General features: G+C 57.3%; 54 protein-coding genes (1 of these 54 running past the window's edge). 28 read left to right on the top strand and 26 right to left on the bottom strand.

The window, feature by feature from the left end:
* From glmS to rpmH, 21 genes are all read right to left on the bottom strand, one after another.
* Window positions 1-769, bottom strand: partial view of a glutamine--fructose-6-phosphate transaminase (isomerizing) gene (glmS, locus tag RT582_RS17690; RefSeq protein WP_313478898.1) — the beginning only. Its footprint begins 1,082 nt before the window's first position; the window shows 769 of its 1,851 coding nt (coding positions 1-769); the start codon lies at window positions 767-769; the stop codon falls past the left edge of the window.
* 2 nt (window positions 770-771) lie between these two features.
* The gene (locus RT582_RS17685) at window positions 772-1,554 is read right to left on the bottom strand and encodes a DeoR/GlpR family DNA-binding transcription regulator (protein WP_023446459.1); all 783 of its coding nucleotides are present in this window, start codon (window positions 1,552-1,554) and stop codon (window positions 772-774) included.
* A 130-nt stretch (window positions 1,555-1,684) separates the two neighbouring features.
* Window positions 1,685-3,046 (bottom strand): bifunctional UDP-N-acetylglucosamine diphosphorylase/glucosamine-1-phosphate N-acetyltransferase GlmU, encoded by a 1,362-nt coding sequence (gene glmU, locus RT582_RS17680; protein ID WP_313478896.1) that lies wholly within the window; start codon window positions 3,044-3,046, stop codon window positions 1,685-1,687.
* Between the two features lie 142 nt (window positions 3,047-3,188).
* Window positions 3,189-3,617: a F0F1 ATP synthase subunit epsilon gene (locus RT582_RS17675; RefSeq protein WP_003303687.1), complete on the bottom strand. Its 429-nt coding sequence runs from the start codon at window positions 3,615-3,617 to the stop codon at window positions 3,189-3,191.
* 74 nt (window positions 3,618-3,691) lie between these two features.
* A complete protein-coding gene (gene atpD, locus RT582_RS17670; protein WP_003303688.1) occupies window positions 3,692-5,068 on the bottom strand; it encodes a F0F1 ATP synthase subunit beta in 1,377 nt (458 codons plus the stop codon).
* A gap of 30 nt (window positions 5,069-5,098) precedes the next feature.
* Window positions 5,099-5,965 (bottom strand): F0F1 ATP synthase subunit gamma, encoded by an 867-nt coding sequence (gene atpG, locus RT582_RS17665; RefSeq protein WP_014822269.1) that lies wholly within the window; start codon window positions 5,963-5,965, stop codon window positions 5,099-5,101.
* A 50-nt stretch (window positions 5,966-6,015) separates the two neighbouring features.
* Complete coding sequence (gene atpA, locus RT582_RS17660; RefSeq protein WP_003291823.1) at window positions 6,016-7,560, bottom strand: F0F1 ATP synthase subunit alpha; 1,545 nt, start codon at window positions 7,558-7,560, stop codon at window positions 6,016-6,018.
* A gap of 15 nt (window positions 7,561-7,575) precedes the next feature.
* On the bottom strand, window positions 7,576-8,112 hold the full coding sequence (locus tag RT582_RS17655) for a F0F1 ATP synthase subunit delta (RefSeq protein WP_003291824.1): 537 nt from the start codon (window positions 8,110-8,112) through the stop codon (window positions 7,576-7,578).
* 12 nt (window positions 8,113-8,124) lie between these two features.
* The gene (locus RT582_RS17650; RefSeq protein WP_313478893.1) at window positions 8,125-8,595 is read right to left on the bottom strand and encodes a F0F1 ATP synthase subunit B; all 471 of its coding nucleotides are present in this window, start codon (window positions 8,593-8,595) and stop codon (window positions 8,125-8,127) included.
* Between the two features lie 92 nt (window positions 8,596-8,687).
* Window positions 8,688-8,915, bottom strand: coding sequence for a F0F1 ATP synthase subunit C (gene atpE, locus RT582_RS17645; protein WP_003290909.1), 228 nt, complete (start codon window positions 8,913-8,915; stop codon window positions 8,688-8,690).
* Between the two features lie 57 nt (window positions 8,916-8,972).
* Window positions 8,973-9,827: a F0F1 ATP synthase subunit A gene (gene atpB / locus RT582_RS17640; protein WP_023446456.1), complete on the bottom strand. Its 855-nt coding sequence runs from the start codon at window positions 9,825-9,827 to the stop codon at window positions 8,973-8,975.
* 14 nt (window positions 9,828-9,841) lie between these two features.
* The gene (locus tag RT582_RS17635; RefSeq protein ID WP_371104282.1) at window positions 9,842-10,246 is read right to left on the bottom strand and encodes a F0F1 ATP synthase subunit I; all 405 of its coding nucleotides are present in this window, start codon (window positions 10,244-10,246) and stop codon (window positions 9,842-9,844) included.
* Window positions 10,247-10,373: 127 nt separating this feature from the next.
* Window positions 10,374-11,246: a ParB/RepB/Spo0J family partition protein gene (locus tag RT582_RS17630; protein WP_014822274.1), complete on the bottom strand. Its 873-nt coding sequence runs from the start codon at window positions 11,244-11,246 to the stop codon at window positions 10,374-10,376.
* Between the two features lie 9 nt (window positions 11,247-11,255).
* A complete protein-coding gene (locus RT582_RS17625; RefSeq protein ID WP_014822275.1) occupies window positions 11,256-12,044 on the bottom strand; it encodes a ParA family protein in 789 nt (262 codons plus the stop codon).
* Window positions 12,045-12,062: 18 nt separating this feature from the next.
* Window positions 12,063-12,710: a 16S rRNA (guanine(527)-N(7))-methyltransferase RsmG gene (rsmG, locus tag RT582_RS17620; protein WP_014822276.1), complete on the bottom strand. Its 648-nt coding sequence runs from the start codon at window positions 12,708-12,710 to the stop codon at window positions 12,063-12,065.
* A complete protein-coding gene (mnmG, locus tag RT582_RS17615; RefSeq protein WP_014822277.1) occupies window positions 12,710-14,602 on the bottom strand; it encodes a tRNA uridine-5-carboxymethylaminomethyl(34) synthesis enzyme MnmG in 1,893 nt (630 codons plus the stop codon). Before mnmG ends, rsmG begins: the two co-directional genes overlap by 1 nt.
* Window positions 14,603-15,087: 485 nt before the next feature.
* Window positions 15,088-16,455 (bottom strand): tRNA uridine-5-carboxymethylaminomethyl(34) synthesis GTPase MnmE, encoded by a 1,368-nt coding sequence (gene mnmE / locus RT582_RS17610; protein WP_023446454.1) that lies wholly within the window; start codon window positions 16,453-16,455, stop codon window positions 15,088-15,090.
* A 72-nt stretch (window positions 16,456-16,527) separates the two neighbouring features.
* On the bottom strand, window positions 16,528-18,198 hold the full coding sequence (gene yidC, locus RT582_RS17605; RefSeq protein WP_313478889.1) for a membrane protein insertase YidC: 1,671 nt from the start codon (window positions 18,196-18,198) through the stop codon (window positions 16,528-16,530).
* A gap of 2 nt (window positions 18,199-18,200) precedes the next feature.
* A complete protein-coding gene (gene yidD, locus RT582_RS17600; protein ID WP_014822280.1) occupies window positions 18,201-18,446 on the bottom strand; it encodes a membrane protein insertion efficiency factor YidD in 246 nt (81 codons plus the stop codon).
* A complete protein-coding gene (rnpA, locus tag RT582_RS17595) occupies window positions 18,439-18,834 on the bottom strand; it encodes a ribonuclease P protein component (protein WP_014822281.1) in 396 nt (131 codons plus the stop codon). The genes yidD and rnpA overlap by 8 nt, the downstream gene beginning before the upstream one ends.
* 14 nt (window positions 18,835-18,848) lie before the next feature.
* The gene (gene rpmH, locus RT582_RS17590; protein ID WP_003290924.1) at window positions 18,849-18,983 is read right to left on the bottom strand and encodes a 50S ribosomal protein L34; all 135 of its coding nucleotides are present in this window, start codon (window positions 18,981-18,983) and stop codon (window positions 18,849-18,851) included.
* Window positions 18,984-19,496: 513 nt separating this feature from the next.
* Here rpmH and dnaA point away from each other — a divergent pair.
* The 11 genes from dnaA to RT582_RS17540 all read left to right on the top strand — a co-directional run bounded on the left by dnaA (window position 19,497) and on the right by RT582_RS17540 (window position 36,350).
* Window positions 19,497-20,948 carry a chromosomal replication initiator protein DnaA gene (dnaA, locus tag RT582_RS17585; RefSeq protein ID WP_313478885.1) on the top strand — a complete coding sequence of 484 codons (1,452 nt, stop codon included), beginning with the start codon at window positions 19,497-19,499 and terminating at the stop codon, window positions 20,946-20,948.
* 33 nt (window positions 20,949-20,981) lie between these two features.
* Entirely contained in the window at window positions 20,982-22,085 is a 1,104-nt protein-coding gene (dnaN, locus tag RT582_RS17580; protein WP_278361382.1) for a DNA polymerase III subunit beta, read from the top strand.
* A gap of 9 nt (window positions 22,086-22,094) precedes the next feature.
* Entirely contained in the window at window positions 22,095-23,207 is a 1,113-nt protein-coding gene (gene recF / locus RT582_RS17575) for a DNA replication/repair protein RecF (protein WP_046622222.1), read from the top strand.
* Window positions 23,204-25,618, top strand: a complete 2,415-nt coding sequence (gyrB, locus tag RT582_RS17570; protein ID WP_313478881.1) for a DNA topoisomerase (ATP-hydrolyzing) subunit B — start codon at window positions 23,204-23,206, stop codon at window positions 25,616-25,618. The genes recF and gyrB overlap by 4 nt, the downstream gene beginning before the upstream one ends.
* Window positions 25,619-26,206: 588 nt before the next feature.
* Window positions 26,207-29,929: a DEAD/DEAH box helicase gene (locus RT582_RS17565; protein ID WP_376785694.1), complete on the top strand. Its 3,723-nt coding sequence runs from the start codon at window positions 26,207-26,209 to the stop codon at window positions 29,927-29,929.
* Window positions 29,926-31,086 carry a type ISP restriction/modification enzyme gene (locus RT582_RS22465; protein ID WP_376785695.1) on the top strand — a complete coding sequence of 387 codons (1,161 nt, stop codon included), beginning with the start codon at window positions 29,926-29,928 and terminating at the stop codon, window positions 31,084-31,086. The genes RT582_RS17565 and RT582_RS22465 overlap by 4 nt, the downstream gene beginning before the upstream one ends.
* A gap of 166 nt (window positions 31,087-31,252) precedes the next feature.
* The gene (locus RT582_RS17560) at window positions 31,253-32,050 is read left to right on the top strand and encodes an abortive infection family protein (RefSeq protein ID WP_313478878.1); all 798 of its coding nucleotides are present in this window, start codon (window positions 31,253-31,255) and stop codon (window positions 32,048-32,050) included.
* 16 nt (window positions 32,051-32,066) lie between these two features.
* Entirely contained in the window at window positions 32,067-32,435 is a 369-nt protein-coding gene (locus RT582_RS17555; protein WP_313478876.1) for a DUF2513 domain-containing protein, read from the top strand.
* A 59-nt stretch (window positions 32,436-32,494) separates the two neighbouring features.
* On the top strand, window positions 32,495-33,262 hold the full coding sequence (locus RT582_RS17550; RefSeq protein ID WP_313478873.1) for a hypothetical protein: 768 nt from the start codon (window positions 32,495-32,497) through the stop codon (window positions 33,260-33,262).
* A 336-nt stretch (window positions 33,263-33,598) separates the two neighbouring features.
* Window positions 33,599-35,077 carry a hypothetical protein gene (locus tag RT582_RS17545; protein WP_313478870.1) on the top strand — a complete coding sequence of 493 codons (1,479 nt, stop codon included), beginning with the start codon at window positions 33,599-33,601 and terminating at the stop codon, window positions 35,075-35,077.
* A gap of 226 nt (window positions 35,078-35,303) precedes the next feature.
* Window positions 35,304-36,350 carry a hypothetical protein gene (locus tag RT582_RS17540; RefSeq protein WP_313478868.1) on the top strand — a complete coding sequence of 349 codons (1,047 nt, stop codon included), beginning with the start codon at window positions 35,304-35,306 and terminating at the stop codon, window positions 36,348-36,350.
* A 9-nt stretch (window positions 36,351-36,359) separates the two neighbouring features.
* On the opposite strand, the gene RT582_RS17535 is transcribed toward RT582_RS17540, so the two are convergent.
* Window positions 36,360-36,569, bottom strand: coding sequence for a hypothetical protein (locus tag RT582_RS17535; protein WP_313478865.1), 210 nt, complete (start codon window positions 36,567-36,569; stop codon window positions 36,360-36,362).
* Window positions 36,570-36,762: 193 nt separating this feature from the next.
* Window positions 36,763-37,761: a hypothetical protein gene (locus RT582_RS17530; protein ID WP_313478864.1), complete on the bottom strand. Its 999-nt coding sequence runs from the start codon at window positions 37,759-37,761 to the stop codon at window positions 36,763-36,765.
* A 144-nt stretch (window positions 37,762-37,905) separates the two neighbouring features.
* Here RT582_RS17530 and RT582_RS17525 point away from each other — a divergent pair, with 144 nt between their 5' ends.
* From RT582_RS17525 to RT582_RS17485, 9 genes are all read left to right on the top strand, one after another.
* A complete protein-coding gene (locus RT582_RS17525; RefSeq protein ID WP_312452349.1) occupies window positions 37,906-38,628 on the top strand; it encodes a hypothetical protein in 723 nt (240 codons plus the stop codon).
* A gap of 1 nt (window position 38,629) precedes the next feature.
* A complete protein-coding gene (locus RT582_RS17520; RefSeq protein WP_313478862.1) occupies window positions 38,630-40,585 on the top strand; it encodes a transposase in 1,956 nt (651 codons plus the stop codon).
* Window positions 40,585-41,520 (top strand): TniB family NTP-binding protein, encoded by a 936-nt coding sequence (locus RT582_RS17515; protein ID WP_313478858.1) that lies wholly within the window; start codon window positions 40,585-40,587, stop codon window positions 41,518-41,520. Before RT582_RS17520 ends, RT582_RS17515 begins: the two co-directional genes overlap by 1 nt.
* A gap of 11 nt (window positions 41,521-41,531) precedes the next feature.
* Window positions 41,532-43,409, top strand: a complete 1,878-nt coding sequence (locus RT582_RS17510) for a TniQ family protein (protein ID WP_313478855.1) — start codon at window positions 41,532-41,534, stop codon at window positions 43,407-43,409.
* Window positions 43,403-43,735 carry a hypothetical protein gene (locus RT582_RS17505; protein WP_313478853.1) on the top strand — a complete coding sequence of 111 codons (333 nt, stop codon included), beginning with the start codon at window positions 43,403-43,405 and terminating at the stop codon, window positions 43,733-43,735. The genes RT582_RS17510 and RT582_RS17505 overlap by 7 nt, the downstream gene beginning before the upstream one ends.
* A 13-nt stretch (window positions 43,736-43,748) precedes the next feature.
* A complete protein-coding gene (locus tag RT582_RS17500; RefSeq protein WP_313478851.1) occupies window positions 43,749-44,162 on the top strand; it encodes a DUF6957 family protein in 414 nt (137 codons plus the stop codon).
* A gap of 2 nt (window positions 44,163-44,164) precedes the next feature.
* Window positions 44,165-44,560 carry a DUF6957 family protein gene (locus RT582_RS17495; protein WP_313478850.1) on the top strand — a complete coding sequence of 132 codons (396 nt, stop codon included), beginning with the start codon at window positions 44,165-44,167 and terminating at the stop codon, window positions 44,558-44,560.
* A gap of 104 nt (window positions 44,561-44,664) precedes the next feature.
* Window positions 44,665-44,955, top strand: coding sequence for a hypothetical protein (locus RT582_RS17490; RefSeq protein WP_313478849.1), 291 nt, complete (start codon window positions 44,665-44,667; stop codon window positions 44,953-44,955).
* A 27-nt stretch (window positions 44,956-44,982) separates the two neighbouring features.
* A complete protein-coding gene (locus RT582_RS17485) occupies window positions 44,983-45,720 on the top strand; it encodes a metallophosphoesterase (RefSeq protein WP_313478847.1) in 738 nt (245 codons plus the stop codon).
* 517 nt (window positions 45,721-46,237) lie between these two features.
* On the opposite strand, the gene tnpC is transcribed toward RT582_RS17485, so the two are convergent.
* The 3 genes from tnpC to tnpA all read right to left on the bottom strand — a co-directional run bounded on the left by tnpC (window position 46,238) and on the right by tnpA (window position 48,526).
* Window positions 46,238-47,797 carry an IS66 family transposase gene (tnpC, locus tag RT582_RS17480; protein WP_313478844.1) on the bottom strand — a complete coding sequence of 520 codons (1,560 nt, stop codon included), beginning with the start codon at window positions 47,795-47,797 and terminating at the stop codon, window positions 46,238-46,240.
* A 61-nt stretch (window positions 47,798-47,858) separates the two neighbouring features.
* Window positions 47,859-48,194 carry an IS66 family insertion sequence element accessory protein TnpB gene (tnpB, locus tag RT582_RS17475; protein ID WP_046622429.1) on the bottom strand — a complete coding sequence of 112 codons (336 nt, stop codon included), beginning with the start codon at window positions 48,192-48,194 and terminating at the stop codon, window positions 47,859-47,861.
* Window positions 48,191-48,526 (bottom strand): IS66-like element accessory protein TnpA, encoded by a 336-nt coding sequence (tnpA, locus tag RT582_RS17470; RefSeq protein WP_023911066.1) that lies wholly within the window; start codon window positions 48,524-48,526, stop codon window positions 48,191-48,193. Before tnpA ends, tnpB begins: the two co-directional genes overlap by 4 nt.
* Before the next feature lie 169 nt (window positions 48,527-48,695).
* Here tnpA and RT582_RS17465 point away from each other — a divergent pair, with 169 nt between their 5' ends.
* The 8 genes from RT582_RS17465 to RT582_RS17430 form a co-directional block, all read left to right on the top strand.
* Window positions 48,696-49,832, top strand: coding sequence for a hypothetical protein (locus tag RT582_RS17465; RefSeq protein WP_313478840.1), 1,137 nt, complete (start codon window positions 48,696-48,698; stop codon window positions 49,830-49,832).
* A gap of 568 nt (window positions 49,833-50,400) precedes the next feature.
* Window positions 50,401-50,796: a hypothetical protein gene (locus RT582_RS17460; protein WP_313478837.1), complete on the top strand. Its 396-nt coding sequence runs from the start codon at window positions 50,401-50,403 to the stop codon at window positions 50,794-50,796.
* Between the two features lie 207 nt (window positions 50,797-51,003).
* Window positions 51,004-52,209 (top strand): hypothetical protein, encoded by a 1,206-nt coding sequence (locus RT582_RS17455; RefSeq protein ID WP_313478834.1) that lies wholly within the window; start codon window positions 51,004-51,006, stop codon window positions 52,207-52,209.
* Complete coding sequence (locus tag RT582_RS17450; RefSeq protein WP_313478831.1) at window positions 52,206-53,000, top strand: NYN domain-containing protein; 795 nt, start codon at window positions 52,206-52,208, stop codon at window positions 52,998-53,000. The genes RT582_RS17455 and RT582_RS17450 overlap by 4 nt, the downstream gene beginning before the upstream one ends.
* Before the next feature lie 590 nt (window positions 53,001-53,590).
* Window positions 53,591-53,830 (top strand): type II toxin-antitoxin system RelB/DinJ family antitoxin, encoded by a 240-nt coding sequence (locus RT582_RS17445; RefSeq protein ID WP_003284884.1) that lies wholly within the window; start codon window positions 53,591-53,593, stop codon window positions 53,828-53,830.
* A complete protein-coding gene (locus RT582_RS17440; protein ID WP_044315231.1) occupies window positions 53,820-54,107 on the top strand; it encodes a type II toxin-antitoxin system RelE family toxin in 288 nt (95 codons plus the stop codon). The genes RT582_RS17445 and RT582_RS17440 overlap by 11 nt, the downstream gene beginning before the upstream one ends.
* A gap of 44 nt (window positions 54,108-54,151) precedes the next feature.
* On the top strand, window positions 54,152-56,539 hold the full coding sequence (locus RT582_RS17435; protein ID WP_313478827.1) for a TOTE conflict system archaeo-eukaryotic primase domain-containing protein: 2,388 nt from the start codon (window positions 54,152-54,154) through the stop codon (window positions 56,537-56,539).
* Between the two features lie 552 nt (window positions 56,540-57,091).
* Window positions 57,092-57,671, top strand: a 580-nt coding sequence (locus RT582_RS17430; protein ID WP_313478825.1) for a thioredoxin family protein, incomplete at its 3' end; no start/stop codon positions are given.

Genomic DNA, 57,671 nt, shown 5'->3' with positions numbered 1-57,671 from the left:
CCTTGAGCATGAAGTGGCGGTACTCGCCCTTGTCCGCCGCCTCGGCACCTTCGTGGTACTGCACGGCCTCGCGCTGCACCGGCTGGCCGTCGACATCCCAGATCTGCACCGCATCGCGGCGGATTTCGGCGATGTCGCCCTCTTCCAGATACATGAAACGGTCGGTGACCTGACGCAGCGCCAGCTGGTCCGAGGCGAGGAAGTTTTCGCCCAGGCCCAGACCGATCACCAGCGGGCTGCCGCTGCGCGCGGCGAGCAGGCGATCCGGTTGCCGCGCACTGATCACCGCCAGTCCGTAGGCGCCATGCAGTTCCTTGATCGCCGCCTTCAGCGCAGCGGTGAGGTCGCCGAGCGATTCGAGCTTGTGGTGCAGCAGGTGCACGATGACTTCGGTGTCGGTATCCGAGACGAATACGTAACCCATCTCCTTGAGCTGAGCCCGCAGCGCCTCGTGGTTCTCGATGATGCCGTTGTGCACCACGGCCAGATCATCACCGGAGAAATGCGGATGGGCATTGCGCTCGCAGGGCGCGCCATGGGTTGCCCAGCGGGTATGCGCAATGCCCAGGCGGCCGGCCAGCTGCGTGTGTTGCTGAGCCTGCTCCAGTTCGGCGACCTTGCCATTACGGCGCAGACGCTCGAGTGTGCCGTTCTCGTCCAGCACGGCAACGCCGGCACTGTCATAGCCACGGTATTCCAGGCGCTTGAGGCCCTCGAGAAGGATCGCGGTGATGTTGCGTTCGGCGACGGCGCCAACGATGCCACACATGCTCAGGTCTCCAGATTGGTTTCGACGGCCACGCAGATCAGTTTGACGCCGCGGGCCAGGATGCTGCTGCGCGCCTCGTCGCTGAGGCGCTCATCGGTGATCAGGGTGTGCACGCTGCTCCAGGGCAGCTCAAGATTGGGGATGCGCCGACCGATCTTGTCGGCCTCGGCGAGCACGATAACTTCCCGCGCGACGTCGGCCATCACTCGGGACAACCCTAGCAGTTCGTTGAAGGTGGTGGTGCCCCGCTCCAGATCGATGCCATCGGCACCGATGAACAGTTGGTCGAAGTCATAGGAGCGCAGCACCTGCTCGGCGACCTGGCCCTGAAAGGACTCCGAATGTGGATCCCAGGTGCCGCCGGTCATCAGCAGCACCGGTTCATGCTCCAGCTCACGCAGGGCATTGGCCACGTTCAGCGAGTTAGTCATCACCACCAGGCCATGTCTGTGGCCCAGTTGCGGAATCATCGCCGCCGTGGTGGTGCCGCTGTCGATGATGACCCGCGCGTGCTCGCGAATGCAGCCGACCGCGGCGGCGGCAATTGCCTGCTTCCAGGGCGACACCGGCTGCACGCTGTCGCCGATCAGCTCCTGTGGCAACTGTACCGCCCCGCCGTAACGGCGCAGCAGCAGGCCGTTCTTCTCGAGTGCGGCGAGGTCCTTGCGGATGGTGACTTCCGAGGTTTCGAAGCGCCGCGACAGCTCGTCCACACTGACCTCGCCGAGCTCGTTGAGCAAGGCGAGGATCGCGTGGCGACGTTGTGGAGTGTTGCGCTTCGACATAGATATGTTTCGATTCGAAAGATAACGGCGCGAATCAAAACATAAGTGCTTACGGGCTGCAAGCTGCTGGCGATCCGGCGTCACCCACCAACAGCGGGAAGCACGCCGGCATCCCGCGCCGAACGCGGATCTACGACTGCTTCTTCGGTCGCTGCCAGCCTTCGATATTGCGCTGGCGACCGCGGCCGAGGCCCAGGGTATGGGACGGCACGTCCTCGGTGATCGTCGAACCGGCGCCGGTCGTTGCACCATCACCGAGATTCAGCGGTGCAACCAGCGAACTGTTGGAGCCGATGAAAACGTCCTCGCCCATCACCGTCCTGAATTTGTTGGCGCCATCGTAGTTGCAAGTGATGGTACCGGCACCGATATTGGTCCGCGCGCCGATCTCGGCGTCACCGAGGTAGCTGAGATGCCCGGCCTTGGCGCCATCACCGAGGGTCGCGTTCTTCAGCTCGACGAAGTTGCCGACATGCGCCTTGGCGCCGAGCACGCTGCCTGGACGCAGCCGCGCGAACGGGCCGCAATCGGCACTCTCGCCGACTACCGCACCCTCAAGATGGGAGTTGGCCTTGACGATCGCACCGCGACGCAACGTGCTGTCCTTGATCACGCAGTTCGGTCCGATCTGCACGTCGTCTTCGATGACCACCGTGCCTTCGAGCACCACATTCACGTCGATCAGCACGTCTCGCCCGACCTCCACCTCGCCACGCAGATCGAAACGTGCCGGGTCGCGCAGCGTCACGCCCCGGGCCATCAAACGACGAGCGGCACGCTGCTGGTAATGGCGTTCCAGCTCGGCCAGCTGGATACGGTCGTTGGCACCTTGCACTTCCATAGCGTCCAGCGGCTGCTCGGTGGCCACGCGCAGGCCGTCGGCCACAGCCATGGCGATGACGTCAGTCAGGTAGTACTCGCCCTGGGCATTGCTGTTGGACAGGCGACCCAGCCATTCGCCGATACGGCTGCCCGGTACGGCGAGAATCCCGGTATTGCCCTCGCGGATCGCCTTCTGCTCGTCGCTGGCATCCTTGTGCTCGACGATAGCCTGCACTTCGCCGCGCGCGTCGCGGACGATGCGTCCATAGCCGGTTGGGTCGTCAAGCTTCACCGTCAGCAGCGCGAGCTGCTCCGGCCCGACCTTCTGCAACAGGCGCTGCAGGGTGTCGGCTTCGATCAGTGGTACGTCACCGTAAAGGATCAGCACGCGCTCGGCCGACAGATTCGGCAACGCCTGGGCTACAGCATGGCCGGTTCCCAGCTGCTCGGCCTGAACGACGAAGGCGAGATCATCGCCGGCCAGTCGCTGGCGCACCTGCTCGGCACCGTGGCCAATAACCACCTGGATGCTTTTCGGCTGCAATGCGCGCGCGGTGTCGATCACGTGCCCGAGCATGGATTTTCCGGCGACCGGATGCAGAACCTTTGGCAGCGCCGAACGCATGCGCGTGCCCTGGCCAGCGGCGAGAATGACGATATCGAGAGACATGAAGCGATTCCTGAGCGGTATCGGCCCGTCAGCTCACCCGTACGTCAGAGTGCAGCTGGTATCAGCGCCGACAAATGGCAGAAAAAGAAAAAGGGTAGCCAAGGCTACCCTTTTACTCGTGCGCGATGAAGTCGCTTGCCGATCAGTGTCGGCCGTACTTCTTGCGCATTGCCTCGATGGTTCGCAGCTGGGCTGCGGCCTCGGCCAGGCGAGCGGCGGCGGAGCCGTAATCGAACTCCGCGCCCTTCTCGTGCAGGGCCTTCTCGGCAGCTTTGACGGCAGCCTGAGCGGCAGCTTCGTCGATGTCCTTGGCGCGCGTAGCGGTATCGGCGAGAACCTTCACCATGTTCGGCTGCACTTCGATGAAGCCGCCGGAGATGTAGAAGATCTCCTCGTCACCACCCTGCTTGATCACTCGAACCGGACCCGGCTTGAGATCAGTCAGCAGCGGCGCGTGACCCGGCAGAACGCCGATGTCACCCAGGTTGCCGTGGGCGACGACCATTTCCACCAGCCCCGAGAACAGCTCTTCTTCCGCACTGACGATGTCGCAATGCACTGTCATAGCCATGTTCATGCCTCGGTAATCAGCCTGACCAGCAGCTGCCGGTCAGGCTGGTTGGCGCCCGCGAACGGGCGCGCCAGTTACAGTTTCTTGGCTTTCTCGATGGCTTCGTCGATGCTGCCGACCATGTAGAACGCCTGTTCCGGCAGATGGTCGTAGTCGCCATTGAGGATGCCGGAGAAACCACGGATGGTTTCCTTCAGCGGAACGTACTTGCCTGGCGAGCCAGTGAAGACTTCGGCCACGAAGAACGGCTGAGACAGGAAGCGCTGGATCTTACGAGCGCGGGATACCAGCTGCTTGTCGGTCTCGGACAGTTCGTCCATACCGAGGATCGCAATGATGTCCTTCAGCTCTTTGTAGCGCTGCAGCACGTACTGAACGCCGCGAGCGGTGTCGTAATGCTCCTGGCCGATCACCAGCGGATCCAGCTGACGCGAAGTCGAGTCGAGCGGGTCGACCGCCGGGTAGATACCCAGGGAGGCGATGTCACGCGACAGTACGACGGTGGCGTCGAGGTGGGCGAAGGTGGTCGCCGGGCTCGGGTCGGTCAGGTCGTCCGCAGGTACGTATACGGCCTGTACCGAGGTGATCGAGCCGTTCTTGGTGGAGGTGATACGCTCCTGCAGAACGCCCATCTCTTCGGCCAGAGTCGGCTGATAACCTACCGCGGAAGGCATACGACCCAGCAGCGCGGATACTTCGGTACCGGCCAGGGTGTAGCGGTAGATGTTGTCGACGAAAAGCAGAACGTCACGACCTTCGTCACGGAACTTCTCGGCCATGGTCAGGCCGGTCAGTGCAACGCGCAGACGGTTTCCCGGCGGCTCGTTCATCTGGCCGTAAACCAGGGCAACCTTGTCCAGAACGTTGGAGTCCTTCATCTCGTGATAGAAGTCGTTACCTTCACGAGTACGCTCACCCACACCGGCGAACACGGAGTAACCGCTGTGCTCCATCGCGATGTTACGGATCAGCTCCATCATGTTTACGGTCTTGCCTACACCGGCACCACCGAACAGACCGACCTTACCGCCCTTGGCGAACGGGCAAACCAGGTCGATAACCTTGATGCCGGTTTCCAGCAGCTCGTTGCCGCCAGCCTGCTCTGCGTAGGACGGAGCAGCGCGGTGGATGGTCCAGCGCTCTTCTTCACCGATCGGGCCGGCTTCGTCGATGGGGTTACCCAGGACGTCCATGATGCGGCCCAGGGTCTGCTTGCCGACCGGTACGGAGATACCGGTGCCGGTGTTGACGACGTCCAGGCCACGCTTGAGGCCTTCGGTCGAACCCATGGCGATGGTACGGACAATGCCGTCGCCCAGCTGCTGCTGGACTTCCAGGGTGGTCTCGGCGCCTTGAACTTTCAGCGCGTCATAGACGTTCGGTACCACATCGCGCGGAAATTCCACGTCGATAACGGCGCCGATGATTTGAACGATACGTCCGCTACTCATGTTTGGTTCCTCTGAATATTTGAACCGTTCTTAAACCGCGGCAGCGCCGCCGACGATTTCCGAAATTTCCTGAGTGATCGCAGCCTGACGGGCCTTGTTGTAGACCAGTTGCAGGTCACCGATCAGCTCACCGGCGTTGTCGGTTGCGTTCTTCATGGCAATCATCCGCGCGGCCTGTTCGGCTGCGCCGTTCTCAACCACCGCCTGATAGGCCTGGGACTCGATGAACCGTACCAGCAGAGCATCCAGCAGCTGCTGGGCGTCCGGCTCGTAGAGGTAGTCCCACTGACCTTTCTTGACCGGCTCGGCGTTCTCGTCTGCGGCCAGCGGCAGCAGTTGGTCGACCGTGGGCTTCTGGGTCATGGTGTTGATGAACTTGTTGGATACCAGGTACAAGCGATCGATACGGCCATTGTGGAAGCCGTCCAGCATGACCTTGACGCTGCCGATCAGATCATTGATCGACGGCTCTTCGCCGAGGTTGCCGATCGCTGCGACGACGTTGCCGCCGAAGCTGCGGAAGAAGCTCGCGCCCTTGTTGCCGATCACGCAGAGGTCGACTTCGACCTTCTGATCGTGCCACTCCTTCATGTTCTTGATCAGGACCTTGAACAGGTTGATGTTCAGGCCACCGCAAAGACCACGATCGGTCGACACGACGATGTAGCCGACACGCTTGACCGGACGCTCTACCATGAACGGATGACGGTATTCCGGGTTGGCAAAGGCCAGATGGCCGATTACCTGCCGGATCCGCTCCGCATAAGGGCGGCTGGCAGCCATGCGCATCTGTGCCTTGCGCATCTTGCTGACCGCCACCTTTTCCATGGCGCTGGTGATCTTCTGCGTGCTTTTGATGCTCGCAATCTTGCTGCGAATCTCTTTTGCGCCTGCCATTTGACACCTATCGGGTTAGCAGGCGGGAGCCTCACGGCTCCCGCTGCGGCTTACCAGCTTTGAGTGGCCTTGAACTTCTCGATACCGGCCTTCAGGCCTGCGTCGATTTCGTCATTGAAGTCACCCTTCACGTTGATCTTCGCCATCAGATCGGCGAACTCGCGGTTGAAGAAGGCGATCAGGGCCTGCTCGAAGGCGCCAACCTTGGCCACTTCCACGTCCGTCAGGAAACCGCGCTCGGCGGCGTACAGGGACAGGGACATGTCGGCGATGGACATCGGCGCGTACTGCTTCTGCTTCATCAGCTCGGTAACGCGCTGACCATGCTCCAGCTGCTTGCGGGTCGCTTCGTCGAGGTCGGAAGCGAACTGCGCGAACGCAGCCAGCTCACGGTACTGAGCCAGAGCGGTACGGATACCACCGGACAGCTTCTTGACGATCTTGGTCTGAGCAGCACCACCAACACGGGATACCGAGATACCGGCGTTGACGGCCGGACGGATACCTGCGTTGAACATGGCCGATTCCAGGAAGATCTGACCGTCGGTGATGGAAATCACGTTGGTCGGAACGAACGCGGAAACGTCGCCCGCCTGGGTTTCGATGATCGGCAGAGCGGTCAGCGAGCCGGTCTTGCCAGTTACGGCACCGTTGGTGAACTTCTCGACATACTCTTCGGAAACGCGCGACGCACGCTCCAGCAGACGGCTGTGGAGATAGAACACGTCGCCCGGATAGGCTTCACGTCCCGGCGGACGACGCAGCAGCAGGGAGATCTGGCGGTACGCCACAGCCTGCTTGGACAGATCGTCATACACGATCAGCGCGTCTTCACCGCGGTCGCGGAAGTACTCGCCCATGGTGCAACCAGCGTAAGGCGCCAGGTACTGAAGGGCAGCGGATTCGGAGGCGGACGCAGCGACAACGATGGTGTTGTGCAGTGCGCCGTGCTCTTCCAGCTTGCGAACCACGTTGGCGATGGTCGACTGCTTCTGACCAATGGCAACGTAAACGCAGCGGATGCCGCTGTTCTTCTGGTTGATGATGGCGTCGATGGCCAGGGCGGTCTTGCCGATCTGACGGTCGCCGATGATCAGCTCACGCTGGCCACGACCTACCGGGATCATGGCGTCGACCGACTTGTAACCGGTCTGCACCGGCTGGTCGACGGACTTACGCCAGATCACGCCCGGCGCAACCTTCTCGACCGCGTCAGTTGCCTGAGCGTTGATCGGGCCTTTGCCATCAATCGGGTTACCCAGTGCGTCGACAACGCGGCCCAGCAGTTCCGGACCAACCGGAACCTCAAGGATGCGGCCGGTGCACTTGGCGCTCATGCCTTCGGTCAGGCCCAGGTAGTTACCCAGAACCACGGCACCTACGGAGTCCTGCTCCAGGTTCAGTGCCATACCAAAGATGCCGCCAGGGAACTCGATCATTTCGCCGTACATGACGTCGGCCAGACCGTAGATACGTACGATACCGTCAGAAACGCTGACGACGGTGCCCTCATTACGGGCTTGAGCAGCGACATTCGATTTCTCGATGCGCTGCTTGATGATTTCACTAATCTCGGAAGGATTCAGTTGCTGCATGCCATGACCCTCAAATCAGGATTTCAACGATTCGGCCAACTGGCTCAGTTTGCCGCGGACCGAACCGTCGACAACCACATCACCGGCGCGAATCAACACGCCGCCGATCAGCGCAGGATTCACGGCCTGCTGGAGGTTGACGGTGCGATCTAGCCGCTTCGACAGGGCGGCAGCCAAAGTTTGGAGTTGCTCGTTGCTGAGCTCGAAGGCGGTTTCAACTTCTGCCTCGAGCGTTTTCTCGGCTTGCGCCTTGATGTCCTCGTACAGCTCCCACACGGTCGGCAGTACCGACAGGCGATCATTCTCGCCAAGGGTCTGGACGTAGTTGCGGAAAGCTTCGTCGGCGTCGTCACCGAGTAGACGCACCAGCCCCTGGACCTTGCTTTCGCTGGTCAGGCGGGGGTCGTTCAGCAACGCTGCGACTTCTGGGACTTCAACAGCGATGGCGGCCAGGTTCAGCATTTTCGACCAGGACTCGGTCGTTCCTGCGGCGCTGGCAAACTCGAAAGCGGCTTTCGCGTAAGGCCGAGCAAGCGTCTGGGTATTGATCATCGCTTGCCTCGCTTAGAGTTGGGAGGCCAGTTTTTCGACCAGCTCGTTGTGCACCTTGGCGTCCACCTGGGACTCCAGGATCTTCTCTGCACCGGCGACGGCAAGAGCCGCTACCTGATAGCGCAGTTGGTCCCTGGCACGGTTCACTTCCTGTTCGATCTCGGCGCGGGCGCCGGCGACCAGTCGCTCGCCTTCGACACGTGCCTGCTGCTTGGCTTCCTCGATGATCGCATTGGCGTGCTTGTTCGCCTGCTCGATGATCTGGGCTGCCTGCTCCTTGGTCTCGCGGAGGGTGTTGGACACCTTGTCCTGAGCCAGTTTCAGGTCTTGCTGCGCACGGCCTGCCGCATCCAGTCCTTCAGCGATCTTCTTCTGGCGCGCTGCCATGGCTGCCGTGATTGGCGGCCAGACGAGCTTCATGCAGAACCAGACGAAGATAGCGAAGGCGAGCGTTTGACCGAACAGCGTCAAGTTAATGTTCACAGCGATTTACCTCGTGCTATCTCGTTCAACGCGGGAGTCATTCCACGGCGACGGGGCTCGCCCGGCGAACCCCATCTCAAACCGGAAAGTGATTAACCGGCGACAACGAAGATGAGGTACATCGCGATACCAACGCCGATCATCGGCACGGCGTCGAGCAGGCCGGCCATCAGGAAGGTTTTGGTTTGCAGCTGGGGAGCCAGCTCAGGCTGACGAGCAGTGGATTCCAGCAGCTTGCCGCCCAGCAGGGCGAAGCCAATACCGGTGCCCAGGGCACCCAGACCGATCATGATGGAGGCGGCGATGTAGACGAGTTCCATGTAAAGCTCCTGAAGCTAAGGGGGGTTAAGGTTTTTCGGTTAAAACGTTAGCGGTTTTCAGTGATGTTCTTCATGGGCAGAGCTCAGGTACACCACCGTCAGTACCATGAAGATGAAGGCCTGAAGCGGGATCACCAGGATATGGAAGATCGCCCAAGGCACATTCAGGGTCCACTGCACGTAGAACGGCAGCAGAGCGATGAGGATGAACACCACCTCACCGGCATACATGTTGCCGAACAGACGCAGCGCGAGGCTAAGCGGCTTGGTCAGCAGGCCGAGAATCTCGAGGAACAGGTTGAACGGCACCAGCGACCAGTGGTTGAACGGAGTGAACGCCAGCTCCTTGCTGAAGCCACCGAAACCCTTGACCTTGACGCTGTAGAAGAGGATCAGAATGAACACGCCGAGCGACAGACCGAAGGTACCGTTCGGGTCGGCGGTGGGCACGATCTTGAACGCCGGAAGGCCCAGCAGGCTGGCCAGCCCAGGGATGTAGTCGACCGGAATCCACTTCAGGCTGTTCATCAGGAACACCCAGACGAAGATGGTCAGCGCCAGCGGAGCGATCAGAGCATTGCGGCCGTGGAAGGTGTCCTTCACCACGCCTTCGACGAATTCGACGCACATCTCGACGAAGTTCTGCAGCTTGCCCGGTACACCGGTCGTGGCGGACTTGGCGGCGCTGCGGAACAGCAGGATGAAGATGGCGCCCATCAGCAGCGACCAGCCGAGGGTATCCAGGTGGAATGCCATGAAGCCCATGTCACGAGCTTCCAGACCCGTCTGAGCGATGGTCCAGGTGGCCTGATCGAGAACGGAGCCATCAGCACGCTCGTAACCTGCCGGCAGCTTGCCGTAGGTGAGGTTTTGCAGGTGGTGCTGGATATATTCAGCGGGGGTACTCGCCATAAACGCCTCAATGCTCAATGCTTCGGATTGTTTTTCATCAGCAGGAGCGCGCTTGCTCCGACACCCAGAACCAGCAGATAGCCGGCAAACAAGGCGATCGGTTCCAGCGGTTTCACTCCCACGAACACCAACGCAAAAAGCGCTGCTGCCAGAATCTGTTTACCCATCTCGCCAGACCAGAACGACTGGATGATCGCCTGAGTCGAACGTGCGCCAAAGTAACGAAAGGCCTTGTACGCGAAATACACGTTCGCTGACAGCGCAATCAAACCACCGCACAGCGCGGAGTAGCCGGCGACCATACCAAAAACCAGGCCACATGAGACAGCAGTCACTACTACGACCATTGCCTGCATCAGCAATACGCGAAATGCCGGAAGGCGATGGAAGGGTGTTCTGTTGCGTATGTTCACCTGAATTCCATCGCTGTAGCAGGCCGCGTAAATAATTGTCCGCAGTCAAAAAAGCGCGGCGAGTATAGGAGCAGGCCAGCCAGGGTTCAACTCTCCGGTAGTATTTTCCGACCGGCACTACAAACAATTTGTATCAGCGGATGTGGGCCAATACACCCTGCAGTTCATCCAGCGAACTGTAGCGGATCACCAGCTGCCCTTTGCCCCTCTGTCCGTGCTTGATCTGCACCGGAGAGCCCAAGCGTTCCGCCAGGCGCTGCTCCAGACGGCTGATGTCCGGGTCGACCTTGACTTCGGCTTTCGGTGTTTCCTTGCTGCTCAACCACTGACGCACCAGGGCTTCGGTCTGGCGCACGGTCAGGCCACGTGCGACAACGTGCCGCGCGCCTTCGACCTGCTGTTCCGCCGGCAGACCTAGCAATGCTCGCGCGTGGCCCATCTCCAGGTCACCGTGTGACAGCAGCGTCTTGATCTCTTCCGGCAGCGCAATCAGGCGCAGCAAATTGCTTATCGAGACACGCGACTTGCCTACCGCGTCGGCAACTTGCTGCTGGGTCAGCTGGAACTCCTGTTGCAAGCGCTGCAGTGCGACGGCTTCTTCGATCGGATTCAGGTCTTCGCGCTGGATGTTCTCGATCAGCGCCATGGCAATGGCCGCCTCGTCCGGCACTTCGCGAACCAGCGCCGGCACCTTCTCCAACCCGGCCTGCTGGCTGGCGCGCCAGCGACGTTCACCGGCGATGATCTCGAAACGGCCACCGCTGACGGGACGCACCACGATCGGCTGCATCACGCCGTGGTTCTTGATCGACTGGGCCAGCTCCTCCAGGGCCTGCGGGTCCATATCGCGGCGCGGCTGGTACTTGCCGCGCTGGATCAGGTCCAGCGGCAGGTGCTGGAGTTCACGGGTATCGACCTTCGCAGCCTCTTCCTGCATTGCCGAAACGCTGGCGCCGCCGAGCAGGGCGTCGAGTCCACGGCCTAGGCCTCTTTTCTTGGTCGCCATGAGTAGTCCTTATGCGGGGGCGCCACGCGCCGACTGGCGCTGGCGTCGCGACAGTTCACCGGCCAGGGCCAGATAGGCCAGAGCGCCCTTGGATTGCTTGTCGTAGACCAGCGCCGGCATGCCGTGGCTGGGGGCCTCGGCGAGCCGGACGTTGCGCGGGATAACGGTGTCGTAGAGTTTGTCGCCGAAATGCGCCTTGAGCTGTTCGGATACATCGTTGGTCAGACTGCTGCGCGGGTCGTACATGGTGCGCAGCAGGCCTTCGATCTTCAGGCTGGGGTTGAGCGCCTGGCCGATACGCTGGATCGAATTGACCAGATCGGTAAGCCCTTCGAGCGCGTAATACTCGCACTGCATGGGAATGATGACGCCGTCCGACGCAGCCAGCGCGTTGATGGTCAGCATCGACAGCGACGGCGGGCAATCGATGAGGATGTAGTCGTAGTTCTCCCGCACCGGTGCCAGTGCTTCACGCAGGCGTTTTTCCTTGGCCGGCAGATTCAGCAGGGCCACTTCCGCCGCGGTCAGGTCGCGATTGGCCGGCAGCAACTGATAGCCGCCATGCTCGGAGAACTGCATGGCATCCACCAGGCTGCATTCGCCGATCAGCACGTCGTAGATCGAGTACTCCAGTCCGAGCTTGTCCACACCGCTACCAGTGGTGGCGTTGCCCTGGGGGTCGAGATCGATCAGCAGCACGCGACGGCGCGTGGCAACCAGCGAAGCCGCAAGGTTGATGCAGGTGGTGGTCTTGGCGACACCGCCCTTCTGGTTGGCAATGGCGAAAACTTTAGCCATGGTCAGTGTCTGTCCGGGTCATGAAGTGCGGCGCAGTATCAGCAGATGGCGCTGGCCTTGGCAACCGGGAACCTTGAGTACGTGACAGGCATCGAGGCGGAAGTCGGCGGGCAGCCGTTGCAGTTCGTCGTCCGGCTGCACGCCCTTCATCGCCAACCAGCGCGTCTGAGTATTGCCCAGATGCCGCGTCCAGCTGGCGAAGTCCTCAAGGGAACTGAAGGCGCGCGAGGTGATGCCGTCGAAGGCTTCCGCCGGCTGGAACTGCTCGACGCGGCTGTGCACGACTTCGAGGTTGGCCAGTTTCAGCTCCAGCTTCACCTGCGTCAGGAATCGCGTTTTTTTCCCATTGGAGTCCAGCAGCGTGAAGCTGCGATCAGGAAACATGATCGCCAGCGGCACGCCAGGCATGCCACCACCGCTGCCGACGTCCAGCCAGGTCTGTCCGGACTCGGCAACGAAGGACACCACGCTCAGGCTGTCGAGCAGGTGTCGCGAAACCATTTCGTCGGGATCGCGCACGGCGGTGAGGTTGTAGGCCTTGTTCCACTTGATCAGCAGTGCCAGGTAGGCCAGCAACTGCTGCTGTTGCCCTTCACTCAGCTCGACACCGAGCGCCTGGGCGCCGCGCACGAGTTCGGCGGCATGGGATTCGCTGACCAGACTCATCAGGCGCTCTGCTCCAGCTGCTGGCCGGCATTGCGCTTCTTCAGATGAATCATCAGCAGCGACACCGCAGCGGGAGTGACTCCCGGAATACGCGAGGCCTGCCCGAGCGTCTCAGGCCTTGCCTGACCGAGCTTGTGCTGAATCTCCTTCGACAAGCCCGGAATCGTCGTGTAGTCGAGATTCTCCGGCAAGGCGATGTTTTCGCTGGCACGCAGTCGTTCGATCTCGTCCTGCTGCCGTTCGATGTAGCCGGCGTACTTGGTCTTGATCTCGACCTGCTCGGCGACCTGAGGATCCTGCGCACCGTCACCGGTCAGTTCGATCAGGCTCTGGTAATCGATTTCCGGACGGGCCAGCAAATTGAGCAGGTTGTACTCGCGAGCCAGCGGGCTGCCGAAACGCTCGGCGATGGCATCGCCCTGTGGTGTGCCGGGACGAACCCAGCAACTCTTCAGGCGCTGCTCCTCGAGCTCGATACCTTCGCGCTTGGCGCAGAACGCAGCCCAGCGGGCATCGTCCACCAGACCCAGTTCGCGGCCCTTCTCGGTCAGACGAAGATCGGCATTGTCCTCACGCAGGATCAGCCGGTATTCGGCACGCGAGGTGAACATCCGATAGGGCTCCTGGGTACCGAGGGTGATCAGGTCATCGACCAGCACGCCTAGGTAGGCCTCATCGCGGCGCGGACACCAGCTGTCCTTGCCCTGCGCCCGCAGCGCAGCGTTGGCTCCGGCGAGCAGTCCCTGGGCACCAGCTTCTTCGTAACCGGTGGTGCCATTGATCTGGCCGGCGAAGAACAGCCCGCCGATCACCTTGGTCTCCAGGCTGTACTTGAGATCACGTGGGTCGAAGTAGTCGTACTCGATGGCATAGCCCGGCCGCACGATGTGGGCGTTCTCCATGCCACGGATGCTCTGCACGATCTGCAGCTGCACATCGAACGGCAACGAGGTGGAGATGCCGTTGGGATACAGCTCATGAGTGGTCAGGCCTTCGGGCTCAAGGAAGACCTGATGGCTGTCCTTGTCGGCAAAACGATGGATCTTGTCTTCGATCGACGGGCAGTAGCGCGGCCCCACGCCTTCGATCACGCCGGAATACATCGGCGAACGATCGAGGTTGGCGGCAATGATTTCGTGCGTTCGCGCGTTGGTGTGAGTGATCCAGCAGCTGACCTGCGGCGGGTGCTGCTCACGATTGCCCATGAACGACATCACCGGCAGCGGTGTGTCGCCCGGTTGCTCGGTCATAAGAGAAAAATCCACCGAACGACCATCGATACGTGGCGGTGTACCGGTCTTCAGCCGACCGACGCGCAGCGGCAACTCGCGCAGCCGGTGAGCCAGGGCGATCGAAGGCGGATCGCCTGCGCGCCCGCCTGAGTAGTTCTGCAGGCCAATGTGGATAAGTCCACCGAGGAAGGTCCCGGTGGTCAGCACCACGGAATCCGCGAGGAAACGCAGGCCCATCTGGGTCACGACACCCCGGACCTGATCCTGCTCGACGATGAGGTCGTCCGCCGCCTGTTGAAATATCCACAGGTTCGGCTGGTTTTCCAGAGTGTCACGAATAGCAGCTTTGTAGAGCACGCGGTCAGCTTGCGCTCGGGTGGCTCGAACGGCTGGCCCCTTGCGGCTGTTGAGCACGCGAAACTGGATGCCGCCCTTGTCGGTGGCCATCGCCATGGCCCCCCCCAACGCATCGATTTCCTTGACCAGATGACTCTTGCCGATGCCACCGATGGCTGGGTTGCAGCTCATCTGGCCAAGGGTTTCCACATTGTGGCTGAGCAGCAGGGTCTTCACGCCCATGCGTGCCGCTGCAAGCGCAGCCTCGGTGCCGGCATGGCCGCCGCCGATAACGATCACGTCAAAACGGGAAGGGAAGTCCACCACGCACCTCGTGCCTGTTCAGATGGGAATTCGGGAGCCGCGAAGTATAGGGATTTAGCCAGTGCTAAAGAAGGGCTCTGAGCAAAAAATGACCAACCATCTGGCGGAGGCGAGTCGGTGGATAAACATCAGAAATAGAGAAGAAATATATAAGAAGCTTATTTATGTGTTTATAAATGGTGAAGCTCATTTCTGTGGATAACCACGTGGAGCCCTCGGCAGGCCTTCCTTGTGGCGAAGGATAAACCTGTGCTGCGGCTGGGCGCTGACGGTGTGAATACCGTCAGCATCCTGTGGATTAAATTTAATCTTATGCACAGAGGGGTTTTTCACCAGCTTACGCCATGACTTTTCTACTGCCCTTAGGCGGCCTTTTCCACAGGGCTCATGGCGGGAATTTTCGGCAGCCGAATGCCATCGCCACGAATTTTCAGCGTAGCGTTGTGCATGAAAGGGGGGCGGGCGTGGTTAGCGCCCGTGCAGTGTCATTTGCCGATGCAGAAGCTCGAGAAGATTCGCCCGAGCAGGTCGTCTGAGCTGAACGCGCCTGTGATCTCACCGAGTGCCTGTTGTGCCAGGCGCAGATCCTCTGCCAGCAGCTCACCGGCGCCGGCCAGCGTCAGTTGGGCATGGCCATGCTCCAGGTACTGGTCAGCCAGACGCAGTGCGTCCAGATGGCGACGTCGGGCGCTGAAGCTGCTTTCAGCGGTCTGCTCGTAGCCCATGCACTGCTTGAGGTGTTCGCGCAACAACTCGATACCTTCGCCGGATCGTGCGCACAGGCTCAGGGTTGCCTGTCCGTTGTCGTCGAAGCGAATCGAGATCGGCTCACCGCTCAGGTCAGCCTTGTTCCGAATCAGCGTCACCCGGTTCGGCGCAGGGTTGGATTCGAGAAACTCCGGCCAAAGGGCTAGTGGGTCCTGCGCCTCAGGCGCACTGGCATCGACCATCAGGAGTACCCTGTCCGCTTCGCCGATGGCGCTGAGCGCGCGCTGCACGCCGATCCGCTCGACCTGATCTTCGGTATCGCGTAGGCCCGCGGTATCGACGACATGCAGCGGCATGCCGTCGATCAGGATGTGTTCGCGCAGGACATCGCGGGTGGTGCCGGCAATATCGGTGACAATGGCGGCCTCACGGCCCGCCAGTGCGTTGAGCAGACTGGACTTGCCAGCGTTGGGGCGCCCTGCGATCACCACGGTCATTCCGTCGCGCAGCAAGGCGCCCTGCCCGGCTTCGCGCAGCACTGTGGATAACTCGGCTTTCACGGCATCCAATTGTGCCAGGACATGCCCATCGGCGAGAAAGTCGATCTCTTCTTCGGGAAAATCGATCGCCGCTTCGACATAGATACGCAGCTGAATCAATCTTTCGGTCAACTGATGCACGCGGCGAGAGAATTCGCCCTGTAGCGAACGCACCGCGTTGCGCGCGGCCTGCGCCGAACTCGCTTCGATAAGGTCGGCGATCGCCTCGGCCTGGGCCAGATCGAGCTTGTCGTTAAGGAATGCGCGTTCACTGAATTCGCCTGGCCGAGCCAGACGAACGCCGAGCTCGACGCAGCGCTGCAGCAGCATATCCATGACAACCGGGCCGCCATGTCCCTGCAGTTCGAGTACGTCCTCACCGGTGAACGAATGCGGTCCCGGAAAGAACAGTAGCAGGCCTTCGTCAATCACCTCGCCGTCGTCTGCGTGAAATGCACCGTAATGTGCATGCCGCGGCGTTGGCTCACGGCCGGTCAGAGTAATGGCGATAGCCTTGGACCGTGGCCCTGATACCCGAACGATGCCTACCCCTCCGCGCCCCGGCGCGGTAGCGACGGCGGCAATGGTGTCGCGAACTGGATTCATGCGGCCTCCTTTCTGGACGGCAGATAGCAGAACGCCCCAATCAAGGGGCGTTCTGCATTGGCGGTTGAGGCGTCAGGCGGGCTTCGCCGCGGCCTCGATCTTGCGGGTAATGTACCACTGCTGGGCGATGGACAGGACGTTGTTGACCACCCAGTACAGCACCAGACCGGCAGGGAACCAGAGGAAGAAGAAGGTGAAGATCACCGGCAGCAGCTTCATCACTCGTGCCTGCATCGGATCAGGCGGCGTCGGGTTCAGCTGCTGCTGGATGAACATGGTCACGCCCATGATGATCGGCAGGATGAAGAACGGGTCTTTGATCGAAAGGTCGGTGATCCAGAACATCCAGGGCGCCTGGCGCATCTCGACGCTTTCCAGCAGGACCCAGTACAGGGCCAGGAATACCGGCATCTGCACCAGGATCGGCAGGCAGCCGCCCAGGGGATTGATCTTTTCCTTCTTGTACAGCTCCATCATCGCCTGGGACATCTTCTGGCGGTCGTCGCCATGCTGTTCCTTCAGCGCCTGCATTTTCGGCGACACCGCACGCATGCGCGCCATCGACCTGTAGCTGGCCGCGGAGAGCGGGAAGAAGGCGAGCTTGATGACGATGGTCAGAACGATGATCGACCAGCCCCAGTTGCCCAGCAGAGCGTGGATGTTTTCCAGCAGCCAGAAGATCGGCTGAGCGATGAACCAGAGGATGCCGTAGTCGACGGTCAGACGCAGACCGGGGGACAGTTCTTCCAGCTTGTCCTGGCTCTTCGGGCCGGCATACAGCGTGGCGCCTGTCTCGCCCTGTGCGCCGGCAGGTACGGTAACGGCGGGGCCGGTGAAGCCGATGATGTAGTTGCCCTGGCTATCCTTGCGCGTCTGCACCTGGTTGGTATCGCCCGGCTGAGGAATCCAGGCGGTGACGAAATAATGTTGCAGCCAGGCGATCCAGCCACCCTGCACGCTTTCACGCAGGTTGCTTTCATCCATGTCGCCCATGGAAACCTTACGATACGGCTCGTCCTTGGTCCACAGCGCAGCGCCAAGGTAGGTAGCGGTGCCAGTGGCGGTGCTTGAGGAGGGATCGCCGCTGTTGTCGCGCTTGAGCTGACCGAACAGGTAACCGGTCCAGGGTTGACCGCTCTGGTTGTCGATCAGGTAGTTAACCTTCAGCGCATAGTTACCGCGCTCGAGGGTGAAACGCTTGATGTAGTTGACGCCATCAGCATTGTATTTCAGATCGACGACCACCTGATCCTGGCCTTCGGCCAGTTGGTACTCGCTTTTCTCACTGCTGTACTGAGGACGCCCGCTGGCCTTGTCCGGGCCGTCGCCGATCAGGCCGCTTTGTGCTTCATAGACTCGCTCGCCACTACGCTCGAACAGTTGGAACGGCACATCGGGACGATCCTGACGACGCGGGTACTGCGGCAGATGCAGCTCGACGATGTCGCCACCGCGCGGATCGATTGCCACGTCAAGCACGTCGCTGCGCACACGAATCAGCTGGCTGCTCGGCGCATTAGCCGGCAGGGCACTGGCCTGTTGCTGGCCGGCAACCGCGGGCACATCGCCAGCGGTGCCTTCGCTATTGGTCGCGGGGCTATCCGGAAGAGCCGGTACGCCCGGCTGGCTTTGCGCGGTTTCGGTCGGCAGGGCTGCCTGACCGTAGTCCTGATTCCATTGAAGAACCATCAGGTAGGCAACGACTGCTAGAGCGACGAGCAGTATCGAGCGTTTGATATCCATGGTTACTCGGCCATCGGAGATGAATTGGAAGTGTTATGAGAAGGCACGGGATCGTAGCCACCGGGATTCCACGGATGGCAGCGCCCCAACCTGCGCAGGCTCAGCCAGCCGCCACGCAACAGGCCATGAGTTTCGATGGCCTCGAGTGCATAGCAGGAGCAGCTTGGATAGAAACGGCAGTGACTGGCCATCATCGGACTGATGGCGTACTGGTAGACCCTGATCGAAGCGATGGCCAATTTACGCATGGGTGCTGTTGGCGGCTCCAGGTTCGACGGCGGTCTTGGATGGGCTGCGTGACAGTCGCTTCCAGAGCTTGGCGAATTGCTTCGCCAGTTCGGGATTGTCCAGATCAGCCAATCCCTTGCGGGCGATGATCACGATGTCCCAGCCCACCAGATCCGACTGGTGATGGCGGAAGGTCTCACGTATCTGCCGCTTGATGCGGTTACGTTCGACCGAGAGCTTGACGCTTTTCTTGCCGATCACCAGCCCAAGGCGGGGGTGTTGCAGATCGTTCTCGCGTGCCAACAGCAGGACGTTCCTGCCAGGCACCTTACCGGAAGGGGAGTCGAAGACTGCCTTGAATTGGCGGGGAGTCAGCAGACGCTTTTCCCGGCCGAAGCCCCGACTCACTACCTGTTCCGATATCAGACGGTCAGACGCTTACGGCCTTTGGCGCGACGACGCGACAGAACCTGACGACCGTTCTTGGTGGCCATACGTGCACGGAAACCGTGAGTACGAGCGCGCTTGATGGTGCTGGGCTGGAAAGTGCGTTTCATGGTGCGTTTACCTGGTGATCCATTGCGGGCCGGAATGGCCCCCTTTTAAGAGACCGGCGATTGTAGAGAAGCTATCGAGCCAGGTCAATTTCCAACCAGCCCTGCATGGATGAAAAATAAGAGGAAAAGAAATATAAGCTCTTAAGATGTAATGCTTATATATGTGCGGCACCTTTTCTGTGGATAGATGGCTACAGACCTTAGGAGACGGACGCTCCCGCGGATGCAAACCTGGTGCGAAAGCGGTGCTCAGCCCGTGCAGAGGCTCTGCGCAAGCTGGGGATTAAAACGCAAGATATCCACAGGCGGTGTTAGTCAGTGCTTTTGAACAGGCTTGACCACTGCCCTCAGGGGTATTTATCAACAGACTTGGCGACAATGCTTTTCCATGCATTGAGTGGATGACCGGACCTAGGGTATTCCGTCCTGCGCTTCAGGTTTGTTGTGGATAACCTGAGGGCGCGTCGTTACAATGGCCGCCGTCTTACCTCGACTGAGTCGATAGGAGCTTCCGTGTCGGTGGAACTTTGGCAGCAGTGTGTTGAGCTTTTGCGCGATGAACTGCCTGCTCAGCAATTCAACACATGGATTCGTCCACTACAGGTGGAAGGCGATGGTGATGAGTTGCGCGTCTATGCGCCCAACCGCTTCGTGCTCGACTGGGTCAACGAAAAGTACCTTTCCCGATTGTTGGAACTGCTGTCGGAGCGTTCAAGCGGAATCGCTCCGGCGCTTTCTCTCCTTATAGGCAGTAAACGGACGTCATCCGCCGCTCTTCCTTCGGCTGCTGCTGCACGTGCTCAGCCACAGCCGCAGCCGCAGGCAGTAAGCGCGCCTGGGCCGGCCATGCAGGCGCCACGCTTCGAGCCGTTGTCGGCTGACACCAGTGAACCCGAGCAGCCGCGTGTCGAGCGTACCGTGCAGGTCGAGGGTGGGCTCAAGCACACCAGCTACCTGAACCGGACGTTTACCTTCGAAAATTTCGTCGAGGGCAAATCCAACCAGTTGGCACGAGCCGCTGCCTGGCAGGTTGCCGACAATCCCAAGCATGGCTACAACCCGCTTTTTCTGTACGGCGGTGTTGGCCTGGGTAAGACTCACCTGATGCATGCAGTGGGTAATCACCTGCTGAAGAAGAACCCCAACGCCAAAGTGGTTTACCTGCACTCCGAGCGCTTCGTGGCCGATATGGTCAAGGCACTGCAGCTCAATGCCATCAACGAGTTCAAGCGCTTCTATCGCTCGGTCGATGCGCTGCTGATCGACGATATCCAGTTCTTCGCCAAAAAAGAGCGTTCACAAGAAGAGTTCTTTCACACATTCAACGCGCTGCTCGAAGGTGGCCAGCAGGTCATCCTCACCAGTGACCGCTATCCCAAGGAAATCGACGGCCTTGAGGAACGTCTGAAATCGCGTTTTGGCTGGGGTCTGACCGTTGCCGTCGAGCCGCCCGAGCTTGAGACTCGTGTAGCGATCCTGATGAAGAAGGCGGACCAGGCGAAGGTGGACCTGCCCCACGACGCGGCTTTCTTCATTGCCCAGCGGATCCGTTCGAACGTCCGTGAACTCGAAGGAGCGCTGAAGCGGGTCATCGCCCATGCTCACTTCATGGGGCGCGATATCACGATCGAACTGATTCGCGAATCGCTGAAGGACTTGCTGGCGTTGCAGGATAAACTGGTCAGCGTCGACAATATCCAGCGCACCGTGGCCGAATACTACAAGATCAAGATCTCCGACTTGCTGTCGAAGCGGCGATCGCGATCGGTCGCCCGACCGCGGCAGGTGGCCATGGCCCTGTCCAAGGAGCTGACCAACCACAGCCTCCCTGAGATTGGCGACGCGTTCGGTGGGCGGGATCACACCACGGTTCTGCATGCTTGCCGTAAGATCGCCGAACTACGGGAAACTGACGCGGATATACGTGAAGATTACAAAAATTTGCTGCGAACTTTGACAACCTGAGTGCGACCTAATCTATAGGCAAGGGACCAGACCATGCATTTCTACATTCAGCGCGAAGCCCTGTTGAAACCCCTGCAGCTGGTTGCTGGCGTCGTTGAGCGCCGTCAGACCTTGCCGGTGCTGTCCAACGTACTGCTTGTGGTGCAAGGACAGCAATTGTCGCTGACCGGTACCGATCTCGAAGTCGAACTGGTCGGCCGTGTTGCCCTTGAAGAGGCCGCCGAGCCAGGCGAGATCACCGTTCCGGCGCGCAAACTCATGGACATTTGCAAGAGCCTGCCGAGCGATGCGCTGATCAATATCCGTCTCGATGATCAGAAGGTTGTTATCAAGTCCGGGCGCAGCCGCTTTACCCTTTCAACTTTGCCGGCCAATGACTTCCCTACGGTTGAAGAAGGCCCAGGTTCGCTTTCCTTCACCGTCGAACAGGGCAAGCTGCGCAAGCTGATCGAGCGCAGCAGCTTTGCCATGGCGCAGCAGGACGTTCGCTACTACCTCAACGGTATGCTCATCGAAGTTTCAAGCGGAATGCTGCGCGCGGTAGCGACGGACGGCCACCGCCTGGCGATGTGCTCGATGCAGGCGGGGATCGAGCAACCCGATCGGCATCAGGTCATCGTGCCGCGTAAGGGTATCCTCGAGCTCGCGCGGCTGCTCAACGATCAGGACGCCGAGGTCAGCATCGTTCTGGGCCAGCACCATATTCGCGCCACCACTGGCGAGTTCACCTTCACCTCCAAGCTGGTGGACGGCAAGTTCCCGGACTATGAGCGCGTGCTGCCGCGTGGTGGCGACAAGCTTGTGGTGGGAGATCGTCAGTTGCTGCGTGAAGCATTCAGTCGCACGGCGATTCTCTCCAACGAAAAGTACCGCGGCATTCGTCTGCAGTTGGAAAGTGGGCTGTTGAAGATTCAGGCGAACAACCCCGAACAGGAAGAAGCTGAGGAAGAGGTTGCGGTCGACTACAACGGCAGTTCGTTGGAGATCGGTTTCAACGTCAGCTATCTGCTGGATGTGCTGGGCGTGATGACCACCGAACAGGTGCGTCTGATCCTGTCTGACGCGAACAGCAGTGCTCTGGTTCAGGAGTTCGATAACGACGATTCCGCATATGTCGTGATGCCGATGCGTCTGTAAACCAGCTTCATGTCCCTCAGTCGCCTTTCCGTCACCGGGGTCCGCAATCTGCACCCGGTGACGTTATCTCCCTCCTCTCGAATCAACATCCTCTTCGGCGATAACGGTAGCGGAAAAACCAGCTTGCTCGAAGCCATTCACCTTCTCGGGCTGGCGCGCTCGTTTCGTAGCATTCGGCTGAACCCCGTCATCACCTATGAACAATCAGCGTGCACCGTTTTTGGTCAAGTTGATCTGCCGGATCAGCACAGTCGTGCGTTGGGGGTTTCCCGGGATCGTAGCGGTGACGTCCGGATCCGTATCGATGGACAGGGGGTCAGGTCAGCCGCGGAGCTTGCCGATACGCTGCCTTTGCAACTGATCAATCCGGATAGTTTCCGCCTTCTCGAAGGCGCACCGAAATTACGTAGGCAGTTTCTTGATTGGGGCGTGTTCCACGTGGAACATCGGTTTATGCCAGCCTGGCTACGCATGCAGCAGGCGCTCCGGCAACGGAACTCGTGGCTGCGGCATGGTACACTGGACGGCGCTTCGGATGCGGCCTGGAGCCGGGAACTGACGCTGGCAAGTGATGAAATTGACGGATATCGACGGGCCTATATTCAGGCACTTAAACCCGCATTTGAATCGACCCTCGCGGCCTTGCTCGACTTGGACGGCCTGAAGCTGAGTTATTACAGGGGGTGGGATAAAGACCGCTCCTTGGCTGATGTGCTGGCGTCTTCGCTGGAACGGGATAGGTCATTAGGGCACACCCAATCCGGGCCGCAGCGTGCGGATCTACGACTGAAGGTTGGCAATCACAACGCGGCTGAAGTGCTGTCGCGCGGCCAGCAGAAATTGGTGGTGTGTGCATTGCGTATTGCTCAGGGCCATCTGGTTAGCGAAACCAAGCGCGGTCAGTGCATCTATCTTGTCGACGACCTGCCGTCAGAACTGGACGCCCAACATAGGTTGGCGCTGTGCAAGTTGCTTGAGCAACTTAACTGTCAGGTGTTTATCACCTGCGTAGATTCATCCATTTTGCAAGAAGGCTGGCATGAACAGACGCCAGTCTCAATGTTTCACGTGGAACATGGGCAAATTACCCAGATCCACGGCCCCTCGGGAGTGAAGGCATGAGCGAAAACCACACGTACGATTCGTCGAGCATCAAGGTACTCAAAGGCCTTGATGCAGTGCGCAAGCGTCCTGGCATGTACATCGGCGATACCGACGACGGCACCGGTTTGCATCACATGGTCTTCGAGGTCGTCGATAACTCGATCGACGAAGCGCTGGCCGGGCATTGCAGCGACATCTCCATCACCATCCATACCGATGAATCCATCACCGTTCGCGACAACGGTCGCGGCATTCCGGTGGATATCCATGAGGAAGGTGTTTCGGCGGCAGAGGTCATCATGACCGTGTTGCACGCCGGCGGTAAGTTCGATGACAACTCCTACAAGGTATCCGGTGGACTCCACGGCGTAGGTGTTTCGGTGGTCAATGCGCTGTCCGAGGAGTTGATGCTGACCATCCGCCGCGAGGGCAAGGTCTGGGAACAGCTCTACCGTCATGGCGTGCCCCAGGCACCTTTGGCTCCGGTAGGTGAAACTGATACCTCGGGTACACAGATTCACTTCAAGCCGTCGTCCGAGACCTTCCAGAACATTCATTTCAGCTGGGATATTCTGGCCAAGCGTCTGCGCGAACTGTCATTCCTGAACTCGGGTGTCGGTATCGTCCTGCGGGACGAGCGTACCGCCAAGGAAGAGCTGTTCAAGTACGAGGGCGGTCTGAGCGCGTTCGTTGCTTACCTGAACACAAACAAAACACCCGTCAACGAGGTGTTTCACTTCAACGTTCAGCGTGACGACGGCGTTGGTGTCGAGGTGGCGCTGCAGTGGAACGACAGCTTTAACGAGAACATTCTCTGCTTTACCAACAATATTCCTCAGCGTGACGGCGGTACTCACCTGGCCGGCTTCCGCTCCGCGCTGACGCGAAACTTGAATTCCTACATCGAGCAGGAAGGCCTGGCCAAGAAGCACAAGATCGCCACTACCGGCGACGATGCCCGCGAAGGCCTGACTGCGATCATTTCGGTGAAGGTTCCGGATCCTAAGTTCAGCTCGCAGACCAAGGACAAACTGGTTTCCTCGGAAGTGAAAACGGCTGTGGAACAGGAGATGGGCAAGTACTTCGGTGATTTCCTCCTCGAGCGTCCGGGCGAGGCCAAGGCCGTGGTCGGCAAGATGATCGATGCCGCCCGTGCTCGCGAGGCTGCGCGCAAGGCTCGGGAAATGACCCGTCGTAAAGGCGCTCTGGATATCGCCGGCCTGCCGGGCAAACTTGCTGACTGCCAGGAAAAGGATCCCGCGCTTTCCGAACTCTACATAGTGGAGGGTGATTCCGCGGGTGGCTCGGCCAAGCAAGGTCGTAACCGCAAGACTCAAGCAATTTTGCCGCTCAAGGGCAAGATCCTTAACGTCGAGAAGGCGCGTTTCGACAAGATGATCTCATCCCAGGAAGTGGGCACCCTGATTACCGCTCTGGGCTGTGGTATCGGGCGTGAAGAGTACAACATCGACAAGCTGCGCTATCACAACATCATCATCATGACCGACGCCGACGTCGACGGTTCGCACATCCGGACGCTGCTGTTGACCTTCTTCTTCCGTCAGCTGCCTGAGCTGATCGAGCGCGGCTATGTATATATCGCCCAGCCGCCGCTCTACAAGGTCAAGCGTGGCAAGCAGGAGCAGTACATCAAGGACGACGAGGCGATGGAGGAATACCTCACCCAGTCGGCCCTGGAAGACGCCAGCCTGCACGTCAATGAGCATGCCCCAGGCCTTTCTGGTGGAGCGCTCGAGAAGCTGGTCAACGATTACCGTACTGTGATGAAAACTCTGCAGCGCCTATCGCGTCTGTATCCACTGGAGTTGACTGAGCACTTCATCTACCTGCCGCGTGTTTCAGTAGAGCAGTTGGCCGATCACGCCGCGATGCAGGCCTGGCTGGAGCAGTACAGCGCGCAACTCAAGGTCGGTGAACGCTCCGGTTTGATCTACAACGTCAGCTTGCGTGAAGACAAAGAGCGCCACCTGTGGCTGCCGGAAGTTGAGATCAGCTCCCACGGCCTGGCCAGCTACATCACCTTCAACCGTGATTTCTTCGCCAGCAACGATTACCGGACCGTAACCGCTCTCGGTGAGAAGCTGAACAGCCTGCTCGAAGAGGGAGCCTATGTTCAGCGCGGCGAGCGCAAAAAGCAGGTATCCACCTTCAAGCAAGCGCTGGAGTGGTTGATGACCGAAGGCACGCGCCGCCACAGCGTTCAGCGATACAAGGGACTGGGCGAGATGAACCCGGATCAACTGTGGGAAACCACCATGGATCCAAACGTACGGCGCATGTTGAAAGTGACGATCGAGGATGCCATTGGTGCAGATCAGATCTTCAATACCCTGATGGGCGATGCCGTTGAACCGCGTCGCGAGTTCATCGAAACCAACGCTCTGGCAGTGTCTAATCTGGACTTCTGATCCTCCGTGTCGACGGGCAGGTTAATTGGCATGATTTAACGAGTTATTGTCATGACAATTTCTGTCACTACCCCGGCCTAGCGCCGGGGTTTTTCTTTGTAGATCAGGCTTTTGGACATAGCCACACAGTCCTTCATAGGTGTGCTGTGTAGTGAAGCTACAAGGAAGAGGCGAAAAATCTCGTTTTGGCGTGGACGAATTCTGGGAGGTTCAGCGGGGCGGATGGATCGCCTCAATTCATGCCAATCAAAATAGCATCGCCCATCAGCAGTCATTCTGACGGGCAGTGCGATGCGACACGCTTGCGGCTTCATTAAAACGAACCGCATGCTGATGTACCAGCCACCAGCCACCAGCCACCAGCCACCAGCCACCAGCCACCAGCCACCAGCCATGGAGGCGGACAAAGTTATTTGCCCTTTCGGCCAAAGTTAAGCGGTTCGGCCAAAGTTAGTGGCCACAGACAAACCCCAGTAGATCTCGTATCTGCTGGGGTTTTCTTTTGGCTGCTCATAAAGACGCCTATTGATAGACTGGAAAAATTTAGCGCTAGAGATATGCGCTAGCAGTAATCAAAAGGAATTCCTCATGTCCGCCCTCTCCTCCCTGCTCGATATCTATCGCGCTGCTTCAGCTTCTGAGCGTGAAAAAGGCACCTACTTTGAAGAGCTGATCTGCGCGTACCTGCGCAACGAAGCTACCTATCGTGACCTGTACGACAAGGTGTGGATGTACGCCGACTGGGCCAAGGAGCAGGGGCTGGACGGTCGCGACACTGGTATCGACCTGGTAGCGCGCACCCAGGGCACGGGAGAGTTCCACGCCATCCAGTGCAAGCTGTACGCCCAGGACTACCGCGTCCAGAAGAAGGACATCGATAGCTTTTTCACCGCCTCGGGCAAGGCACCGTTCTCGCACCGCATTATCGTTGCTACCACCAATAACTGGAGCGAGCATGCCGAAGACGCTTTGCAGGGCCAGCAGCTTTCGATCAACAAGATCGACCTGCAAGCCCTGGAAGACAGTCAGATCGACTGGGCCAAGTACCAGCCCAACCAGGCTGTTGCTTTCAAGGCCCGCAAGCAGCTTCGGGATCACCAGAAAACCGCGTTGAATGCTGTTGCAGCAGGCCTCAAAGATGCCGAGCGCGGCAAGCTGATCATGGCCTGCGGTACCGGCAAGACCTTTACCAGCTTGAAGATTGCCGAACAGCAGGCCGGCAAGGGCAAGCGTGTGTTGTTCTTGGTGCCCAGCCTGTCGTTGTTGTCGCAGACCTTGACCGAATGGACGCAGGAAAGTGAAACCCCGCTCCACAGCTTCGCCGTGTGCTCCGACAGCGATGTAGGTAAGAAGCGCAAGGCCGATGAGGATACCCCGCAGGTCTTCGCCCACGAACTACGCTACCCGGCCACTACCAAGGCAGATCGCCTAGCGGCGGAAATGCTTAAACGCCACGATACTGAGCACATGAGCGTGGTGTTCTCCACCTACCACTCCATTGAGGTGATCAGCCGTGCCCAGCAGGAGCACGGCCTGGCAGCTTTTGATCTGATCATCTGTGACGAAGCCCACCGCACCACCGGCGCCACCTTTGACGACGATGACGAAAGCACCTTCGTGCGCGTTCACGACGCCGACTACATCCGCGCCAACAAGCGCCTGTACATGACCGCTACGCCGCGTATCTACGGTGACAGCGCCAAGGTTAAGGCCGAGTCCGGCGAAGTCACCCTCTGCTCGATGGATGACGAGGCGCTGTACGGCAAAGAACTGTTCGTCATCAACTTCTCCGAGGCTGTTCAGCGCGGACTGCTGACCGATTACAAGGTGCTGGTACTCACCGTCGAAGAGAGCGCCATCAGTCGCCGCCTCCAGGACTTGCTCAAGGACGAAGACAATCAGCTCAAAGTGGACGACGCCGCCAAGATCGTCGGCTGTTGGAAGGCGCTGGCCAAGCAAGGCCTACACGAGCAGCTCATTGGCGATGATGAGCCAATGAAGCGCGCCGTGGCCTTCTGCCAGGTCATCTCGCCCAACTACAAGGGCACCAAGCACAAGGTCAGCTCGATCAACATCGCCAGCATGTTCCAGTCGGTGGTGGAGGCCTATCAGGAGTCCGAGGAAATAGACGAAGCCTCGCGCATCGTCTGTGAGGCCGAGCACGTCGATGGCGGCATGAATGCCAGCCAGAAGGAAGCCAAACTCAACTGGCTCAAGGACGAAGCCCCAGCCAACACCTGCCGCATTCTCAGTAATGTGCGCTGCCTATCTGAAGGTGTGGATGTGCCGGCGCTGGATGCCGTGCTCTTCCTTACCCCGCGCAACTCCCAAGTGGACGTGGTGCAATCGGTGGGCCGGGTGATGAGCAACGCACCGGGCAAGAAGCGTGGCTACGTGGTGCTGCCAGTGGTCATCCCTGCGGGCATGGAGCCTCATGAAGCGCTCAACGACAACCAGACATACAAGGTGGTCTGGCAGGTTCTTCAGGCGCTGCGCTCCCATGACGACAGCTTCGATGCCATGGTCAACAAGCTCGATCTAATCGGCTCAGACCCGCGCAAGATGGAAGTCATAGCTATCACCGACAAGGCCGAGAAGAAGGCAAAAAAAACCAGCGGCACCAGCAACGGTAAGGCCGGTAAAGGCCAGTACGGCATTGGCGAGAAGCGCGCGAAATATGATGCCGAAGGCCAGCTGACCCAGCAGGCCGAGCTGACCTACGAAGTGGGCGAAATCGAAAAAGCCATCTACGCCAAGATCGTCGATAAGTGTGGCAACCGCCACCACTGGGAAGACTGGGCAAACGACATCGCCAAGATCGCCCGCACCCACATCGACCGCATCCAGGGCATATTGGAGAACCCAGTCAACACCCAAGAAAAGGCCGCCTTCAACGCATTCGCCGCCGAATTGCGCGACGACCTCAATGACAGCATCAGCGATGGGGAAATCGTCGAAATGCTCGCCCAGCACCTGGTAACCAAGCCGGTGTTCGATGCGCTGTTCGATGAATACAGCTTTGCCAGCAACAACCCCATGTCCAAGGCCATGCAAGGTGTACTGGACGCGCTCCATGAGCACCACCTGGCCAAGGAAGCCGACACACTGGAGAAGTTCTACGCCAGCGTGCGGCAACGCGCTGCCGGTATCCATAACGCCCAGGGCAAGCAGAAGATCATCGTCGAGTTGTACGACAAGTTCTTCCGCAACGCCTTCCCCAAGATGACTGAGCGCCTGGGTATCGTCTACACCCCGGTCGAGGTGGTGGATTTCATCCTTCACAGCGTCAATCACCTGCTGCAACAGGAGTTCGGTCAGACGCTGGGCAGCAAGGGCGTCCATATAATCGACCCCTTTACCGGCACCGGCACCTTTATTACCCGCTTACTGCAATCCGGGTTGATCAAGCCAGAAGAACTGCCACACAAGTACAAACACGAAATCCACGCCAACGAATTGGTGCTGCTGGCTTACTACATCGCCGCCATCAATATCGAAGCGGCCTACCATGGCGAAGTAATCGACGAATACACGCCGTTCGAAGGCATCTGTCTGACCGACACCTTTCAGATGTATGAGAAGGATGACCTGGTAGACGCCCTGTTAGTGGACAACAGCGCCCGGCGTAAGCGTCAGAAACAGTTGGATATCCGGGTGATTGTGGGGAATCCACCCTATTCGGTTGGGCAGAAGAGTGAGAACGACAACAACGATAACGTCGAATACCCCTCTCTTGATGCCCGTATCCGCTCCACCTATGCCGAACGCTCTGACGCCACCCTAGCCAAAGGGCTGTATGACAGCTATATCCGCGCCATTCGCTGGGCCAGTGACCGTATCGGGGATGCCGGCATCATCGGATTTGTCACCAATGCAGGATTTCTGGAAGCCAACACCGCAGATGGTCTGCGTAAGTGCCTAGCCGATGAGTTCTCCAGCCTCTATGTGTTCCATCTGCGCGGCAACCAGCGCACCAGTGGCGAAACCTCACGCAAGGAAGGCGGCAAGATTTTGGCAGCGGCAGCCGCGCGCCTATTGCCATCTCCCTGTTGGTTAAGAACCCTGAAGCACAGGCTCATGGCCAGATCTATTTCCATGACATTGGTGACTATCTTAGCCGTGAGGAAAAGCTGGAGAAAATTGCAGGCTTTAGCAGTGTTGCAGGTATCGAGCAGTGGCAGCAGATCACCCCGGATGAGCACGGCGACTGGCTCAAACAGCGCGACGACAGCTTCAACCAATTCATCGTATTGGGTGACAAGAAGGGCGATGCGCCCAAGCTGTTTGATAATTTCTCTCTGGGAGTCGTGACCAACCGCGATGCATGGGCCTACAACGCCAGCCAGACCAAGCTGGCAACCAACATGACCAGCATGATCGGTTTCTATAACGCCGAGGTAGAGCGCTTCAACGCGGCGCATCCGCGGCTGGATACCAAGGCACGGCAGGCGAAGGTGGATGGATTTATTGATACCGACCCGACTCGTATCAGTTGGACGCATAACGTCAAACAGGATCTTGTAAGGAATAACTTCTACACTTTTGAACCCGAGTGCATGATTTCTAGCCTGTACCGCCCTTTCACTAAGCAATGGCTGTATTACAACCGTCGCTTCAACGAGAGGGTCTACCAGATGCCGCGTATTTTCCCGAACGCGGCGGCTGACAATATCGCCATCATGGTTAAGCAGCGCCCAACTGAGAACAGCCAGTTGGCGTTGATCGTGAATGCCCCGCCGGAGCTACAAACAGATGGTGGTGCGCAGAGTTTCCCACTCTATCTCTACGATGAAGCCGCCCAAGCCTCAAAAGACGACCTTTTTGCCGAGCCAAGTGAGGGTGGACTGCGCCGCCGTGATGCCATCACCGATGCTGGTCTGGCGCACTTTGCCAGCGCCTATCCGGGCGAGTCCATCGGCAAAGAAGACCTTTTCTACTACGTCTACGGCATCCTCCATTCGCCGGACTACCGCGAACGCTTTGCCGACAATCTGAGCAAGGAGCTACCGCGTATTCCGGCTGTGAAGAAGGCCGCTGATTTCTGGGCATTCAGCAAAGCAGGCCGCGCCCTGGCTGATCTCCACCTGAACTACGAAACCGTCGAGCCCTACCCCCTGACCATCGAGGCCAAGGGCACGCTTACCGATGCCGATTACCGCGTGGAGAAGATGAAGCTCGCCAAGAAGGGCGACAAGACCACCGTCATCTACAACCACCGCATCACCCTCAAAGGCATCCCCGAAGCTGCCTGGGACTACGTGGTCAACGGGAAGGCTGCGCTGGACTGGGTGATGGAGCGCCAGGCAGTGCGCACCGACAAGGCCAGCGGCATCGTCAACGACGCCAACGACTGGGCCACCGAAACCATGGGCAACCCCAAATACCCACTGGAGCTGTTTCAGAGCGTGGTCACTGTGAGCCTAGAAACGATGAAGATCGTAAAGGCGCTGCCGGCGTTGGATATTTGACTGCATGGTTATCACGGAGCCTGGGCAACTGTTAGCCTGACTTTCGACCTAGAGGTCTTGCAACCTGATCTGCTTAGCACATGGCCCTCTTTTGACGGATGAGACCACACCACAGTTCCCGACTGTGGCAATAAGATAGGAGTCCTTCAGCAAAGGGGGATTGATGATGTCTGACTTGAGCTCAACAGAGCGCCGTAAACTCGAACGTCTCTTCTGTATGGGAGATGGGTACGTTCTCAATTTTAGCGACCGTACTTTTCGCGATTTTTTCGACGAACACACGAGCGTCGATATCGAAGCGGATAAATACAGGGAGCAAGGGAACTCAAAAGCGAAGCGGCTGCGCGCTTTCTGGAGCAAGGACGGGAACCATGTAGTAGGCAAAGTCATAGCGGAGATGATCCGGTATGGCCAGGATGAGAATTGCCTATGCCGTGCGGATGATATTGGTGAGCTGACTGAAACCTGTTGGAAAATTGGCCAGCGTTTGCTGCTTGATGCTCCGGTTGTTGAGCTTGATGCGCTCAGCGCCCCTGTCGACGAGAAAGACTTTGAGTTGATCGCTCGTGAGGTTCGCAGCGCTATTGATAACAATCTCCCCGAAGCCGGGCTGGATCGCCTTCATACGTTCGTTGTGAAGTACGTCCGAACCTTATGCCAGCAGCGGGGCATTGAGGTTACGCGAGAGAAGGCCCTACACAGTATTTTTGGGGAGTATGTGAAGGCTCTGCGAGCAGCGGGCTCCTTTGAGTCGGAGATGACCGAGCGGATAGTGAAGTCGAGTATTTCCGTCCTGGAGTCTTTCAACGACGTACGGAATAACAAAAGCCTTGCCCATGACAATCCACTGCTCAACTACGAAGAAAGCCTATTGATCTTCAACCATGTGGCCAGTTCCATCCGCTTCATCAAGGCGCTTGAGAGCCGGCTGGTGGCCCACTCCCCTGCGAGTTTGTCTTTCTAGCTGCTCGGAGTTTTAAATGAAACGGAATTGGGACGTTATTCGTGAGGTGCTGATTGAGGTCGAGTCGCTTGGTTTCAATGAGCGGAGCAGCTTCGATTATTCGCTCAGCTATCGGGATACCGAGGAAAACACTTCGAAGGCTGAGCATGCGCTTTTGCTCTGGAAGGCTGGACTCATAACTGCCGTCGATGCGGGAAGTATGGATGGGCCCGCAATTTTGGCGCCCGAGTTGACCTGGCAAGGCCATGAGTTGCTGGAGATCATGCGCAGTAACCCGGTTTGGGATCGCATCAAGTCAGTAGCTTCTGACAAAGGGCTCGAACTCTCGTTTGAAGCAATTTTGGCCTTGGGTAAAGCCGCAGTGGCCTGGGTGATCGCGCAATGATTAAGGCGCAAAGCTCTCGTACAGTTGGCTAAGTCTTTGCTCAGCGCTAGGAGGATAGTGTGAGAGATCCACACGTCGAAGCGGTCTACTTTACGGTCGGTTCAGCGGACGATATTTCGTACGAAAACCCAGAGCCCCTGGTGTTCTCACACCACCTGGGTGAGTTTTCCTTGGAAGATGGTGGGCTCAAGGTGACCCCTGCGGAGCATTTTTGCAGTGGCCATGAGGCCTCTCAGGCCATTGAGGGATTTTTGCGGTCGTGGGAAATCGAAACTGACCTCAAGCGTAATCTTGGGATGATCAGATTTTCGTACTCGCATGCTGACGTAATAGATCGTGATCCGCCTCCACCAGGAGAACCTCAGGTCATTTATGCAGAGGGCATTGCGGCGCTGACTATCGGTGCTAGTGCTAGCTGTCACTTGGTGGCAAGGCGCTATCCATCGCCTCCAGAGTGTTTCAGCGCTACTGAGTCCGCTCAGCATGCCTATCGGAGATGGGTCGGCTATAGGAGCGGGCGAGAGCCTTTGCAGGCAATGGCCTATTTCATTCTGACTCTACTAGAGCGCCAAGCTGGTACCCGGGCTGAAGCCTGTGCCCTGTTCAAGGTTGATAGAGCAGTGCTAAATCTTCTCGGAGACTTGTGCAGTGAGAGAGGTAGCGCCCTGACCGCTCGTAAAGCAAAAGCCACTGACTTTGATGAACTCTCGCACATTGAGGCTGATTGGTTAGAGCGAGCGGTTAAACAGCTGATTTTAAGGCTTGGCGAGCACGCATCAGGTCACCCTCTAGAGCAGATAACGCTAGAGAGCGTTGAGCATTTCTGATCAAAAATCTACCGTCAGCGCCTTGCTTCGCAAACCGCCCTAGGAGCCCTGCTAACCTCTCAAGAATAGTTTCATTAGATCGCTTAAAAAATCTCCTTTGTGACATCCTCTCGCCAAATCATCGCTTGGCACCCCTCTAAGCCCCGTCGTACTGGGAGCAGCTTAGGGCTAATGCTTTTATTCCTAGTTCAGCCTGTATTACAGGCTTATAAATAGCGCAGTGTGACATTTGGCTGAGGGGCTACTGTGAAATCAGATCGAGTAGAGGCAATACTGGAGCACTGGGGCCCTTGCCTGAGCAACATCCTGGCCGAGGAATTGGTCAGACGATACGGCGTGAGTTCTACCAATGCCAGGCAACTGATCAAGCGCTCCACTGCCAAGCGCCTGAAAGGGGTCAGCTTTCCGCATCGTTCTTCGTTCGTGTATCTGACCAGCCAATATGGATCGCGGATTTTCTTCGACAGACTGGTCGAGGCGCTCAAGAGCACCAACCATGCCTGTGGGTTTGGCTTGGCTGCTATCTGGGATCGTGGTGGGGTATTGCCGGTCGATCACTTCAAAATCGCCTGCGGCGCACCCAAGCTTCAATCCAAGCAGGTGAACGCAGACATGGTTGTAGAGCAGCTGCTCGCCTCGAACCTGATCAAGCGTGTTGATATTGTAAGCATCGGTGAATGTGTCGCCCTTGCCAGCTTCTCAGATGAGGACGAGCAACTCGCTTTTCTGGAACTCAATGCCAGACTGAAAGTTGAGGCCATGGCGCTGAATGCCGTCCGGGACTGGGCGCGACGTCTTGGTATTGGAAGTTGGAACCAAATACGAGTCCGTGGCGAGGGGAGTATCCCATCAGCCGGGCCCAATTACTGGGATCTATCGGCCCCCTCATATTTGCATCCATTGCTCGGTTCGACCGGCGTGGGCACGAAACCAACGCCTGGCTCATTCGTGTGTGATGTCTATCTGGGTGAACCGCTGACCCTGGATGCCGCCAAGGCCTTCATTAAGAAATGTCGGAACGTTCGGGGCTTCAGTAAGGTGGCCCCCATCCTCCAGATGTTTCTGGCAGAGTCGTATGAGTCTGACGCCGTACGAGCTATTCGGGCCAATGGAGCGATAGCTGCCACCCTGGATTCCTTATTGGGTACTGATGTTGCTCAGGCTCTTCACGAATTGGCCTCGGTTCTGAAGGCCACTGCTGTCAGGCTTGGCAGCCCCGAAAAAATCGATGTGCTGTTCAATGCTTTGGGCAAGATTGAAGGTGCTGAAGGCACTCTCCGTGGATGTCTCTTCGAGTATCTGTGCGCTCAAATAGCCGCTGAGCACTACCTCAAGCCCAACATAAGCATCAACAAGCTCGTGCGCGGATCCGATGGTGCCGGTGCGGAGATCGATGTGTTCGTGGAGGTGGGCAGCAAAGAGATAGTGTTCATCGAGTGCAAGGGTCATCTCCCCACAGGGCAAGTGGATGACGCAGAAGTTGAAAAGTGGCTAAAGAAACGGTTACCCGTTTTGCGCGACTTTGCCAAGCATGAGAATGACTATGGCAAGGTCAAGCAGACCTTTGAACTGTGGACTAACGCAGCCCTCAGCCCGGCGTCAAAAGCGTTTATCGAAGAAGAAAACAGTAAAACCACTCGATACACGATTGCCTACCGAGAGGGCCCTGAGCTTCTGAGCATGATCAATGACTCAGGAAACAAATCGCTACTCAAAACTTTTAAACAGCATTTCTCAAATCATCCCATGGCAGTAGCCGACAGGCAGAAGACTAATCACAAGAAAAGTGATGATGCGGCTCAAGTGCGTGAGTAGGTTTTTTGGAAATAGGTCTGTGCTCTCCGGTGCTGGCGTGGAATCTTTGAAAAACGGGCGAGCACGATGACGTTGAGCGGTTCTGAGCAGCTTGCTGATCAAAGTGTGAGCGTCAGCATCTTAATTCCTAACGTTGCGCACACCTCCCCCCGACGTCAATGACCGCCACAGCCCATGTATTGGCGGTAGGATTGGAACCCACTAACAGTCGGTGGGTGGATGACTTATGAAGCTGGTACGAGACGCACGAACCCTTAAAAACAAGGCTCTCGGCTCTCTTCGCACGGGGATGCAGGCATTCAATAGCTTTGATGATGATGGGCGAATCACTACGGTACTGCTGCACCTCCAGCATGCCTGCGAAATGCTGCTGAAGGCAGTATTGGTGCAGAACCAGGCCAAGGTATTTGATAAAGAGGCGGGGCGTTCGATTAGCTTCGATAAGTGCCTCGGGCTCTGCACAGCGCACTTTGGCCTGACAGCTGAGGAAGCCGGCGCGATGCGTGCGATTGATAGCTTGCGCGATGCGGCGCAGCACTGGTTCGTCGTCGTTGCCGAGGATCTGCTGTATCTCAACACGCGAGCATTGATCACGGCGTTTGATGCCTATCTTCAGCGAGCTCTGGAGGATGCTCTAATTGAGCATATACCTGCTCGGGTTTTACCCGTCTCGACGATGCCTCCGGGGGATTTCGAGTTCCTAGTGGATCGGGAATATCGCTTGATCCGGGAGTTGCTGGAGCCTGGGCGACGGCACCGGGACGAAGCTCGTGCAAGGATTCGCTCCCTGCTGGCGATGGAGTCGATTGCCGTGGAGGAGGTTGTTATATCCGAGCGTGACATCGACCGTATCGAGAAGGCGGTGCGTGCAGGGCAAGACATCCTTGAGGTCTTTCCTCGGCTATCTACTGTGGGCACGCGCACAGATGGTGAGGGGGTGAACTTGGTCGTTCACTTCTCCAAGAAGGAAGGCGCCCCTGTGCGCTATATCGGTGGTGATAACCCTGCCGAGGCGGCGGCAGTGCGTGAGCTGGATCTCCAGAAAAAGTTTTACTTACGGGCGGCACAGCTGGCGGACAAACTGGGTCTGACGCCGCCCAAGGCTAAGGTATTGCGAGCTCATCTGGGGATAGACGATGACGTCAGCTGCCGCCATGTCTTTGAGTTTGGATCGACGAAGATTCAATGCTTTTCGGACAATGCTTTCCGTCGTATGCGCGAAGCCTTGGACGAACTCGATATTGAGGAGCTTTGGCGGGCACGTCAGCGCTAACTCCGTGGTTTAAAGCTCCACGGTTAGTACCTTGGTTCCGACGCTTTCGCAAAACCGCCCCGCCGCTGTCAGCGAGCGCCAGAGTCTCACCGGCAGCCATTTCACCCCTAGGCGCAGCTCCAGGCGCCAGGCTTCCCCTTCGCGCAGCACGCGAAACTCCCTCGCCGCCCCAGTCTCGACCAGTGCCTGCAAGGTGTCCTGCTCGACAGCTTTTTTCATCGCCCCTGCTCTGACACTCAGCCAGTACCCAGGGATCTGGTATAGCGCAGGGCCAAAGGCCGGTGACCACCACTGGCCGAGCGGTCACCGATTCAGGGTCAGGTGAGGGGGCGTATTAAACAAAACGTCCTATTACGCGCAGTGAGCTGTGCTCACTCGGCAAATCCATAGGCCGCAATTGACTGGCTTAGGTTCACAAGTCCAGATCAACGTTCAGCTTGCCTCGTTTCTCCTCATTGGTTGCTGAGTCGCTATTACCAACCGCCCAAATGCGCTCCTGGACAACCTCGCGGTAGCTACGCGTCTTGCTGGGTCTAGGTAGATCCAGCAGAGGCCGTAAGGGCTCAGGCTTTGGAGGCGGCTGCCCATCCAGCGCTTCCAGCGCGCAGAACAGTTCCGTCTTCTCGATAAATCTTTCCCCAGCGTTAATTCGCACAATGAGCTCGGCAAAGTGGTCTTCGAACAAGACCTGCAAATGGCCGGTGTCAATAAAGTGCGATAAGAACAGCCAGTGGCCCTTTTTGTCATACGGTGAGCCCCCCCAGTAGAGGCTCAGCTCCGCCAAACGCTGAAGCACCCCGTTATAGCGCTCGAAAACAAACCAAATGGTGGAAGCTAGGTGACGCTGTGCGAGGGCATGTTCATACAGTTCTCGCGAGGCTGTGGCAGGGTCGCGCCAAGCGCCTGGCTGGATACACAGCACGAGGCACTTCAGTTTTCCCTGTGCATCGTAGAGGTAGTAGCCACCTGGGCTGCCCAGGGTGCCGCGTCGTCGAATGACGCGCCCTCTATAGGTATTGAAAGGGTGCAATTTGGACGAATCAAAAAACTCTTCGAGCTGGTTAAACAGCGCATATTTCTGCGTCGTGTTGCGAGTGGGCCGTGTGGAGTCAGTTCCTTGCTGCGATGGAGCACCGCCACGAATCAAGGTTTCCAGGTCGGCTAGCTTGAGCTGATTGCTCAGCACCGCGTCGAATAGCTCTTGAGCGGTGTCTGGTGAGGTTGACCAGAGCTTAGCCAGCCGTTCCAACGGAGCATAACCGCATTGAATGCGCTCCCGTTCGAGGCCCGGCTTAAGTCCATCCAGAAAACGGCCAGCAGCTTTTATCCGTGCCCAGGTTTTTGGCTTCAGTCCCAAAAGACCTGCCAGTTCAGGATCACTGAGCGGCCCTTCAGCCAGGGATTGTTCCATCACCCTGCTCTGCACATAAGTGTCGTACCAGCTCGTATCGACGTGCCGCCCCATTGCCTTCCTTAAATTTGTTGGACTCGAATCTATTGACAAGCCTAACAAGGTTGGCTATTACTGTAAAGCCAATAGATTGGAGGCCAATAAATGCCGACTAGGAAGAAAGGAACTAAGCCCGTTCGCGATATCGCTAAGCGCGCCAACCGTGGGCGTAAGGCCTATATCGTGCCGACTGAGCGCAACGCCAATGGCTTTGTCGCCGGCGAAAGTTTTCTTGAGAGGAACCACCTGCTCCTGCTCAGCCTCCAGGTTGGATTGAGGCGTGTGTCGGATCAGGCGGTCTGCATCGACCTTGAAAACGAAACCCTAGTGCCTAGTCGCGCTGAGCTGCCCAAAAAGGCGGGAAGGAAGGTCACCAGCTACACCGCAGACAGTGAATATGAGCGCGCTGATGGTCAGGTCGGCGTTTGCGAAAGTAAGCCCAGTGCCTTTTTGGAAAAGCATGCTGAGAAGCATGCACGGGCAGAAAAAACCCTCAGTAAATACGGCAAGCCGTTTATGACGCTGACCGAAGAGGGGTTCACTCCCGTATTTATCTCTAACTTGGAAAACCTGAAGAAAGCACTTAGCTCGGCTCAGGAGCAGCACGCCGCAGAAGCGGGCCAAAAAATCAGCCGTGCGCTGTTGCGACAAGACCGATGGCTGACACACGAACTGAAGCAGTGGGCTGAATTGACGAGCGCTGACATTTTCTTTGGCCTCGCCTACGGCGTACTCCGTGCTGATCTTACCCAGCCGCTTTTTTCAGACACCGCTTGTGTAGAGGCGGCTCACGGCACGCTTGATCACCTGATGTTCGTGGAGCTTTGACATGGCGGTGTTCAACGACAGCCACATCAGCCCGCGCCGTTACAAAGTTGATGGCCTCGTCGCTGGTCGCGACGGGCGAACCTATGTGATTGGGAGCATTCACACCAAGGCACGCCAGGTAGTGCTGCTGGGGCCCTTGGGGGAGACATATGTCTACCAAGACGATGAATTTCGTAATGAGGTTGCAGCGGGAGAGCTGAAGCTCGTTGTGTGCCAGCGGAATGAGCACGGTGTCGATGAGATTTTTCAGCCTCGGGAGCTGACTGGAGCAGAAGAAAAATCTCGGGATGAGAGAAAACAGTATATCGATATCATCTTGGAACATATTGAAACTGGTACGTGGGAATTTATCTACGCTGAGATTCAGAAAAAATATTCTGGCAATCGAAAAATTCCATCACGACGGACTATTGAGCGCATCTGGGCAATCTATAAAAGATCGCTCTTTCCCAACTGTCTAGCAGCCAACTATTCGCAGCGAGGCGTCCATCGCGCGCTATCAATCGATCCGCTTGTCGAAGAAGTTATTCTTAATGTCATCGAGGAGAAGTACTGTAATAACTATCAGTTTGGCATCCAAGACATTGTTAATGATATCAACAAAAAATGCGATGATAAGTCTGCTGAGTTAAAAATTGATTTGGGTGGGGTATCCAGGCGCACGGTGAGCCGATTTATCGGCAAGCTCAATCTGAAAAAAATTAAAGGCCGCCTGAGTCGAAATTCATTCCGCTTGATTATGCGTAATGCATTGAATTATCTCGACGTCAAAGAGCCGTACGCTCGCGTTGAGATCGACTCGACGGTACTGGACATCTTTATTGTGGATGCCTTTGGAAATGTCATCGGCTGTCCCACGCTCTACGCGATGATCGACACTGCTACCCAAACGATTGTGGGTATTCATCTGACGATTCAAGCAGCTAGTCAGATTGGTGTATTGCAGACCCTTCAGTTCGCATTCTCGCCCAAAGGCGAAGCCTTCCGTCAACAGTATGAATGTCTTAATACATGGCCGGCGCCGGCGGATGTTCGAACGCTTGTAATGGACAATGGCTCCGATTTTCATGGGCCCATGGTTGTTAAAGCCGCCGGCTTTCTCTCAACGTTTTTGGAGTACTGCATTGCTGGTGCGCCATATCAGAAACCGTTCATTGAACGCTTCTTTGGCACGCTACATACGATGTTGATTAATAAGCTGCCAGGCGCGAAATTTTCGCACGATAAGCGTGAGAAGCACGCGCTGGAGAATGCACAGGCATCGGCGAAGCTAACGTTGGATGAACTGAAAAAATATATTATCCGCTGGGTGACGGATACTTACCATATTAAGAAAAATGACCGACTTTCCAGCAGGTACGGGTTCAACTGTTCACCGATTGAGGCCCTGAATATGCTGAGTCAGCAATATCCAATTTTCCCTGCACCCTCGCCAGACGAAATGATGAGTGCTTGTCGGCATCACCTGGGAATCAAACTCAATGTGACCCGAGAAGGGGTCAACTATCAGAAGCAACAGTATCAAAGTGCCTATGTGTCGGCGCTATATAAGACAAATTCTAAAGTTAAAGTGGATGTCTGCATCAATCCGTTGGATTGCAGTGCGATCCATATTTTTGACGAGGATTCGAAGAGCTGGCTGGTGGTGCCGAACAAAAACACTTACATGCCGGCCATGAGTTTCGAACAAGCCAAGTATTACAGAAGCCAAAACTATCTGTCAGACCATGCGTTGTCGAAAGAGTCGCATGTGTTGAACCAGCTGAAAATTATCGAAGACGCCAATGCCAAGAAGAGCAAAAAAGGCGGCATTAACAGCAATCGCAGGGCTGAGCGTGAGATAGAGCAGGCGCTGGCCTCGATCACTACTGCTGGTCAACAGTCGGAGCCTGATGTGCCACAGGCATCGCCAGCTTCGCTCGAAGTGGCTGCAAAACCCCACCGCAGGAAGAAGTGATGACGAGTACTGTGAGCAAGGTGGTGCGTTCCGAGGGCTTCTTCCATGGTCGGCTTTTGCAGTCGTATGAGCGTGGCAAGCAGGTAATCGAACAGTCATTGCTGGGTGAGCGGCAGATTTTGCCGCTATTCGGCCCGAGCCGTGTCGGCAAGACCGAGATTGCTCAAACCTGGATGGCCGACTTTCCGAATCAAGGCGCGGATGGCAGGGTCTGCAAGCCGTTGATCCGGGTTATCTCCCCTGCGGAGCCAAACCAGCGTTCGCTCACGTTGAGCATTATTCGCGGTCTGGATGGCCGGGTGCTGAGCAAGTGCAATACCTCCGATCTCTATAACCAGGCGCTGCGGCAACTGGAGGTTGCCGGGGTCAGAGCGATCATTTTCGATGAAATTCAGCACCTGTCTGAATATGGCAGCGTACAGAAGGTAAGGGCGTCAGCTGACTTTCTCAAAGTGTTGAGCGATGAGTTGAACATCTCGCTCATTCTCATGGGGCTGCCATGCGCAGAACGCTTGCTCAGCCTGAACGAGCAGTTGCGTGGCCGCTGTCTGACCACGGAGCTTATTTACCCTTACGCCTGGATCAGCACCACAGATCGAGAAGGTTTTGCCGCAGGTGCCCAACTGATCGCTGAGGCTTATCGCGAACAAGGTTGGTCAATCCATGTAGAGGATACCCCAACCCTGAAAGCACTTTATGCCGCTTGTGTCGGGCGTTTCGGCCTTCTGGTAGACCTGTTCAGTCATGCCGAAACGGGTAACACCCGCAAGGTCATCGACACAAAGTGCTTGGCCAAGGCGTATGCCCATGCCGTTAACGAACAGCACTTTTCCGGTAATCCGTTTCTCTCAAATACGGATATTTCTGAACACGAGCTGAATGCAGCTTATGTGAAAGTGCTCAATCAAGCGCACCTGCCTATTCCGAAGCTTTGAGCGGGGCCACCATGTCTTTTTTCCAGACCGTTGTCCTGAAGCCCGGAGAAAGCCTGAACTCGCTGTTCATGCGTAAAGCTGAACTAAATGGCTACGGCACGGCCCATGCGCTGTTGAGAGAAGCTGGGTTGACGATGAAGGTCAGTTATTCGCTGGATGAGCTTGAGCAACTGCGACTCTGCTTTGAACTGGCGAGCGATGAGCTGACGCTGTGGTGCGATGGTGAGGGCCGTTACCTTGCACAGAAAAGCTTTTTGCGCCGCAATCAGTCGCCGATTTGCCCAGCATGTCTGGCCACCGAGGGTGTGGCTCGGGAAGCCTGGTCTCACCTTTTGGTAACCGCCTGCCACATCCATAGAGCAGCATTGGTCAGCCAGTGTCCGCAGTGTACGCGAGAGATTTGCCAAAGCCGTCGCGAGCTAATGCATTGTGATTGCGGCTACGACTTTCGCTGCGCGTCAGTTGCACTAGCTTCGCCGTTTTACGTGGAGCTGTCGGCCCTGATGGCTGGCGTTACCTTGTCAGTTTGTAAGGCCTTACCTGATGCACTCAATCAGCTCGGCTACGAGCCGCTTTTGCCTGAATTTCTTGTGTTATTGGCTAAGGCACAGGGCCGACTAAGTGAAGCGCTGCCGGTCAAATTTCGCTTGGGCAGTAGCTCTTCTGTAGAGAACTCGGTGGCAATGGTGAGTTGTCTTGAGTCGTTACTGGGCGAGTGGCCTCGGCGCTTTGATGCAACCCTCCAGGATCAATTGTGCAATGGAACTGGGGTGGGCTTGGCAGAACGTATTGGCGTTTGGTACCGGGAGCTTTTCAGTACTTACTCTGCGTCCAGCTTTGATTTTTTACGAGATCGATTCAAGGCCCTGATCGCCGAGCACTTCGATGGACGTCTGGGTGTTAGCACTCGCGGCCTGATGTTTGGAGCTGACAACGCAGATGCCATGCACTGGTTCGCTGCCGCTGAAGCCGCAAGGCTTCTGGGTGTGGCTCCCGATATCTTGGCCAATCTTGTGATTACGCAGCAAATTGATGGGCGAGTGCATCAAGAGGGCAAAAGCCGCTTCGTTGCTGTGCACCGATCAACCCTCGACCAGATTGCCGCTAATCGAGCTAGCTATCTCTCGGCTACGGAAGCTCGTCAGCGCCTGAACGTCTCGAAGAATTTCTTTGAGCGTTTTATCCAGGCCGGGGGCTTGCGTCGCTACAAACGTGATGAGCGCCCAGTACTGGTAGCCGGCGAATTTCGAGTAGAAGACGTCGATCAGGTGATCCAGCGACTGGTGGAGCGCATCCGCCAAAATCCCAGAGCATCAGTACGGATTGGGCTCCAAGAGATTTCAGCTAAACACGGCATCTCTAACAGCAAGATCGTGGGAGTGTTGCAGGACATCTTGCAGGGCATTGTGCGGCCCGTCGCGCACGTCAGTTCACTCGCGGGGTTGGCCGGGTTGCAGTTTGACAAGGTGGAGATCGCGCAAAGGGTTCGCGAAAACGATCCTGACGTTGCGCTGAGCGTCGATGATTTAGCCCAGGTCTCTGGCTGGAAAGCTGGTGTGATCAAAAAATGGATTCAGGGGGGATACCTCAAAAGCATCGTTCAGACGCATGGCAAAGCCAAGCGCGATGTCATCCCAGTATCGGCTCTGATTCAGTTTCTGCTGACGTACAGCCCAACCGCCGAGCTATCCAAACAGCTCAATACCAAGACTTTGAACATGACCCAATCTTGGCGTCCCGCCAAGATTGAAGTCATCACGCCACCTCAAGATTCAGTTGGTGGTCTGCGGGGGCTATTGGTTCGCAATGCAGACCTGGCGCGTGCGGCTCAGTTGCGCAAACCCACAATCCGAGAACTCGCTGACCAGTTTGAGGGCTCGACATGCTGACTCTTCTGAAGAAAGCCAGGTTGGCCGATGCCCTGCTGGATGATTACCAAGAAGTCATTACCGGTTACATCGTGGATGCAAAGATCGTCGCCGGCTGCCTGGTCGGCGACGCATATAAAGCGTGGGGGTATGACGAGGGTGCGCAACTGATATCGGGAAGCATCACAGAGGTCATCGAATATGACAGGCGTTGGCTGGTTAAAACCCAGGAGCTGGAATGCCTCGTTATCGTGAGCTTTGCTCCTGGCGGTCGCCGAGCGCTGCTTCATCTGATCAATCTTTTTGAAACCGCACAGCTAGCGCATTCGCGCTGGTGCCTCCACTGAGCCGGGGCAGCCTATGAGCCAGCAAACTGCTCGCATCGCGCTGTTGCACGCGCCCGGCACGACGATGATCGGCCATCAGATGACGAACGCTCATGCCATTGAGCTTATCGCCGAAGGCTTTCCGGGCCGCCATTTTTGCCTCGTACGCGATTGGATCTGGGTTGATCTCGATCTTCCAGAAGTTGTCCGCGAAGAACTCAACCGCGTACAGCTTCTGCCGGTCATGTTGTACGCAAACTCTGTAGTCACGGACAGTCTGGGTCGTTTCGATGAAGGCGACTGGCTACGCAGTACGCCGTTGATTGCGTTCAAGCAGGGCTGCCTTTTTGAAACACGCGACACGGTTTACGCGCTCCTTGGCCATGGCGTGCGCAAGCGCGCGGAGCTCAGTGCGATGGTGAAAATCTTCCGAGTGGAAAGGGAATGACGATGAAAGGCCTCAATGCAGTTACAGAAATGCTCTACGGCGACGGTGAACCGATGTCGGGGTCGGCCATGACTGACGAGCAAGCGTTGGCGCATATGCAGAGCCGACGATTGGGGGCGTTCTGTCTGGTTCGGGATTGGATCTGGCTCGATCTCGACGTCACCGACGAGCAACTCACGGTACTGGAAAAGACCGGACGCCAGCCGGTGATGATCTATGCCCACAGGGTTGTTTATGACTCTGCTGGGCGTTGGGATGCCGGTGATTTTGTCCGCACCTCTCCTCTGCTCGCCTTTGACGATGGCTTCTTGTTCAAGACCTCCAACACAACGTACGCGTTGCTCGGTGATGGCATGCGCAAGCGGGTTGCGCTGGAAACCGTGGGCCGCATTTTCTGAGGGGTTTGTGGCCTGGTTGGGGATTCGAACCGGGCTGCGCATAACACCGTTTCGGTTAGATGGCGGGACGCCCCCATCTTCCACGGACGCTAGGAGTGATCGTGATGGATAAGCCGATTCAGACTGATGTCGATATTCACTGTGCAGTGTGTGGAGACGCCACGCATGTAACGGGCTACGGCCAGCAGTTCGGTACCTTGCAGGCGTTGTGGGGGTATGGCTCGAAGCATGATGGCGAGCGTTACCAGGTGCATCTATGTGAGCCCTGCTTTTTTGGGGTGTTGGCCTATCTGCGTCAGGAGCGACGTATCCACACTTTGTTTGATGAGGAGCAACCGGCAGACGACCAAGTGTTTGGTCGGATCGCGCGCGATGACTTTTTCGGCGAGTCGTAACTCACTTTCAACGCTATGGGCAAAACGATGCGTATTCACTCACTGTCCGATCTGCACAACGAGTTCAGCCTCTTCAGCCCGCAAGTGCGGGATGCCGATGTCGTCATCCTGGCGGGTGATATCGATGTCAAAACGCGCGGGGTGGACTGGGCCAAGAACACCTTTTCGGGGCCTGTTTTGTATGTGCCCGGTAATCATGAGTACTACGGTGGCCATCTGAGCCGCACCTTGGAAAAGATGCGTGCGGCGCAGGATGAGCGGGTGCGGGTGTTGGATCGAGATGAGGTCGTCATCGCGGACGTGCGATTTCTCGGCGCCACCATGTGGACGGATTTTTCGGCCACTGGCAATCCGCCTATCGCGTCCTTCAGTGCGCAAAATGCGATGAGCGATTTCCGGCAGATACGCACGGAAAATTATCGGCGCATCCGGCCTGCTGACCTCGTTGAGCAGTCTGTGAAAACCCACGATTGGCTGCGCACCAAGTTGGCGGAGCCTTTTGATGGCCGCACCGTGGTGATGACCCATCACGCCCCTACCTTGCGTTCGCTTCAGGACAACCCCCATGCAGGAGGCCATATAGATGCGGCCTATGCAAACCGCTGGGAAGATCTGATGGGAGGCGACCAGGTGGCGTTATGGGTTCACGGTCACTCGCACACGGCGGTCGACTATGACGTGGCGGGCACTCGCGTCGTGTGTAACCCCAGGGGATACCCCGGCGAAGACACGGGCTTCAACGCCAATCTGGTACTAACGCTGTAGTCATGGGGGAGATCACCGTGAGCACATACTCAGTGTCTCTGGCAGAAGCGTTCAACCACTCATTCGGTGAGCCGGTAACGGCATACCTCACCGACGCGGTGATTGTTTCTTGCTGTGGTTTCGGCGTGATGCACCGGCATGTAAAAGCCGATTTATCTGGCCGGTTTCAAGATGGCCACCGGCTGAGAACGTCGGACATTCTTCACGCGGAGCAACACGGGCCGTACTGGGTTTTGCGAACGCTCAGCGGGAGCTTTTATGTCATTGTCAGCTTCCATGAGCAGGGTGGCTTTCAGTCGCTTCATGAGTTTCTCAAGCTTCGCGAACAAGGCGTTCACCTGACGCCTAGGCGTGTTCAGTGTAAGCGTCTAGCTAATTCACCTTGCGTATCTGTATCACAGGCTGCACGGGTAGCTGTATCACACGCTGAACGCCCGCCGTGTATCACATCGTGAACGCCTAAAAATCAGTGCGAGACTATTACGGGTAGGCTGTTTGGGGTGATACACCGCTGTGGTTACATGCCTGCTTCAGGCTGTATCCACTGATGCGGCAGCAGTTGACTGATTTCGCTTGCCCGCTGCGTTGGTAGCCGCATGAGCACGCCCTTCAGGTAGGCGTACGGATCGTGACCGTTGAGGCGTGCTGACTGGATCAGGCTCATGATCGCAGCCGCCCGTTTGCCGCTGCGTAGTGAACCGGCAAACAGCCAGTTCGAGCGCCCCAATGCCCAAGGCCGAATCTGGTTCTCGACCTGATTGTTGTCGATGGGCACGGCTCCATCTTCCAGATAGCGCGTCAGCGCTAGCCAGCGTTTTAGGCTGTAATCCAGGGCTTTTGCCGTGGCTGATCCATTGGGCACCCGATCACGCTGGGCCAGCATCCAGTCATGCAGCGCATCGAGGATCGGTGAAGACTTTTCCTGGCGTATTCGCCAGCGTTCTTCATCGCTCATGTGCCGTGCTTGCCGCTCGATTTCATACAGCCCGGCAATGGAGTGCAGCGCCTGTTCGGCTAACTGGCTTTTGTTCGCTGAGTGCAGATCGAAAAATTTGCGGCGGGCGTGGGCCATGCAGCCAATTTCGGTGATGCCCTGCTCGAAGCTGGCCTTGTAGCCGGCGAAGTCGTCGCAGACCAGTTTGCCATTCCACTGACCCATAAAATTGCGCGCATGCTCACCTGCACGGCTTGGGCTGAAGTCATAGACCACGGCCTTCAGGTCGGCGAAGGGTGTGGTGCAGTATGCCCAGACGTAAGCCCGGTGGGTTTTCTTCTCGCCAGGGGCCAGCATTTGCACGGGGGTTTCGTCGGCATGGATCACGCCTTGCGCCAGTACCGCCTCGCGCAGGGCATCGACCAATGGTTGGAGCTGTACGCCGGTTTGTCCGACCCACTGCGCCAATGTCGAACGCGCGATAGCCAGACCCGCACGGCCAAAGATCTTCTCTTGCCGGTACAGCGGCAGATGATCGGCGTATTTGGCCACCATGACATGAGCCAGCAAGCCGGCAGTCGGGATGCCCTTGTCGATCACCTGGGCTGGTACCGGCGCCTGGATCAATGTTTCGCACTGGCGACAGGCCCACTTGCCACGCACATGCTGTTCGACGGTGAACACGCCAGGCGTGTAATCCAGCTTTTCGCTGATGTCTTCGCCGATGCGTTGCAGCGGGCAGCCGCAGGCGCATTGAGTGTTCGGCGGCTCGTGACGGATCACAGTACGCGGAAACTGGGCTGGCAGCGGTGCGCGCTTGGGCTGTTGGCGGGGTTCAGCCGGAGCCGCCGGAGGATTGAGGGTTTTCAACTCCGCCTCGATAGCGGCAATGTCCGTGTCGAGCAAATCATCCAGCAGGCTGCCCTGGTCAGGGCTTAGTTGCTCGCTACGCTTGGCGAACTTGTGTCGCTTGAACCAGGCGATTTCATGGGTGAGCTGCTCGATGACGGTTTGATCGCGGTCGATCTTCTTGCCCATCGTTTCAACCGTCTTACCCAGCGTGTCGACTTGCGACAGCAACTGCGCAGCGAGTGCGCGCAGTTGCTCAGGTGTCAGTTGGTCGAGATTGGGCAAGGAAGTCATGCCGCTGATTGTGCCAGAGCAGGCGATCAGCGCAGATAAAGCGATGGGCTAATGGCCGGCGCTACAGCACTGTGATCGCACCGGCTGCACCAACCCGCTGCCAGGGTAAACCGAGCACCAAAGCCTGAAGCTGCTCGCTCTCGAGCTCGACCTCCGAGCCATGACGGATGCCTGGCCAGTGAAACTTGCCCTGATCTAAACGCCGCGCGGCCAGCCAGATCCCTACACCGTCATGCACCAACACTTTCATGCGGTTGGCGCGGCGGTTGGCGAACAGATAAGCACAGTGCGGCTTGGCCGCACCGAATACCGCCACTACACGGGCCAATGCGGTTTCGGTGCCGGCGCGCATGTCCATCGGCTCGGTGGCCAGCCAGATGCGATCGATGCGAATCATGCGAGCAGCCCGCGCAGCAAGCGTGTACAGCCTTCGCCGTCCTGCACCGGCCAGTGCACCGACAGACTGCCGGCGTGGTAGGGGATTTCGATTCGTATCGTTAGCTCTTCAGAGCTGGCCTGCTCTGAAGGCAGGATGCCGAGCGGCACCGGGATAAAGCGTGCAGATACGACCGGTAGCGGCTCGCGCTGCTTACGAATCCATTTATGCACCAGGTTGGCATTGAGCCCGTGGCTGAGCGCCACGCCGGCGACGGAAGCACCGGACTGGGCGCACTCTTCGATGACCTGGGCCTTGAAAGCCTTGGGGAATGTACGGCGCTGTCGAGACACGAAACCCTCCAGAAAGTGGCTTGAAATGGTGTCCACCAAAAATAGGTGCACACCATGCCGCTATCTGGAAGAAGCGGGGAGATGGGTTCGGCGGACGGTTACTGTTCAGTAGCCCTAAATTTAAGGTGTGCGATGAAGTGCCGGTGAACCTAGGAGAGAGGTACCCTCGATGCATCAAGAGTATGACCGTGCCAAGTTGCTCGAAGAGGTCTGGGCTGAGCCGGTACTGATCGTTGCATTGCGTTATCAGCTTTCGAATGTGGGGCTCAAAAAGCTGTGTAGCCGTTTGTTGATTCCAACGCCTCCGAGAGGCTACTGGGCGAAGCTTAAAGCGGGGCGCACAGTGCCAAGCCGTCCAGCACTTAAACCGTATAACGGTAATCCTAGGCACCTTTATCGGTTTGTCGCTCAACCGGTGCCACCCACCGAGGTGAACGCTCCTGTAGATGAGCGCTTAGAGCCTGTGCTGGCGTTTGAGCGTGATCCCGCTAATTACATCCAGGTGCCGAGCCGGGGAACACGTTGGCATCATCTCGTCGCGGCCACGCGTGATGCGTTTAACGCCAGCTATAAAGACAGCCGAGGCATACCGTTGCCGCGTGGCAAGGGTGTTGATATTGCGGTTTCTGCTGAGCAACGCATGCGGGCATTGCGCGTCATGAATACGTTAATTAAAGCCTTGGAGAAACGCGGCTTCAAGTTGGTACAGGGCGATCACCATGTGGAGGTCGAAATGTTTGGTGTGCGCTTGCCGCTTAGCGTTTTTGAAGCCACCAAACGGACTAGCTATGTGCCAACCGCAAAGCAAGTGACGGCAAAGAGCCGTGGGGAGTACAGCTACTGGCCACCCTACCAGTACACACCCTCTGGGAAGCTCGAAATTCGCTGTGGCGATGGTGGTGCCGTTATTAAGGACATCGCACGGGCTCCAATTGAAGAGCAGCTAAACCAGGTTGTGGTGCTGATGGCCAGGTGTGCAATTGGCACTCTTCGTTACCGCGAGGAGCAGGAGCGCAGAAATCAGATTCGGGAAACGCGACGCATGGCTGCGCTGGCGCAGCAAGCGCTTCAGGACGCGGAAAAGCACAAGCTGGCGCAGCTGATTGAGGATGCGCAGCGCTGGCAGCAGGCGGAAACGATCCGGACTTTTTTACGCGCTCAAGAAGCCCGCGCTCTGGACGCTGGCGCCTTGTCTAATCAGCAGCTGACGTTTCTGGCCTGGGCTCGGGCCAAAGCGGACTGGCTTGATCCCCTTGTGGCGCAGCCGGATGCCATTCTGGATCAGAAGATAAAGATTCCTTACTGATCCTTCTCTTCGGGCATGGGTGGGCCAATGTACGCGCCACGAAGGGTCATACGGTCAAAGCTGTAGACATGGGCGTGTGGGCTTTCGAGGCAGCGACCTACCAGTGGGAGGTTCTGATCTGGCTTGCCAGGTTGGAGCTGGATGGTGCTGCCGCAAACAGGGCAGTCAGCCGTAAAGCGCACCAGGCGTGTCCATCGGTAATTATCGTGCCGGTACATTTCCAGCTCGCAGCTGGTTTCGCTGAATGCTGACACCCATTCAGGGGCTTTGACGACACAGTCGTCAATGACGCGGAACCAAGGTGTATAAAAATCCCGCCAGATGAATACAAACCCTGCCAAGGTTAGGCCCAGAGTGATGAGGCTTCCCATGGTGATAGGGCCATCACGTTGGCTCAGGGCGAACAATACTATCGCGAGTAGCGCCATCCACAATGTACTGCCTAGAAGGATGGAGCTCAGAAAGCTGAGGCCTCTGACACTCAGGTTGCGCATTTCGCCAGAGTGTGGCGCGAGAGGCTCAGAGTTTCCTGGAGCAGGCAAAAGCCTTCGAGCCGAGAGAGCTGGGTATGGATGAAAGCCAAAGCAATACTCTTAGTCTGAAACACTGGAAATACTTAGAGCTGCGGGCGGCCCTTGAGATCGCTCCTGAATCTTTGGAGGCGCAACAAACGCTGCTTTCTGTGGCGGAGCCAGCAAGTTATTTTGCCGATGAAGCGGCTTACCTGATTCAAGAAGTTGTGGATTTTGAGTTTGGCGATGACTGCTATGTGGCGCCTTATGGCCAGTCGATTCTCTCCAGCGGTCAGTGGTTGCAGGCGGTCGAAGCGCTACTTGATGCTGGTGTGTATACCGGCCAGGTTATGGCGTCGCGCGCGCGCGAGCTGGTCGCGCAGTTGGCACCGCTGGTGGAGGAAAACAATGACGCGTGGATTATTCAGGCTGATCTGAATACAGGTGGCTGATTAGAGAAGTTAGCTGGCGCCCTGCTCGACTTTGCGACTGATTCATAGCTAGAATCTGACGCAGGCGCCCGCCCAACTTGCACACGAGTTAAAAATGGCTTTTTGTTTTCCTTCCTCTTCTTGATATCTGAAACCTTCGAAGCTCAGTCGTCTGGGGCTTAAACGTGTGCCACGTGCTCCTAACGGTTGGGCTATGAGGATGGTTTCATGGCTATCAAAGAACTCGCGTTTTCCGCGAAGCAGCATCTAAATTCCGTAACTGGCCAGCAATTCAAGCAGAGCCATGTCTATGAGCTTTTAGCCGCATGCAACGGATTTAAGTCCAGCGCTGCGCTGCATTCGCATCATGTGTTTGCCACGCTGGATTACGAGCCTGACATCTCCACAGAGAGTTTGCTGCTTCTGAATCAGCGGCTGATCGAACTCGGCTATGCCGACGTCGCCGAGGTAGCAGGCTCTGCAATATTGCATCTCGTTAGCCAGCATCGGTTTGCAGCGGTATCCCTGTCATTTGTGCTCGCCTCTGTGAAAGGTGGGCATATCGGGAAGCGCTATCTTGATGACTACGATGATGACCCTGGCGATAGTGATGATGAGTTCGATTTCGTTGCTAACCGTAGAAAAGAACCCTGGTTGGACGAGGATCGGTTAGGTCTTCTTTTCGACGGGCTGGATGCTGCTGCTGGCCGAGGGAATGCCTTGGCTCATTACGTACTTGCTCTAATTTACGGGCGTGGCGGGATTTTGGATGAGCATAATCCCAGTCCTGGGGACGACTATTGGCTTAAGCAGTGGCAGCTTGGAAAAGAGCTAAAGGGCGTCGAGCTGGAGTGGGCGCAAGCGGCCCTGGCAGATCGCGAGCGGATATCGAAATCTGATTTTCATCTCGAACAAGCAGCTTTACTGGGTTTCGATGAAGCGACTGTAGATCTTGCAGAAAAAACTGGAGATCCAGCGCTACTCAGTCGAGCTTTTGCTCTTTCTTCCTTCAATGACCCGATGCGGATTGCTGATTTAGCGGCAGAGTGTGGTCAGCCTGCGATGTCGAAGCATTGGTGCATCCAGGCTGCTAAGCAGGGTGACCTGCAAGCCATGCGACACCTGATCGATCACATCGATTCGGAAAATATATTCCAAGGCTGGGTCTGGGTTTTCTTATCAGAGATGCTCGGTCGCGACCTGCGGAATAGCTCGATGAGGGCCTACCACGACGGTGGCATGTATGCCGATCAAGAGTACGACGATGATCAAGGTGGCCCGCTCTATGTCGATGGGGATGAGGGTGTAGAGCTGGAGCCTATCAGTTCTGCTGACGAGGCTGAGGCCAAGAAACTGGCGGCTGAGCTGTTCCGCAATATTGGTGCTAAGGATGCTTTCGGCATGATGGATTCAACTACAGGGAGTTTCGTATGAGTGGTCAGCCGCAAAACCTCAATGTCGCTATGTTCATTGATGCGGACAATGCGCCAAGCCGCAAGATAGGGGACGTGCTCGCTGAACTCGCATCCTATGGCTCTGTGTCCATCCGCCGAGCCTATGGCAATTGGAAGAACCCATGCCTGGATCCGTGGGGAAAAGTGCTGCATGAGCATGCAATACAGCCGATTCAGCAGTTCGATCTGGTTAAAGGTAAGAACGCGACGGACATGGCCATGGCTGTTGATGCCATGGATGTATTGTTCAATAAACCAGTCGATGTCTTCTGCTTGGTTTCGTCCGACTGCGATTTCACCCCACTAGTCATGCGACTGCGGGCCGAAGGCAAGCAGGTCGTGGGTTTTGGTGAGCGAAAGACGCCTGAGCCTTTCGTGAATGCCTGCTCACGATTTCTGTATGTTGATCAACCAGAGCTGACGGATGAGCAGGTCGGTGCTTTGATCACTCATCTGGAAAAAAGCTTGGCAGTTGAAGATTCAGGGCTCACGCCTGCTCCGGAGAGAAAAACCTGCAAGGAACTCAAGGGTGATACCAAACTGATGAATCTATTGCGCAACGCGGTCGCATACGCGGAGAGCGAAGATGGTTGGGCCTCTTTAGCTACAGTGGGTAGCCGTATCGGTAATCAGGCATCGTTCGATGCTCGGAACTACGGTTATCCAAGGCTGGTAGACCTTTTTGCGGCCATCGATCTTTTCGAGATGAAGCGAGTCAACAATCACCCTCAGATTCGGTACAAGAGACGAACTGTTGCTTCAATGGCCTGACCTATTGGCTGAGGCCACTATAGCTGCTGGTCAATGCTTTTCAGCAAAGCGTTATAGCGAATGGCTTACACGGCCAGGCGTTCTTAGCCGCTCCCTGCATTGCCTTGCGAGCACTAATCTAACCCCATCCTGAGCAACGGATGTGCTCGGCATCAAGGATGATTGACCATCGCTAGGACGCATCGACAGGATGTTGAATGGTCAGGAAAGAACCCGCTTCGGCGGGTTTTTTGTGGCCTGAAAAAAGGTGCGCACGTGACCGTTCCCCTGCATGCCTAAGGCGCTAGTGGCGGCTGCGGGTGTCTTTCGTGGTGGTGCAGACGTGCAGCTCGGGAAGTTATTAACAAGAGCGTTAATAAATTCCCGAGCTGTGGGGTGCGCATAACGGGCGCTATGTTCAATAGTGCCCCGCTGCGGACAGGGTGCTGGCGACCACTTCAGCATTATGTGGCTACCGGGCACCGGGGGTGTGGTGCCGCAGTCAGGAGGCACTTGGTCGGTGTGTTACTGGCGGGGGTGCCAACCCGCTTGCCAAACGACGGCTACCCTGTCACTGTAAATACGAATGTCATTACAGTGAGGGTCGCACCATGGCCTCCATCAATATCCGCATCGACGACGAGCTTAAGGCGCGTGCTTACCAGGAGCTGGAAAAGCTCGGCGTCACCCCCTCTGAACTGATGCGCCAGGCTTTGCAGTATGTGGCCGAGCGCGGACAGCTGCCCTTCCGGCCCGTGCTGATGACCGAGGAAGATGAAGCGTTAATCGCCACGGTTCGTGAACGCCTGGCCGCTCCTCAGCGCGTGAAGGTTGCGCTGGATGACCTATAGCCTTGAGTTTGATGCGCGGGCACTGAAGGAGTGGCAAAAACTGGGTGATACCGTTCGCCAGCAGCTGAAGAAAAAGCTCGCTGAGGTGTTGCTCAATCCGCGCATTGAAGCCAATCGGCTCCATTCGCTGCCGGACTGCTACAAGATCAAGCTGCGCAGCAGTGGTTATCGCCTGGTGTACCAGGTGCTTGACCACGAGGTGGTGGTGTTTGTGGTCGCGGTTGATCGCCGTGAGCGTGAGCAGGCCTATCGCAAGGCAGCCGAGCGTCTTAAATAGCGGGCTCAGCTGTTCCCCTATGACTGAAAGGTGGTCTCGGCACGATGAGTGGTGATGATCTGCTTGAGCATCTACGGGCCGAAAATGCGCGCTTGATCGCGCTGTTGGAAGCGCATGGTGTTGAGTGGCGCTTGCCTGACGAGCCGCCGCTAGTCGAACCGACTAGCCCGCCTCCACTGATAAGTTCGAGTCTCGACACGGATGCCAAGTTGGCGTTGTTCAGGCGACTGTTTCGGGGCCGTGCCGATGTGTTTCCCGTGCGCTGGGAAAGCAAGGCCGGTAAATCGGGCTACTCACCGGCGTGCGCCAATGAATGGCGACCCGGTGTGTGTGAGAAGCCACGGATCAAGTGCGGAGATTGCTCGTTCCGCCAACTCCTGCCGCTGACCGATCAGGTGCTCTACAAGCATCTGGCCGGAGATATTGTCATCGGCGTTTACCCGTTGCTGCCAGATGACACCTGCTACTTCCTGGCGGTGGATTTTGACGAGGCCGATTGGCGTGAAGATGTCACGGCTTTTGCCCAGTCATGCTGTGAGTTGGACGTGCCGGTGGCACTGGAAATCTCTCGCTCGGGCAACGGGGCGCACGCCTGGATTTTCTTCGAGCGTAATGTCCCCGCCTATGAGGCGCGCCTGCTCGGCTCCGCGATCATCAGTCATACCTGCGAGCGTACCCGGCAACTGACGCTGGGCTCGTATGACCGACTGTTTCCAAATCAGGACAGCATGCCCAAAGGCGGCTTTGGCAACTTGATTGCCTTGCCCTTGCAGAAGCGGGCCCGCGCGTTTGGCGGCAGTGTTTTTGTCGATGAGACGCTGACGCCCTATCCCGACCAGTGGGCATTTCTGGCCAGCATTCAGCCTATGCCCGTGCAGGATATTGTGCCGAAAACCCTGCTGGCCACTGGAGGTCGCCATCCATTGGATGTCACCGCAGTTGCGGATGACGACGAGCCGAAACCCTGGCAGCGCACAGCGGAAAAGACTCAGAAGTTGGCTTGTCCGTTACCCGAGTCAGTGAACGTTACCCTGGCCAACCAGATCTATTTCGACAAGTCCGAACTGCCCCAGCCATTGGTCAACAAGCTCATCCGCTTGGCGGCCTTTCAGAACCCCGAATTCTACAAGGCACAGGCCATGCGTATGCCTGTGTGGAACAAGCCCCGGGTCATTGGGTGCGCGGAAAACTTTCCCCAGCATATTGCCTTGCCCCGTGGCTGCCTGGATGACGTGCGGGCATTGCTACATGACAACGGGATTGAGCTGGTGCTGCACGATGAGCGCTTCGCAGGAGAGCCCATTGATGTCCGCTTTGCGGGCACGCTACGCCCGGATCAAGAGGCTGCTCTCGACGGCATGTTGGCGCACGACACCGGCGTCCTCTGTGCGCCCACTGCTTTTGGGAAAACCGTCACTGCTGCCGCGCTGATTGCCCAGCGCGGTGTGAACACGCTGGTGCTGGTGCACCGGACGGAGTTGCTCCAGCAGTGGAAGGAGAGGTTGCAGGCGTTTTTGGGCGCAGACAAAACGAAGGTCGGCACCATCGGCGGTGGTAAGGCCAAGCCGACAGGCATCATCGATATTGCCGTGATGCAGTCCTTGTCGCGGCAGGGCGAAGTCAGCGAGCAGGTGAAAAAATACGGACAAATCATCGTGGATGAATGCCATCACCTGTCAGCTTTTTCGTTCGAGGCCCTCCTCAAGGCTGCTGGGACCAAATATGTGTTGGGTCTGACCGCTACGCCAGTACGTCGTGATGGCCAGCAGCCGATTATCTTCATGCAGTGCGGGCCCATTCGGCATACAGCGAGTAGGCCGGAGAGTGCTCCAGCTGATCTGGCCGTGACGCCGCAGTGGCTTTCTCGACCGATAGTCATGCCCGAAGGGACAGGCATCCAGGATGTCTTCTTGCAGGTGTGCAGCGACACAGAGCGAACAGCCAAGATTGTTGCTGAGGTTGGAGACGCTTTTGACCAAGGCCGGAAGATCCTGGTGCTGACTGAGCGAACGGATCACCTCAACGCTATTGAGGAGCAGTTGGTTGGTCGGGTCGAGAACCTATTCACGCTGCATGGGCGGATGTCCAAGAAGCAACGCTCCGCACTAATCGGCGAACTGGAAGCACTGCCAGCCGATGCACCACGGGTGATCCTGGCAACCGGGAAGCTGGTTGGAGAGGGTTTTGACCACCCGGCACTGGATACCTTGGTACTGGCCATGCCGGTTTCCTGGAAGGGTACTCTCCAGCAGTATGCGGGCCGCCTGCACCGGGAACATGTGAGTAAGGCTGATGTGCGCATCATTGACTTCATTGATGCCGGACATCCTGCTTTGCTCCGTATGTGGAGTAAGCGCCAAGCGGGTTACAAGGCTATGGGCTATCGATTTGCTGATTCGTCCAGCTCAATGGCGCTGCTGGCAAAGGGCTAACGAGTCTTCATACAGCCACCAAGCTTTCCGTCTGTCGAAGTCGGAAAGCGTCTGTTTCCTACTCGGTGGATTCGCCGTAATCTGGGTTGCATTGACAGGTTGTCAATCCAGGCTGTGGCTTGAGGTCTGCCTCCAGCGCGTAGCTTGTATTGCTGAAATGTAGTGCTGCACGCAGCGCGCTTTAGGGACTTGCGGAAAATGACACTAGTTGCGGTCATTTCGACAGCAAATGCCACTTTATGTGGCTCGATCATGCCAATAATGGCGCCCATTGTTTTTAGTAAGTCATTGATTTAATTGGGATTATTGATTCTGACAAATGCCAAATTTGTCGCCCGTCGACACCGCCGCCGCCGTTCCAGACCAAGGCAACAAAACAGAACCCCGACTCACAAGGTCGGGGTTTTTGTTTTTAGAGATAGGCTGTCTAAATCGAACTGACTATTTTAATCAATTTCGAAATAGTCCCTCTCCGGCGTAAGGTTGCTTCATTCGAGATTCATCACCTTACCGAGCCCTCCGGGCCACCATAGTTCACGAGGACAGTTGCCAATGTTGGACACCAATCTCAAGACCCAGTTGAAAGCCTACCTGGAGAAGGTCACCCAGCCCTTCGAGATCGTCGCGTCCCTTGGTGACGGCGAGAAGTCCCAGGAAATGCTGAGTCTGCTGCAGGACATCGCCGGCCTCAGCGACAAGATCACCCTCAAGACCGACGGTGATGATGCACGCAAGCCGTCGTTCTCGCTCAACCGCATCGGCGGCAACATCAGCCTGCGTTTTGCCGGCATCCCTATGGGCCACGAATTCACCTCGCTGGTCCTGGCCCTGCTGCAGGTCGGCGGTCATCCGTCGAAGACAGCACCGGAAGTGATCGAGCAGATCAGGGCGCTGGATGGCGACTACAGCTTCGAAACCTACTTCTCGCTGTCCTGCCAGAACTGCCCGGACGTGGTCCAGGCGCTGAACCTGATGGCCGTGCTCAACCCGAACATCAAGCACGTCGCCATCGACGGCGCGCTGTTCCAGGACGAGGTCGAAGCCCGTCAAATCATGTCGGTGCCGAGCATCTACCTCAACGGCGAGCTGTTCACCCAGGGCCGCATGAGCGAGGAAGAGATCCTCGCCAAGC

Source organism: Stutzerimonas kunmingensis (assembly GCF_032106285.1).
Lineage (GTDB): Bacteria > Pseudomonadota > Gammaproteobacteria > Pseudomonadales > Pseudomonadaceae > Stutzerimonas > Stutzerimonas kunmingensis_B.
The sequence above is the reverse complement of the archived record's forward strand: the minus strand, read 5'-3'. Positions and strand labels throughout refer to the sequence as shown.

Excerpts from the sequence above, each read along its gene's own strand:
- RT582_RS17685 (WP_023446459.1), bottom strand. The coding sequence starts at position 1,554 with ATGTCGAAGCGCAACACTCCACAACGTCGCCACGCGATCCTCGCCTTG.
- glmU (WP_313478896.1), bottom strand. The coding sequence starts at position 3,046 with ATGTCTCTCGATATCGTCATTCTCGCCGCTGGCCAGGGCACGCGCATG.
- RT582_RS17675 (WP_003303687.1), bottom strand. The coding sequence starts at position 3,617 with ATGGCTATGACAGTGCATTGCGACATCGTCAGTGCGGAAGAAGAGCTG.
- atpD (WP_003303688.1), bottom strand. The coding sequence starts at position 5,068 with ATGAGTAGCGGACGTATCGTTCAAATCATCGGCGCCGTTATCGACGTG.
- atpG (WP_014822269.1), bottom strand. The coding sequence starts at position 5,965 with ATGGCAGGCGCAAAAGAGATTCGCAGCAAGATTGCGAGCATCAAAAGC.
- atpA (WP_003291823.1), bottom strand. The coding sequence starts at position 7,560 with ATGCAGCAACTGAATCCTTCCGAGATTAGTGAAATCATCAAGCAGCGC.
- RT582_RS17655 (WP_003291824.1), bottom strand. The coding sequence starts at position 8,112 with ATGATCAATACCCAGACGCTTGCTCGGCCTTACGCGAAAGCCGCTTTC.
- atpE (WP_003290909.1), bottom strand. The coding sequence starts at position 8,915 with ATGGAACTCGTCTACATCGCCGCCTCCATCATGATCGGTCTGGGTGCC.
- atpB (WP_023446456.1), bottom strand. The coding sequence starts at position 9,827 with ATGGCGAGTACCCCCGCTGAATATATCCAGCACCACCTGCAAAACCTC.
- RT582_RS17630 (WP_014822274.1), bottom strand. The coding sequence starts at position 11,246 with ATGGCGACCAAGAAAAGAGGCCTAGGCCGTGGACTCGACGCCCTGCTC.
- RT582_RS17625 (WP_014822275.1), bottom strand. The coding sequence starts at position 12,044 with ATGGCTAAAGTTTTCGCCATTGCCAACCAGAAGGGCGGTGTCGCCAAG.
- rsmG (WP_014822276.1), bottom strand. The coding sequence starts at position 12,710 with ATGAGTCTGGTCAGCGAATCCCATGCCGCCGAACTCGTGCGCGGCGCC.
- mnmE (WP_023446454.1), bottom strand. The coding sequence starts at position 16,455 with ATGAATCCAGTTCGCGACACCATTGCCGCCGTCGCTACCGCGCCGGGG.
- yidC (WP_313478889.1), bottom strand. The coding sequence starts at position 18,198 with ATGGATATCAAACGCTCGATACTGCTCGTCGCTCTAGCAGTCGTTGCC.
- yidD (WP_014822280.1), bottom strand. The coding sequence starts at position 18,446 with ATGCGTAAATTGGCCATCGCTTCGATCAGGGTCTACCAGTACGCCATC.
- rpmH (WP_003290924.1), bottom strand. The coding sequence starts at position 18,983 with ATGAAACGCACTTTCCAGCCCAGCACCATCAAGCGCGCTCGTACTCAC.
- dnaN (WP_278361382.1), top strand. The coding sequence starts at position 20,982 with ATGCATTTCTACATTCAGCGCGAAGCCCTGTTGAAACCCCTGCAGCTG.
- recF (WP_046622222.1), top strand. The coding sequence starts at position 22,095 with ATGTCCCTCAGTCGCCTTTCCGTCACCGGGGTCCGCAATCTGCACCCG.
- gyrB (WP_313478881.1), top strand. The coding sequence starts at position 23,204 with ATGAGCGAAAACCACACGTACGATTCGTCGAGCATCAAGGTACTCAAA.
- RT582_RS17565 (WP_376785694.1), top strand. The coding sequence starts at position 26,207 with ATGTCCGCCCTCTCCTCCCTGCTCGATATCTATCGCGCTGCTTCAGCT.
- RT582_RS17560 (WP_313478878.1), top strand. The coding sequence starts at position 31,253 with ATGTCTGACTTGAGCTCAACAGAGCGCCGTAAACTCGAACGTCTCTTC.
- RT582_RS17555 (WP_313478876.1), top strand. The coding sequence starts at position 32,067 with ATGAAACGGAATTGGGACGTTATTCGTGAGGTGCTGATTGAGGTCGAG.
- RT582_RS17540 (WP_313478868.1), top strand. The coding sequence starts at position 35,304 with ATGAAGCTGGTACGAGACGCACGAACCCTTAAAAACAAGGCTCTCGGC.
- RT582_RS17535 (WP_313478865.1), bottom strand. The coding sequence starts at position 36,569 with ATGAAAAAAGCTGTCGAGCAGGACACCTTGCAGGCACTGGTCGAGACT.
- RT582_RS17530 (WP_313478864.1), bottom strand. The coding sequence starts at position 37,761 with ATGGAACAATCCCTGGCTGAAGGGCCGCTCAGTGATCCTGAACTGGCA.
- RT582_RS17525 (WP_312452349.1), top strand. The coding sequence starts at position 37,906 with ATGCCGACTAGGAAGAAAGGAACTAAGCCCGTTCGCGATATCGCTAAG.
- RT582_RS17520 (WP_313478862.1), top strand. The coding sequence starts at position 38,630 with ATGGCGGTGTTCAACGACAGCCACATCAGCCCGCGCCGTTACAAAGTT.
- RT582_RS17515 (WP_313478858.1), top strand. The coding sequence starts at position 40,585 with ATGACGAGTACTGTGAGCAAGGTGGTGCGTTCCGAGGGCTTCTTCCAT.
- RT582_RS17510 (WP_313478855.1), top strand. The coding sequence starts at position 41,532 with ATGTCTTTTTTCCAGACCGTTGTCCTGAAGCCCGGAGAAAGCCTGAAC.
- RT582_RS17505 (WP_313478853.1), top strand. The coding sequence starts at position 43,403 with ATGCTGACTCTTCTGAAGAAAGCCAGGTTGGCCGATGCCCTGCTGGAT.
- RT582_RS17500 (WP_313478851.1), top strand. The coding sequence starts at position 43,749 with ATGAGCCAGCAAACTGCTCGCATCGCGCTGTTGCACGCGCCCGGCACG.
- RT582_RS17495 (WP_313478850.1), top strand. The coding sequence starts at position 44,165 with ATGAAAGGCCTCAATGCAGTTACAGAAATGCTCTACGGCGACGGTGAA.
- RT582_RS17490 (WP_313478849.1), top strand. The coding sequence starts at position 44,665 with ATGGATAAGCCGATTCAGACTGATGTCGATATTCACTGTGCAGTGTGT.
- RT582_RS17485 (WP_313478847.1), top strand. The coding sequence starts at position 44,983 with ATGCGTATTCACTCACTGTCCGATCTGCACAACGAGTTCAGCCTCTTC.
- tnpC (WP_313478844.1), bottom strand. The coding sequence starts at position 47,797 with ATGACTTCCTTGCCCAATCTCGACCAACTGACACCTGAGCAACTGCGC.
- tnpB (WP_046622429.1), bottom strand. The coding sequence starts at position 48,194 with ATGATTCGCATCGATCGCATCTGGCTGGCCACCGAGCCGATGGACATG.
- RT582_RS17465 (WP_313478840.1), top strand. The coding sequence starts at position 48,696 with ATGCATCAAGAGTATGACCGTGCCAAGTTGCTCGAAGAGGTCTGGGCT.
- RT582_RS17460 (WP_313478837.1), top strand. The coding sequence starts at position 50,401 with ATGGATGAAAGCCAAAGCAATACTCTTAGTCTGAAACACTGGAAATAC.
- RT582_RS17455 (WP_313478834.1), top strand. The coding sequence starts at position 51,004 with ATGGCTATCAAAGAACTCGCGTTTTCCGCGAAGCAGCATCTAAATTCC.
- RT582_RS17450 (WP_313478831.1), top strand. The coding sequence starts at position 52,206 with ATGAGTGGTCAGCCGCAAAACCTCAATGTCGCTATGTTCATTGATGCG.
- RT582_RS17445 (WP_003284884.1), top strand. The coding sequence starts at position 53,591 with ATGGCCTCCATCAATATCCGCATCGACGACGAGCTTAAGGCGCGTGCT.
- RT582_RS17440 (WP_044315231.1), top strand. The coding sequence starts at position 53,820 with ATGACCTATAGCCTTGAGTTTGATGCGCGGGCACTGAAGGAGTGGCAA.
- RT582_RS17435 (WP_313478827.1), top strand. The coding sequence starts at position 54,152 with ATGAGTGGTGATGATCTGCTTGAGCATCTACGGGCCGAAAATGCGCGC.